General features: G+C 66.4%; 54 protein-coding genes and 1 pseudogene (2 of these 55 running past the window's edge). 28 read left to right on the top strand and 27 right to left on the bottom strand.

Translation table 11 applies throughout. The annotated features are described in order from the left end of the window. A protein-coding gene (locus tag ABZX86_RS27440; RefSeq protein WP_355127527.1) for a glucose 1-dehydrogenase crosses the window boundary here: on the top strand, positions 1 to 408 show its 3' portion. It extends 333 nt beyond the left edge of the window; the window shows 408 of its 741 coding nt (coding positions 334–741); its start codon lies beyond the left edge, outside the window; the stop codon is at positions 406 to 408. Here the strand turns inward: ABZX86_RS27440 and ABZX86_RS27435 are convergent. Next, positions 405 to 674: a hypothetical protein gene (locus ABZX86_RS27435; RefSeq protein WP_327146025.1), complete on the bottom strand. Its 270-nt coding sequence runs from the start codon at positions 672 to 674 to the stop codon at positions 405 to 407. The genes ABZX86_RS27440 and ABZX86_RS27435 overlap by 4 nt on opposite strands. Before the next feature lie 160 nt (positions 675 to 834). Between ABZX86_RS27435 and ABZX86_RS27430 the strand changes: the two genes are divergently transcribed. Continuing rightward, complete coding sequence (locus ABZX86_RS27430) at positions 835 to 1,164, top strand: cupin domain-containing protein (protein ID WP_355127703.1); 330 nt, start codon at positions 835 to 837, stop codon at positions 1,162 to 1,164. Position 1,165: 1 nt separating this feature from the next. On the opposite strand, the gene ABZX86_RS27425 is transcribed toward ABZX86_RS27430, so the two are convergent. Together ABZX86_RS27425 and ABZX86_RS27420 are read right to left on the bottom strand one after the other, a co-directional pair. Further along, positions 1,166 to 1,858, bottom strand: a complete 693-nt coding sequence (locus ABZX86_RS27425; protein WP_355127526.1) for an alpha/beta hydrolase — start codon at positions 1,856 to 1,858, stop codon at positions 1,166 to 1,168. 219 nt (positions 1,859 to 2,077) lie between these two features. Then, positions 2,078 to 2,284 (bottom strand): annotated as a pseudogene (locus ABZX86_RS27420) (WhiB family transcriptional regulator); the annotation flags it as partial. A gap of 461 nt (positions 2,285 to 2,745) precedes the next feature. Between ABZX86_RS27420 and ABZX86_RS27415 the strand changes: the two are divergent. Beyond that, positions 2,746 to 3,900 (top strand): alpha/beta hydrolase, encoded by a 1,155-nt coding sequence (locus ABZX86_RS27415; protein ID WP_355127525.1) that lies wholly within the window; start codon positions 2,746 to 2,748, stop codon positions 3,898 to 3,900. Here the strand turns inward: ABZX86_RS27415 and ABZX86_RS27410 are convergent. Then, positions 3,870 to 4,772: an oxygenase MpaB family protein gene (locus ABZX86_RS27410; protein WP_355127524.1), complete on the bottom strand. Its 903-nt coding sequence runs from the start codon at positions 4,770 to 4,772 to the stop codon at positions 3,870 to 3,872. The genes ABZX86_RS27415 and ABZX86_RS27410 overlap by 31 nt on opposite strands. A 129-nt stretch (positions 4,773 to 4,901) precedes the next feature. Between ABZX86_RS27410 and ABZX86_RS27405 the strand changes: the two genes are divergently transcribed. Together ABZX86_RS27405 and ABZX86_RS27400 are read left to right on the top strand one after the other, a co-directional pair. Then, positions 4,902 to 5,525, top strand: a complete 624-nt coding sequence (locus ABZX86_RS27405; RefSeq protein ID WP_355127523.1) for a TetR family transcriptional regulator — start codon at positions 4,902 to 4,904, stop codon at positions 5,523 to 5,525. Between the two features lie 188 nt (positions 5,526 to 5,713). After that, positions 5,714 to 6,349 carry an ATP-binding protein gene (locus ABZX86_RS27400; protein ID WP_355127522.1) on the top strand — a complete coding sequence of 212 codons (636 nt, stop codon included), beginning with the start codon at positions 5,714 to 5,716 and terminating at the stop codon, positions 6,347 to 6,349. A 78-nt stretch (positions 6,350 to 6,427) separates the two neighbouring features. On the opposite strand, the gene ABZX86_RS27395 is transcribed toward ABZX86_RS27400, so the two are convergent. Further along, positions 6,428 to 6,637, bottom strand: a complete 210-nt coding sequence (locus ABZX86_RS27395) for a TOBE domain-containing protein (protein WP_297614961.1) — start codon at positions 6,635 to 6,637, stop codon at positions 6,428 to 6,430. Positions 6,638 to 6,804: 167 nt separating this feature from the next. Between ABZX86_RS27395 and ABZX86_RS27390 the strand changes: the two genes are divergently transcribed. From ABZX86_RS27390 to ABZX86_RS27370, 5 genes are all read left to right on the top strand, one after another. Continuing rightward, positions 6,805 to 7,737 carry a TauD/TfdA family dioxygenase gene (locus ABZX86_RS27390; RefSeq protein WP_355127521.1) on the top strand — a complete coding sequence of 311 codons (933 nt, stop codon included), beginning with the start codon at positions 6,805 to 6,807 and terminating at the stop codon, positions 7,735 to 7,737. Positions 7,738 to 7,845: 108 nt separating this feature from the next. Continuing rightward, a complete protein-coding gene (locus ABZX86_RS27385; RefSeq protein WP_327146030.1) occupies positions 7,846 to 8,502 on the top strand; it encodes an ABC transporter permease in 657 nt (218 codons plus the stop codon). Continuing rightward, positions 8,499 to 9,797, top strand: coding sequence for an ATP-binding cassette domain-containing protein (locus ABZX86_RS27380; RefSeq protein WP_355127520.1), 1,299 nt, complete (start codon positions 8,499 to 8,501; stop codon positions 9,795 to 9,797). Before ABZX86_RS27385 ends, ABZX86_RS27380 begins: the two co-directional genes overlap by 4 nt. Beyond that, entirely contained in the window at positions 9,794 to 10,531 is a 738-nt protein-coding gene (locus ABZX86_RS27375; RefSeq protein ID WP_327146032.1) for an ABC transporter permease, read from the top strand. Before ABZX86_RS27380 ends, ABZX86_RS27375 begins: the two co-directional genes overlap by 4 nt. Then, positions 10,528 to 11,508 (top strand): glycine betaine ABC transporter substrate-binding protein, encoded by a 981-nt coding sequence (locus ABZX86_RS27370; protein ID WP_355127519.1) that lies wholly within the window; start codon positions 10,528 to 10,530, stop codon positions 11,506 to 11,508. The genes ABZX86_RS27375 and ABZX86_RS27370 overlap by 4 nt, the downstream gene beginning before the upstream one ends. 25 nt (positions 11,509 to 11,533) lie before the next feature. On the opposite strand, the gene ABZX86_RS27365 is transcribed toward ABZX86_RS27370, so the two are convergent. Continuing rightward, positions 11,534 to 12,139, bottom strand: coding sequence for a class I SAM-dependent methyltransferase (locus ABZX86_RS27365; protein ID WP_355127518.1), 606 nt, complete (start codon positions 12,137 to 12,139; stop codon positions 11,534 to 11,536). A gap of 102 nt (positions 12,140 to 12,241) precedes the next feature. Between ABZX86_RS27365 and ABZX86_RS27360 the strand changes: the two genes are divergently transcribed. Beyond that, complete coding sequence (locus tag ABZX86_RS27360) at positions 12,242 to 13,840, top strand: FMN-binding glutamate synthase family protein (protein WP_355127517.1); 1,599 nt, start codon at positions 12,242 to 12,244, stop codon at positions 13,838 to 13,840. 47 nt (positions 13,841 to 13,887) lie between these two features. On the opposite strand, the gene ABZX86_RS27355 is transcribed toward ABZX86_RS27360, so the two are convergent. Further along, positions 13,888 to 14,508, bottom strand: coding sequence for an NAD-dependent epimerase/dehydratase family protein (locus ABZX86_RS27355; RefSeq protein ID WP_355127516.1), 621 nt, complete (start codon positions 14,506 to 14,508; stop codon positions 13,888 to 13,890). 290 nt (positions 14,509 to 14,798) lie between these two features. On the opposite strand from ABZX86_RS27355, the gene ABZX86_RS27350 reads away from it, so the two are divergent. After that, positions 14,799 to 15,146 carry a hypothetical protein gene (locus tag ABZX86_RS27350; RefSeq protein WP_355127515.1) on the top strand — a complete coding sequence of 116 codons (348 nt, stop codon included), beginning with the start codon at positions 14,799 to 14,801 and terminating at the stop codon, positions 15,144 to 15,146. Continuing rightward, a complete protein-coding gene (locus ABZX86_RS27345) occupies positions 15,143 to 16,033 on the top strand; it encodes a hypothetical protein (protein WP_355127514.1) in 891 nt (296 codons plus the stop codon). The genes ABZX86_RS27350 and ABZX86_RS27345 overlap by 4 nt, the downstream gene beginning before the upstream one ends. Before the next feature lie 70 nt (positions 16,034 to 16,103). Here the strand turns inward: ABZX86_RS27345 and ABZX86_RS27340 are convergent, their stop codons facing one another. From ABZX86_RS27340 to ABZX86_RS27320, 5 genes are all read right to left on the bottom strand, one after another. Next, on the bottom strand, positions 16,104 to 16,406 hold the full coding sequence (locus ABZX86_RS27340; protein ID WP_355127512.1) for a hypothetical protein: 303 nt from the start codon (positions 16,404 to 16,406) through the stop codon (positions 16,104 to 16,106). A 42-nt stretch (positions 16,407 to 16,448) separates the two neighbouring features. Then, complete coding sequence (locus ABZX86_RS27335) at positions 16,449 to 17,759, bottom strand: hypothetical protein (RefSeq protein WP_355127511.1); 1,311 nt, start codon at positions 17,757 to 17,759, stop codon at positions 16,449 to 16,451. A 125-nt stretch (positions 17,760 to 17,884) separates the two neighbouring features. Beyond that, a complete protein-coding gene (locus ABZX86_RS27330) occupies positions 17,885 to 18,901 on the bottom strand; it encodes an alpha/beta hydrolase family protein (RefSeq protein WP_355127510.1) in 1,017 nt (338 codons plus the stop codon). 156 nt (positions 18,902 to 19,057) lie between these two features. After that, a complete protein-coding gene (locus tag ABZX86_RS27325) occupies positions 19,058 to 19,894 on the bottom strand; it encodes a class I SAM-dependent methyltransferase (RefSeq protein ID WP_355127509.1) in 837 nt (278 codons plus the stop codon). A gap of 36 nt (positions 19,895 to 19,930) precedes the next feature. Continuing rightward, the gene (locus ABZX86_RS27320) at positions 19,931 to 21,184 is read right to left on the bottom strand and encodes a nitric oxide synthase oxygenase (RefSeq protein WP_355127508.1); all 1,254 of its coding nucleotides are present in this window, start codon (positions 21,182 to 21,184) and stop codon (positions 19,931 to 19,933) included. 335 nt (positions 21,185 to 21,519) lie between these two features. Between ABZX86_RS27320 and ABZX86_RS27315 the strand changes: the two genes are divergently transcribed. The 4 genes from ABZX86_RS27315 to ABZX86_RS27300 are packed head-to-tail and all read left to right on the top strand — an operon-like array spanning position 21,520 to position 24,602. Then, on the top strand, positions 21,520 to 21,918 hold the full coding sequence (locus tag ABZX86_RS27315; protein WP_327146043.1) for a TOBE domain-containing protein: 399 nt from the start codon (positions 21,520 to 21,522) through the stop codon (positions 21,916 to 21,918). 5 nt (positions 21,919 to 21,923) lie between these two features. Next, positions 21,924 to 22,712, top strand: coding sequence for a molybdate ABC transporter substrate-binding protein (gene modA / locus ABZX86_RS27310; protein ID WP_355127507.1), 789 nt, complete (start codon positions 21,924 to 21,926; stop codon positions 22,710 to 22,712). Positions 22,713 to 22,740: 28 nt separating this feature from the next. Continuing rightward, the gene (modB, locus tag ABZX86_RS27305) at positions 22,741 to 23,556 is read left to right on the top strand and encodes a molybdate ABC transporter permease subunit (protein WP_355127506.1); all 816 of its coding nucleotides are present in this window, start codon (positions 22,741 to 22,743) and stop codon (positions 23,554 to 23,556) included. Further along, entirely contained in the window at positions 23,553 to 24,602 is a 1,050-nt protein-coding gene (locus ABZX86_RS27300) for an ABC transporter ATP-binding protein (RefSeq protein ID WP_355127505.1), read from the top strand. The genes modB and ABZX86_RS27300 overlap by 4 nt, the downstream gene beginning before the upstream one ends. Before the next feature lie 16 nt (positions 24,603 to 24,618). Here ABZX86_RS27300 and ABZX86_RS27295 read toward each other — a convergent pair whose 3' ends face one another. From ABZX86_RS27295 to ABZX86_RS27285, 3 genes are all read right to left on the bottom strand, one after another. Next, positions 24,619 to 25,389 carry a helix-turn-helix domain-containing protein gene (locus tag ABZX86_RS27295; RefSeq protein WP_355127504.1) on the bottom strand — a complete coding sequence of 257 codons (771 nt, stop codon included), beginning with the start codon at positions 25,387 to 25,389 and terminating at the stop codon, positions 24,619 to 24,621. Between the two features lie 142 nt (positions 25,390 to 25,531). Continuing rightward, positions 25,532 to 28,156, bottom strand: a complete 2,625-nt coding sequence (locus ABZX86_RS27290; protein WP_355127503.1) for a LuxR C-terminal-related transcriptional regulator — start codon at positions 28,154 to 28,156, stop codon at positions 25,532 to 25,534. 333 nt (positions 28,157 to 28,489) lie between these two features. After that, the gene (locus ABZX86_RS27285) at positions 28,490 to 29,083 is read right to left on the bottom strand and encodes a TetR/AcrR family transcriptional regulator (RefSeq protein WP_355127502.1); all 594 of its coding nucleotides are present in this window, start codon (positions 29,081 to 29,083) and stop codon (positions 28,490 to 28,492) included. 407 nt (positions 29,084 to 29,490) lie between these two features. On the opposite strand from ABZX86_RS27285, the gene ABZX86_RS27280 reads away from it, so the two are divergent. The 4 genes from ABZX86_RS27280 to ABZX86_RS27265 all read left to right on the top strand — a co-directional run bounded on the left by ABZX86_RS27280 (position 29,491) and on the right by ABZX86_RS27265 (position 34,337). Beyond that, entirely contained in the window at positions 29,491 to 30,363 is an 873-nt protein-coding gene (locus ABZX86_RS27280; RefSeq protein ID WP_355127501.1) for a DUF5995 family protein, read from the top strand. Positions 30,364 to 30,396: 33 nt separating this feature from the next. Beyond that, positions 30,397 to 31,923 carry an ATP-binding protein gene (locus ABZX86_RS27275; RefSeq protein WP_355127500.1) on the top strand — a complete coding sequence of 509 codons (1,527 nt, stop codon included), beginning with the start codon at positions 30,397 to 30,399 and terminating at the stop codon, positions 31,921 to 31,923. A gap of 215 nt (positions 31,924 to 32,138) precedes the next feature. Beyond that, positions 32,139 to 33,569 (top strand): HAMP domain-containing sensor histidine kinase, encoded by a 1,431-nt coding sequence (locus ABZX86_RS27270; protein WP_355127702.1) that lies wholly within the window; start codon positions 32,139 to 32,141, stop codon positions 33,567 to 33,569. A 51-nt stretch (positions 33,570 to 33,620) separates the two neighbouring features. Then, complete coding sequence (locus tag ABZX86_RS27265) at positions 33,621 to 34,337, top strand: response regulator transcription factor (RefSeq protein WP_355127499.1); 717 nt, start codon at positions 33,621 to 33,623, stop codon at positions 34,335 to 34,337. A gap of 6 nt (positions 34,338 to 34,343) precedes the next feature. Here ABZX86_RS27265 and ABZX86_RS27260 read toward each other — a convergent pair whose 3' ends face one another. From ABZX86_RS27260 to ABZX86_RS27235, 6 genes are all read right to left on the bottom strand, one after another. Further along, positions 34,344 to 35,477: a mandelate racemase/muconate lactonizing enzyme family protein gene (locus tag ABZX86_RS27260; protein ID WP_355127498.1), complete on the bottom strand. Its 1,134-nt coding sequence runs from the start codon at positions 35,475 to 35,477 to the stop codon at positions 34,344 to 34,346. Next, positions 35,474 to 36,853 carry an aldehyde dehydrogenase family protein gene (locus ABZX86_RS27255; RefSeq protein ID WP_355127497.1) on the bottom strand — a complete coding sequence of 460 codons (1,380 nt, stop codon included), beginning with the start codon at positions 36,851 to 36,853 and terminating at the stop codon, positions 35,474 to 35,476. Before ABZX86_RS27255 ends, ABZX86_RS27260 begins: the two co-directional genes overlap by 4 nt. Further along, positions 36,850 to 37,446 carry a thiamine pyrophosphate-dependent enzyme gene (locus ABZX86_RS27250; protein ID WP_355127496.1) on the bottom strand — a complete coding sequence of 199 codons (597 nt, stop codon included), beginning with the start codon at positions 37,444 to 37,446 and terminating at the stop codon, positions 36,850 to 36,852. The genes ABZX86_RS27255 and ABZX86_RS27250 overlap by 4 nt, the downstream gene beginning before the upstream one ends. Positions 37,447 to 37,448: 2 nt before the next feature. After that, a complete protein-coding gene (locus ABZX86_RS27245) occupies positions 37,449 to 37,991 on the bottom strand; it encodes a thiamine pyrophosphate-binding protein (RefSeq protein WP_355127495.1) in 543 nt (180 codons plus the stop codon). A gap of 138 nt (positions 37,992 to 38,129) precedes the next feature. Beyond that, positions 38,130 to 38,840 (bottom strand): GntR family transcriptional regulator, encoded by a 711-nt coding sequence (locus ABZX86_RS27240; protein WP_355127494.1) that lies wholly within the window; start codon positions 38,838 to 38,840, stop codon positions 38,130 to 38,132. A 97-nt stretch (positions 38,841 to 38,937) separates the two neighbouring features. Then, positions 38,938 to 40,293 carry an MFS transporter gene (locus ABZX86_RS27235; protein WP_355127493.1) on the bottom strand — a complete coding sequence of 452 codons (1,356 nt, stop codon included), beginning with the start codon at positions 40,291 to 40,293 and terminating at the stop codon, positions 38,938 to 38,940. Positions 40,294 to 40,479: 186 nt separating this feature from the next. Between ABZX86_RS27235 and ABZX86_RS27230 the strand changes: the two genes are divergently transcribed. Together ABZX86_RS27230 and ABZX86_RS27225 are read left to right on the top strand one after the other, a co-directional pair. Next, positions 40,480 to 41,058, top strand: coding sequence for a TetR/AcrR family transcriptional regulator (locus ABZX86_RS27230; RefSeq protein WP_355127492.1), 579 nt, complete (start codon positions 40,480 to 40,482; stop codon positions 41,056 to 41,058). Continuing rightward, entirely contained in the window at positions 41,055 to 42,260 is a 1,206-nt protein-coding gene (locus tag ABZX86_RS27225) for an NADH:flavin oxidoreductase (protein ID WP_355127491.1), read from the top strand. The genes ABZX86_RS27230 and ABZX86_RS27225 overlap by 4 nt, the downstream gene beginning before the upstream one ends. Here ABZX86_RS27225 and ABZX86_RS27220 read toward each other — a convergent pair. The 6 genes from ABZX86_RS27220 to ABZX86_RS27195 are packed head-to-tail and all read right to left on the bottom strand — an operon-like array spanning position 42,254 to position 47,805. After that, a complete protein-coding gene (locus ABZX86_RS27220; protein WP_355127490.1) occupies positions 42,254 to 42,997 on the bottom strand; it encodes an anti-sigma factor in 744 nt (247 codons plus the stop codon). The genes ABZX86_RS27225 and ABZX86_RS27220 overlap by 7 nt on opposite strands. Next, entirely contained in the window at positions 42,990 to 43,646 is a 657-nt protein-coding gene (sigK, locus tag ABZX86_RS27215; protein ID WP_355127489.1) for an ECF RNA polymerase sigma factor SigK, read from the bottom strand. Before sigK (ABZX86_RS27215) ends, ABZX86_RS27220 begins: the two co-directional genes overlap by 8 nt. A gap of 10 nt (positions 43,647 to 43,656) precedes the next feature. Then, positions 43,657 to 44,439, bottom strand: a complete 783-nt coding sequence (locus tag ABZX86_RS27210) for a DUF1295 domain-containing protein (protein ID WP_355127488.1) — start codon at positions 44,437 to 44,439, stop codon at positions 43,657 to 43,659. Next, on the bottom strand, positions 44,436 to 45,671 hold the full coding sequence (locus ABZX86_RS27205) for a class I SAM-dependent methyltransferase (RefSeq protein WP_355127701.1): 1,236 nt from the start codon (positions 45,669 to 45,671) through the stop codon (positions 44,436 to 44,438). Before ABZX86_RS27205 ends, ABZX86_RS27210 begins: the two co-directional genes overlap by 4 nt. A 32-nt stretch (positions 45,672 to 45,703) precedes the next feature. After that, a complete protein-coding gene (locus ABZX86_RS27200; RefSeq protein ID WP_355127487.1) occupies positions 45,704 to 46,498 on the bottom strand; it encodes a DUF1365 domain-containing protein in 795 nt (264 codons plus the stop codon). After that, positions 46,495 to 47,805: an FAD-dependent oxidoreductase gene (locus tag ABZX86_RS27195; protein ID WP_355127486.1), complete on the bottom strand. Its 1,311-nt coding sequence runs from the start codon at positions 47,803 to 47,805 to the stop codon at positions 46,495 to 46,497. The genes ABZX86_RS27200 and ABZX86_RS27195 overlap by 4 nt, the downstream gene beginning before the upstream one ends. A gap of 276 nt (positions 47,806 to 48,081) precedes the next feature. Here ABZX86_RS27195 and ABZX86_RS27190 point away from each other — a divergent pair, with 276 nt between their 5' ends. From ABZX86_RS27190 to ABZX86_RS27170, 5 genes are all read left to right on the top strand, one after another. Further along, positions 48,082 to 48,720 (top strand): fasciclin domain-containing protein, encoded by a 639-nt coding sequence (locus ABZX86_RS27190; RefSeq protein ID WP_355127485.1) that lies wholly within the window; start codon positions 48,082 to 48,084, stop codon positions 48,718 to 48,720. A 177-nt stretch (positions 48,721 to 48,897) separates the two neighbouring features. After that, on the top strand, positions 48,898 to 49,500 hold the full coding sequence (gene sigK / locus ABZX86_RS27185; protein ID WP_355127700.1) for an ECF RNA polymerase sigma factor SigK: 603 nt from the start codon (positions 48,898 to 48,900) through the stop codon (positions 49,498 to 49,500). Beyond that, a complete protein-coding gene (locus ABZX86_RS27180) occupies positions 49,500 to 50,240 on the top strand; it encodes an anti-sigma factor (RefSeq protein WP_355127484.1) in 741 nt (246 codons plus the stop codon). The genes sigK (ABZX86_RS27185) and ABZX86_RS27180 overlap by 1 nt, the downstream gene beginning before the upstream one ends. A 32-nt stretch (positions 50,241 to 50,272) precedes the next feature. Further along, a complete protein-coding gene (locus tag ABZX86_RS27175) occupies positions 50,273 to 51,841 on the top strand; it encodes a molybdopterin-dependent oxidoreductase (protein WP_355127483.1) in 1,569 nt (522 codons plus the stop codon). Between the two features lie 254 nt (positions 51,842 to 52,095). Further along, on the top strand, positions 52,096 to 55,837 hold the 5' end (the start) of the coding sequence (locus ABZX86_RS27170; RefSeq protein ID WP_355127482.1) for a non-ribosomal peptide synthase/polyketide synthase. 19,433 nt of this gene lie beyond the right edge of the window; 3,742 of the gene's 23,175 nt are visible here — the first part of the coding sequence; its start codon is at positions 52,096 to 52,098; its stop codon lies off the right edge, out of view.

Here is a 55,837-nt window from a genome sequence, read left to right as displayed (position 1 = left end):
AATCTGACCGGGCCATTTCTCGGCCTCACCGCTGCCCGCGACGCATTGGTCGCGGCGCGCCCCGCCGCCGTCGTGAACATCTCCTCCGCCGCCGGAATCCAGGGCGTCGCCGGTGTACACGCCTACACCGCGTCCAAATTCGGCGTCCGCGGCCTGACCAAGTCGGCGGCCCTGGAACTGGCTCCCCACGGTGTCCGCGTCAATTCCGTGCATCCGGGCGGCATCCTCACCCCGATGCTCGGCGCGACCGGCGAGGTCACCGTCGACCGCGCCTCGAATCCGCTTGCCAGACTAGGGGTTCCGGAAGAGGTGACCCCGCTCGTTGTCTTCCTCGCCAGCGAGGAATCCAGCTACTGCAATGGTGCGGAGTACGTCGTCGACGGCGGTATGACCGCCGGTCGCCCCTAACCGCACCAGGGCGCCGCGGACCCGTCGAGGACCGGGAGCGGGCCCTTGTTGCACTGGCCGGACCCGGTCTGGAATGACTTGATCAGGTTCGCCGAACCGGTCGGTGACGGATCGAACGATCCGGTCCCGCCCGTGCCTGCCACCGAGTCGGCGGTCTGCGCCGCGGGTGAGAGCGCCAGCGGCTCTGCGGCGGCCATGGCGGCAGGGGCGAGCAGTCCGGCGAATACGCTCGCGGCGGCCACCGCGGTGCGGATGGGGGTGATCATCAGTCGAGTCTCCTTGGGGTGCAGTATGTTCGCCCCAGAAAACTAGATCGTGGACCTTCCACGTTGCGAGACCCTGAAACCAGCGGCACCAGAACCTCCGGCGACGCAACCACCGTCACCCGCGCGGAATAGGGCGCGGGTGACGGTGGTTGCGGGCGATATGGAGATCAGTGAATTTCCCGGATACGAATGGGTCGACTCGGCGGATGTGCCGGTGCGGGAGGTGTTTCCGGGTATCCGGGCGCGGCCGCTGTGGACCGGCGTGAATGGCGCCAAGGCGCATGTGCTGGAGATGGATCCCGGTACCCGCTGGCAGGGGATCGACCTGCACGAGCCGGGGCCGGAGGAGGTGTTCGTCGTTTCCGGTGTCTTCAATGACGGGTTCCGCGATTACCCGGCCGGATCCTTCATACATGCTCCGGCCGGGTCGTCGCATATCCCGCAATCCGCCACCGGCTGTACGTTGTTCGTGTTCTACCCCGAAGGGTGAGTCACGACAGTTCGGTTGCCGCCTCGTCGATGAGGTCGGTCACGGGACCGGGCTGCGAAGCCAGGGAGGCGTGGCCGGCGTCCAGTTCGATGATCTTGCGCGGGTTCATCCGCTTGGCCATGCGACGTTCGTTGTCGGGGTTGATCATTCGGTCGGCGGTCGAGACCTGGTACCAGGTCGGCTTCGCCTTCCAGGCGGGCGCGGTGACATTGTCGCCGAAGGTGGTTGCCAGGGGAGCCTTCTGGGTGACGGCCATGACCAGTGCTTCTTCGGTCGAGAGGTCCTGGCAGAAGCTCTCGTGGAATTTGTCCTGCTTCACCCACAGATAGCCGTCGGAGTCGGGCGCGAGGTTCGCGGCCGCTACCGGAGGCATTTCTTCGGTGATCTGCCCTGGGCTTTCACCGGCATCGGGCGCGAAGGCCGCGATATAGACGAGACCGGCCACATTGGGCAGGTCACCGGCCTCGGTGATCACCGCGCCGCCGTAGGAATGGCCGACCAGCACGACGTGCCCGTCCACCTGCTTGACCATCTTCCGCGTGCGCTCGGCGTCGTCGGCCAGGGAGGTCAGGGGGTTCTCCACCGCGAAGATGGATCGATAGCCCCGCTTGTCGAGTTCGACGATCACCTTCGCCCAGTGCGCCGCGCCGCCCCAAAATCCGTGCACCAGTACGATTGTCGGCTTGATCGTCATATCGAAACCTCTCTCGGCGCACCGGGTGCGCACAACGGATGGTTACCTCGACTTGATCAGATCTGCGCTATGGGTACGGGCTCAGGTCCCTGTTGATCTCACTAAGGTTAGCTGCTGCTTTGCGCACCCCCGTCAGCGCGGTGCCCGATGCTCCTGATCCACCCGGATGAGCGGCGGTTCGGGTGCGATATGCGGAGCCGTCGAGGCCCCGACCCGGCGTTGCTGCGAATAGCGGCGCCGCTCGGCCTCTGTCATACCGCCCCAGATGCCGAAACGCTGGTCATGGGCCAGTGCGTAGTCCAGGCACTGCTTACGCACGTCGCAGCCCTCGCATATGCGTTTGCCTGTTCGGCCGGAACCTCCCACCTCGGGAAAGAATGCGTCCGGATCGGTTTGCGCGCACAGTGCTTGTTCGCGCCAGCTCTGTGGCCCGGGCTCGTCCAGATTGAACAGTGATCGCGCCATCATCGGTTGCTGCTTCATCTCAACGCCTTCGGTCAACGTGTCGTGTGTCGTCGGAGCCTTTGAAATCGGTGCTGCATCCAGGTCTGTCCCCCCGGAACATCTGCGGCAACTCTGAAAAGTGGTGTTGCCAAGTGCAATGAGCCGCATGATGCGACGAACATACATTGATAGTTACCGTTCAGCAATCGCTAGCTTTTCCGGAACGGGATCACCGGAGTCCGCCTAATAGCCGAACGCGTTCCAAAATGGCTCTCACCACCCTGCATCGGTGCGGCCGATCTCAGTTGCTGGTTGATCGCGGTCTTCTTACGCGCTTTTGCCGTTCGTCTCAGACCGCTTTGCCGATCGCTGCGCAGGATCGATGGCATCACCCGAAAGCGGATACGCCGCAGGGTGATGACGACGAATGAGGAGTTCGGAAAATGCGAATTGCCGGTGCGCTCTTGCTCGCTCTGACGCTGCCCATGGTCGGTACCGCCTGCACGGGTGGCACCGAACCGGTGAAGGCTTCGCCGAGTTCGGCAGTCAACAGTCCTGCTGCGCGATTGCCCTCGCCCACAGAACCGTTCGTGGTCGGCCGCAATGTGCTGCATCTGGTCGACAATGCCCGTACCGACCCCTGGCAACCGGAGTTGCCGCGCGAGCTGATGGTCAGCATGTATTACCCCGCGCAGCGCGGCAGCAGCGGCGAGCATGCGCCGTACGCGACGGATGGCGAGATCAGCCTGCTGATCGGCGGTACCGGTCTGACGGGGGTGCCTGCACATGCGTTGAGCCGGGCCGGGACCAACGCCGTCATGAACGCGGAGCCTGCCGAGGGGTCGCACCCGCTGGTGGTGCTCTCGCCGGGCTTCACCGCACCTCGATACACCCTGACCGCGCTGGCGGAAGAGCTCGCCGCCCGCGGTTATGTGGTGGCCGCCGTGGACCACTCCGGCGAATCGTTCGGAACCGAGTTTCCCGGTCGGATGTCGACCTGCGCCGCGTGTGAGAAGACCATGGCGCCGGGCGCATTCACCGCCGTCGCCGAAACGCGGGCGCACGATACCGCCTTCCTCCTCGACCGCCTGACCGGCGCCGATCCGGTCTGGCCCTATGGCCGCCTGATCGATGCCACCCGCATCGGCACGGCCGGTCACTCCATCGGCGGGGCGAGTGCCGCCGCTGCCATGGCACTGGACCCGCGGGTGCGCGCGGGAGTGAACATGGACGGCTCGTTCCACGGAGTGGTTCCGGCCGGAGGTCTGGGGGATCGGCCCTTTCTGATGCTCGCGGCCGATGACCAGGGCAGTCCGACGGGCAGCGATCCATCATGGACCGAGGCCTGGCCCCGCCTGCACGGGTGGAAGCGATGGCTGACCCTGACCGGTTCCGACCACGAATCCTTCATCGATACCGGTTCTCTCGCAGCACAATTAGGTGCGCCGATCGAAACCGCACTGAGCAGCGCCCGCGCACTCGACCTCACCCGCACCTACGTCGCCGCCTTCTTCGATCAGCACCTGCGCGGAATCGCCCACCCCCTGCTGGACCGCCCCGACCCCGCCTACCCGGAGATCCGATTCAACACTCCGTAACCGTGTCGGCCGGTGCGCACCCCGCGAATGCTCTCGTAGGCGCGGGGGAAGAAGCGGACTCGCTCGGGCAGCAGCGGCCAGGTGCGCCGGACAGCGCCGGCGAAGACCCGGAACGCGAGTTGATCGCGGCGGTTCCAGGACAGCTCGAGGATTTCCCGCCCGCGTTCGGGCATCAATGCGGTGAGAAGCCAGACGTTCAAGGTCATGACCGGGCGTTGCGCGGCGACCCACAGCGCCGCCGGCACGCCCGGCGGCGCTGGAATCCGGCGGTTCGACACACTGACCGCGTAGTCGGTGGTGGCATTGGATTCCAGTGCGGTGGTGAGCATTCGGTCCCAGTACGCCGTGAACTCGGCGTAGTCGGTGAGTACCGGTGCCATCGACATGCCGTACTGCTGCCACCAGGTGATGCCTTCGGCGATGAGCTGATTCTTCTCGGCCGGACTCAGGGGGGTGCCGAAGTGTTCCTCCATCGCGATCAGTACTTCGATGAAAGTGGCGTGGGTCCACCAGAAGACGTCCGGACTCAGCGCATGATAGCGCCGGCCCTGCGGATCGGTGCCCTTGAGGTTCTTGTGAAAGTCCCGCACGGTGAGAGCGGTGCGCTGCTCCGGTACGTCGTAGATGACGCCGAGGATCTGCGGAATGGACCGCAGCAGACGATCCCAGGGATCGTCGAAGAAGTTCGAATGATCCTGTAGCGCTGCGCCGACCGCAGGATGCATGTTCTGCAGGGTTCCCGTGCGACCGAGAAACAGCAGCAGTCGACGATCGCCGAGCAGTCGCCAGGTCAGTGAACCCGGTCCGATCGGAAGTCCTGCCGTATCGCCGTCGAGCGCCCGGATTTCCGCGCTGATTTCGCTGCCCTGCATGGTCGGCCTCCTCGCCAGATCGCCGGCGCCTTTGCCGACGAAACAATGCAACGGTATCAGTACTATCGTTGCATGCCTAGGTTGCGGGGATCAGCGCGATAGGCTCGCCCGGGCGAAGGAGGTGGTCCGGTGAACCCACCGGCTGGACTGTGGTCACTGCTGGCCGGCGACGATTCCGTGGTCGATGAGGTGGACCGCCGCATTATCGAGGCCGCCCTCGAGCAATTCACGCTCGTCGGAATCAAGCGCACCAGCACCGACGACATCGCGCGCCGCGCCGGGGTCAACCGGACCACGCTGTACCGCCGAATGGGGACCAAGGACGATATCGTCCGCGCCGCGATTCTCTACGAGGTCCGCCGCATGCTGGACCGGATCGAAGCCGAGGTCGGCCCGATTACCGATGTCGCCGAACGCATTACCGAGGGATGCGCCACCACCGTCACGCTCCTGCGTGAGAACGCGCTTCTGGAACACCTGCTCGCCGTGGACCGGGACGAGATCCTGCCACAGGTCACCACCGGCGCCGGTGCGGCACTGGGCACGGGAACATTATTTGTCGCCGACCAAATCCGCCGCGCCAGAACAGAACTCGGACTGCGCGAGCATGCCGATGTCGAAGGCCTGGCGGCGATCCTGGTCCGGCTCGTGCATTCGCTGGTGCTCATCCCCGCCGGGCCGCCGAATCTCGAAACCCGTGAACAACTTCGTGGGTTCGCACGGCTGCACATTCTGCCGATGATCACGGCCTAGTCCCAGCGCCTGGCGCAACACGCTTGGGTGGTACAACGCTGTGGGTCGCCGATTTCGGCACGTAGGATCTGACGATCACCGATACGAAGCCGGGCGAGAGCAGCGCTGTTCTCAACTTCCTGACGGCGCACCAATGCCGGTAGCCGGTATCTATCCGTAACGACCTCCCTGAGGAAGGGGCGTTCGAGATGGTGTTGTCCGACAGTGAAATAGCGGCCGCGCGGATCGTCGAACTGCTCGAGTCGGCCCGATCCGGCCTCGGTTCCGCTGCTGTCCTGCGGGGCGATTCGGGCATCGGCAAGTCTGCGCTACTCGGTTATGCGGTCGAGCGGGCCGAAGGCTTCAAGGTTTTGCGGTGCCGGGGCAGGAATGGGGAGACCGGCGTCTCGGGCTTGCGCGAACTCTTCGAGCAGGTGCAGGATCCCCTCGAAATCCTGGCGGAACCGCACGCCGAGGTACTCGGTCGTGCACTCACGCTGGGACGGCAGGCGGTGGACCCGTATCTGGTCGGCATCTCCATGGTGACACTGCTCAGCGCACTCGCGTGTGAACGCCCACTGCTGATCGTCGCCGATGATGTGCAGTCGCTGGATCTTTCGACGGTGGAGTACCTGGCCTTCGCCGCCCGCCGACTCACCTCCGCCCCGATTGCCCTACTGCTGGCACACGAGGACCCGATCGGCCCAATGCTGCGCGGGCTTCCGCAAATCCATCTGACCGAGGCCATCGAACGACCTGTCTCCGTAGCCGGGCCGACTGCGCCGGCGCGGGCATACGAGTACCCCGCGCCGGTAAAGTCACGTGCTGGTCGCCGGTCGGCATGACCGCGAATCGGCTGCGGATAATCGAGCACGCCCGCTGATCGTCATCCGAATCGCCTGGCGTGCACCGGCGTTCGCCGTCTACTCGATACCGAGCGTGACTTCGGTCGACTTGATCAGAACCTTGACGGGTGTCCCGTCGGCCAGCCCGAGATCGTCAACGGCATCGCGGGTGATCGACGAGGTGATCTCATCGCCACCATTGAGCCGGATCTTCACGACAGCCATTGCCTCGCCGCGCGTGATCGAGGTGACGGTGCCGTCGAGTTGATTGCGGGTGCTCAGTCGCATGGCGGCGAGTGTAGGCATCGTGGTGTCCGATCGGTGGGATGCGGAGCGTGCGAAGGGTGTTGCCGGACAGTTGCTTGTTTAGATCTGCGTGACTCTAATGCTCGTCGCGGCGAGCGCGGGGTGGTTCGATCGCAACGATCGTCCGGATCGAGCGAAAGGCCCCCGATATGAGCGTCGATTACCTCAGCGACACCGCGACCACCGTGCGGGTGGTCAAGCTCGGTGCGCACATCGGCGCGCAGATCGACGGGGTCCGGCTCGGTGGTGACCTGGACGCGGCGACCGTGGCCACGCTGCGCGCGGCGCTCCACGAGCACAAGGTGATCTTCTTCCGTGGTCAGCACCATCTGACGGAGGACGGGCAGTACGAGTTCGCGCAGTTGCTCGGCAATCCGACCACTCCCCATCCGACGCTCAGCTCGGCGGGTGCCAAGAGCCTGGCCATCGATTCCCAGCATGGTCGTTCGAATACCTGGCATACCGATGTGACCTTCGTCGATCGGGTGCCGAAGGCCTCGATTCTGCGCGCGGTCTCGCTGCCCAGCTATGGCGGCTCGACCACCTGGGCCTCGACCGTGGCCGCCTACAACGCGCTTCCGGAACCGCTCAAGCGGCTGGCCGAGAGTCTGCGTGCGCGGCACACCAATCTGTACGACTACGCCGCCGAGGACCGCCCGGACGAGAACTTCCGCGCCTACCGCCGCGAATTCGAATCCACCTATTTCGAGACCGAGCATCCGGTGGTGCACGTGCACCCGGAGACCGGTGAACGCGCACTGCTGCTGGGCTGCTTCGTGAAAGAGCTTGTCGGCGTATCCAGGAGCGAGTCGCAGGCGCTGTTCCGCCTGTTCCAGGACCGGGTGACCCGGCTCGAGCACACCGCGCGCTGGAACTGGTCGCTGGGTGATGTCGCCATCTGGGACAACCACGCCACCCAGCACTATGCCGTCGACGATTACGACGGCGCCGAACACCGCCGGCTGACCCGCATCACGCTGGCCGGTGAGATTCCCGTCGGCATCGACGGCGTGCCGAGCACGGTCATCGCCGGTAGCGCCGAGTCCTATTCGACCGTCGATCGTCTGCGGGGAGCGGCATAACCCCGGACTCCGCCCGGATGCCCCGCGCGCCTTTGCAGAGCCGAGCGCACCCCAGCGAATAGGCTTTTACGGCTCGCGCAGACAAGTACCGACCGGACTCGGCTGACGATGGGAATTCCCGTGGACTTATGGAGCTATATCCGAGGGCGGGAAGGATTTCTGGCGTTCCTCACGTATCAGCATGCGTCACTGGCATTTCAGACGGTGCTGGTCGGGACCGTGGTCGCGGTCCTCATTGCCGTGGCGGTCTACCGGCTCCCGCTGCTGTCGGCACTGACGCTGACATCGAGCCGGGTCGCGCTGACCATTCCCTCGCTCGCCCTGTTGGCGCTGCTGCTGGTTCCGTTCGGACTGGGCGTGGTTCCGTCGTTTGTCATGCTGGCGTTCTTCGCCGCGCTGCCGGTCATCGGTAATGCGATCGTGGGTTTGCGCTCGGTTCCGGCCTCGGTCATCGAATCCGCGCAGGGCATCGGCTTTTCGCGCTGGCGCATTCTGCTGACCGTCGAATTGCCGATTGCCTGGCCGGTGATTCTCACCGGCATCCGGGTCTCCACACAGATGATCGTCGGCGTCGCGGCCATCGTCGCGTATGTCCTCGGACCGGGCCTCGGATCCCTGATTTTCAATGGCCTGTCCCGGCTCGGCGGCGCGAATGCCCTCGAAATGGCGCTCACGGGCACCCTTCTCATTGTCTTCATCGCGCTGGTATTCGACGCGCTCCTCGTCCTCCTCGGCCGCCTCACCATCGCAAAGGGACTGTCATGACCGATGCTGTGACCAGCCGGACCGCTCCGGGTACGCCGGACCGCAATGTGACCGGTGCGTCCATCGAGCTGGACTCCGTCGTCAAGCGCTACCGGGGCCAGGACAAGCCCGCGGTCGAGAGCCTGGATCTCGAGATCGAGGCCGGGCAGATCGTCGCGTTTGTCGGACCGTCCGGGTGCGGTAAGACAACCACGCTGAAGATGATCAATCGCTTGATCGAGCCGACCGAAGGCCGGATCTTCATCGACGGCCGCGATGTCACCAGGGAAGACCCGGACAAGCTGCGTCAATCGATCGGCTATGTCATCCAATCCGGTGGCCTGTTCCCGCACTGGTCGGTCGCCAAGAATATCGGCGCCATTCCGCGGGTGCTCGGCTGGGACAAGAAGCGGATTGCCGAGCGCACCGAATATCTGCTCGATCTGGTGGGCCTGGACCCCGGCACCTTCGCCGATCGGCTGCCGAAGGATATGTCCGGCGGACAGCAGCAGCGAGTCGGCGTGGCCCGCGCGCTCGCGGCCGATCCGCCGGTCCTGCTCATGGACGAGCCGTTCGGCGCCGTCGATCCGATCACGCGGGTTCGCTTGCAGGACAGCCTGATTGCGATCCAGCACGAACTCGGCAAGACCGTCGTGATCGTCACGCACGATTTCGAGGAGGCCACCAAGCTCGGCGATAAGGTCCTCATCCTGTCCGAGGGCGGTCACATCGAGCAGTACGCGGCGCCGGAGGAGATTCTCACCGATCCGGCCACGCCGTTCGTGGAGGAGTTTGTCGGATCCGGTGCGAAGCTGGCGTATCTCACCGTGTCCCGGGTGCGCGACGTCGACTGTGATGCCGTGACCACCGCGCGCATCGGTGAGCCGTCCCAGAGCGTGATCGCCCGCGCGAAGGCCGCCGGGCACACTTGGGTCGTGGTCGTCGACTCGGCCGGGCGGCCGCGATCGTGGCCCTCGCTCACCGAGGTCGCGAGCAAACCCGAGGTGTCGGACTACCTCGATCGCCGATTGCCGGTGGTCGCCCGGTCTTCGACCCTCAATGACGCACTCGATGCCATGCTCGCCGCCAGCCAGGGCGCCACGCTGGTCACCGACGGCCGCGGCGCGGTGGTCGGCTCGCTCAATATCGGCTCGGTGACGGAGGTCATCCAGACCAAACTCGCCGAGGGGCATGCCGCCGAGGAGGACCTGTCCTACGCGACGTATGTCGACGGCACCGATCCCGCGCCGACACCGGTGATCGCGGCTGCCGACGAACCCGGAGCCGAGGAACTCGGAACGGACGAGCAGTCATGAACCGCCTGCGCCGCACCCCGATCGACGTGTGGTTCGAGCCGATCATCATTCTTGTCATCGGCATCGGCTACTTCCTCTGGTACCGGTCGACGACCTTCACCCCGACCGAGCAGGCCTCGCTCGGATGGGCCAACCTGCAGCACACCATCTTCGAGCACATCAAGCTGACCGTGGTGGCCACGCTGATCGTGGTGGTCATCGCGATTCCGCTGGGCATAGCGCTGACTCGGCCCGCATTGACGAGGCTCGAACCCATTGCCGTCAATGTCGCCAATATCGGCCAGGCGGCGCCCGCGGTCGGGCTGCTCGTCCTGTTCACCTTCTGGCTCGGCACCGGATTCCGCACGGCGGTCATCGGTTTGGTCATCTACGCGATCCTGCCGATTCTGCAGAACACCATTGTCGGGCTGCGGCAGGTGGATCAGCGCACGATCGAGGCGTCGCGCGGTATCGGCTTCTCGGCCGCCCGGACGCTGTTCCAGGTCGAATTGCCGCTGGCGGTGCCGGTCATCCTGAACGGTGTGCGCACCGCGCTGGTGATTCTGGTCGGCACCGCGACGCTGAGCACCTTCATCGGCGCGACGAGTCTCGGCACGCTGATCACCACGGGCGTCACGCTGTTCCTGCCCAGGCTGCTCGTCTCCGGCGCGATCCTGGTCGGGCTGCTGGCCCTGATCATCGACTGGCTCGGCAGAATCGTCGAATTGGCCGCGACCCCACGGGGTATCGCATGAGGTCGCCACGAGCCCGGCTGCTCACCGTGGTGTCGGTGCTCGCCGTGACGATGCTCGCGGGGTGCGGTCTGGTGAGCTCCTCGGGAACGTTCCACCATGCGCGGCTGCCGGGCGGTGCCCAGCCGCTGGACGGTGCGAAGCTGGTCGTCACCTCGAAGAGCTTCACCGAGGGCGTACTGCTGGGCAAGATCACCGCGACCTATCTGTCTGCGGCGGGCGCGGACGTGAAGGATCTGACCGGTGCACCGGGTTCGGCATCGTCGCGGCAGGCTCAGCTCAATGGCGACGCCGATATTCTCTGGGAGTACACCGGCACCGGCTGGGTCAATTATCACAATGAGACCGAGACGATCGCGGACCCGAAGGAACTCTGGCAGCGGGTCCACGATATCGAGAAGAAGGACCACAATCTGGAGTGGCTGCCGCCCTCCAATTTCAATGACACGTACGCCTTCGCGGCCTCGACGCCGACCGCCACGCGCTTGAAGGTGAAGTCGCTCTCCGATGTGGCGGCGCTGCCGGTTCCGGAGCGGACCTTCTGTGTCGATGACGAATTCTTCAGTCGCTCGGACGGTTTCATTCCGATGCTGAAGAAGTACGGGATTCCGTACAACGATCCGAACGGCGTTCCGGCCGGCAATGTCACGCGCATGGACGCCGGGGTCATCTACCCGGCGACGGCCAAGAGCGCCCCGTGCAATTTCGGCATGGTCTACACCACCGACGGCCGGGTCAAGAATCTGAATTTGACCGTCCTCGACGATGACAAGGAGTTCTTCCTGCCCTACAGCGGTACGGCAGTGGTGCGCGGAGCCGTCATCGACCGCTACCCGCAGCTGCGAACGCTGCTCGGCACGATCTCCGAGCGCCTCACCGATCAGCTCATGCAGGAACTCAACGGTCGTGTCGATATCGACGGGCAGGACCCCTCCGACGTCGCCTACGACTGGCTGAAGAGCGAAAAGCTGGTCGAGTAAACAGGATTCGCGGCGGCCCGCACGGCTACGTGCGGGTCATCGAGACCAGCCACGCCTGCAGCGTGGGCGGGTCCATGAGGATGTCGATGACGGTCTCGGTGATCGAGTCGATGTGCCAGCCTTTGACGAAGGCGGTTTCGATATCGGTGCGGCTGAGTCGATACGGGCCCCAGGTACCGGGTTGGCGGTCGCTGCAACCGAGCAGGAAATAGCGGCCGCCGGGGCGGACGACCGCGGCGATGCTCTCGACATACACCGCACGCAGCTCGGGATCGAAGGTGTGGAACAGGCCGCAGTCGAGCACGGTGTCGAAGGTTTCGCCGAGGTCGGCCAGTGCGAGTGCGTCGCGGCACAGGAATTGGGCGGTGAGGTCGCGCTCCCGGGCTTTCTGCTGGGCGAGTTCGATCGCATGCGCCGATTGGTCGATGCCGACCGCTTCGTGCCCGAGGCGTGCGGCGAGCAGGGCATGTTCGCCTGTGCCACAGCCGATATCGAGTACGCGGCCGCGCAGCTCGCCCTGCTCGGCCAGGGCGGCGAAGTCGGTTTGCGGCCTGCCGATATCCCATGGCGGCGTGGTCTCGTAGGAATCGCCGATGTGGACCGGTCGGCGGAATTCTGGTTCCGGGGTCATGGGGCCATTGTCTCTCCGGCGGCCGACACCATTGCGCGGATTCGAAGCGTGTCCACAGCCGCCGATGAGCGTGAACCGCGGCTGGTGGGGTAAGAACGCCACATGCTGCGGTTCTTCTTGATCGGTTTTCTGGCGACGGCGACCATTGCGGTCGGTGTGGCCGCCTCCATCGGCTGGTGGGCGTGGTGGGTGCTGGTGGTCATATTGGCGGCGCTACTCGGGGTCGGGGTGTACGACGTCGTTCAGAAGCGGCACTCCATACTTCGGAACTATCCGGTGCTGGGGCATATGCGGTTTCTGCTCGAGAGCCTGCGGCCGGAACTGCAGCAGTACTTCATCGAACGCAACTTCGATGGTCGGCCCTACGATCGTGATACCCGCACCATGATCTATGAGCGAGCCAAGGGGATTCACGGTGAGTTGTCCTTCGGCACCGAGCGGGATATCGAGGAGGTCGGCTACGAGTATCTGGTGCACTCGATCGCACCGGTTCCGGAGCCCGCCGAGTCGCCGCGGGTGCTGATCGGCGGGCCCGATTGCACGCGGCCGTATTCCATTTCGCTGCTGAATGTTTCGGCCATGAGCTTCGGTGCGCTGTCGGCCAATGCGCTGCGGGCGTTGAATCGGGGTGCGGCGCTGGGTGGTTTCGCGCACGACACCGGGGAGGGCGGATTGACGCCCTATCACCTCGAAGGCGGCGGAGATCTGGTGTGGGAGATCGGATCCGGGTATTTCGGCACCCGCACCAGCGAGGGGCGTTTCGATCCGGTGCGCTTCCGCGAGCAGGTCGCGCACGAGCAGATCAAGGCGGTGTCGATCAAACTCAGCCAGGGTGCGAAGCCCGGGATCGGCGGTGTGCTTCCCGCGGCGAAGGTCACCGCGGAGATCGCGGAGTTCAGAGGCGTTCCGGTACACGAGAAATGCATCAGCCCGTCCGCGCATTCCGCCTTCTCGACACCGCGTGAGCTCATTCGGTTCGTCGCGCAGCTGCGAGAACTCTCGGACGGCAAGCCGATCGGTTTCAAGCTGTGTGTCGGCTCCCGGATCGAGGTGCTGGCCATCTGCAAGGCCATGATCGCCGAGGGCACCGCGCCCGACTTCATTATTGTCGACGGGGCCGAAGGCGGCACTGCCGCAGCGCCTTTGGAATACGAGGATCACGTCGGGCTGCCGCTCACCGATGGGCTGATGATCGTGCACAATGCGCTCGTCGGGGCCGGGCTGCGCGATAAGATCAAGATCGGTGCGAGCGGTAAGGTGGCCGTCGGCAACGACATTGTCAAACGCCTCATCCAGGGCGCGGATTTTACCAGCGCGGCCCGCGCCATGATGATGGCGATCGGTTGCATCCAGGCTCAGCGCTGCCACACCAATGAGTGCCCGGTCGGCGTCGCCACCCAGGATCCCCGGCGCGCCCGTGCCCTCGATGTGCCGGACAAGAGCGAGCGCGTATTCAAGTACCACCAGGCCACCGTCGCCCAGGCCGTACAGATCATCGCCTCCATGGGAGTGTCCGACCTCCACGAGCTCACCCCGCAACTGCTCCGGAAGAAGGTGTCTCCCACCGAACAACGCTCATTCGCCGAACTCTACGAATGGCTCGCCCCGGAGCAGTTGGTGAAGGAGCCGCCGGCCAATTGGGCCGATGACTGGGCGGCGGCCGACGCGGATTCCTTCCGCCCGCGAGCTGTGGTGGTCTGAGCCCGCCCGCCAGTTGCGGTAGTCTGAGCGCTCCGGCTGTTCGGACGTCAGCCGATCGGCTGTTGCGCGGCCAGCGGCGGCAATTCCCATGCGCCGGAGGCGATCCCGTCCGTCTGCGGAGTGCACTTCACATTGCCGAGATTGTAGATCTCGTGCGTACCGGGCTGGAGGGTGTCCAGGGCGAGTAAGTGTGCGCGGGCCAGATCGGTGATCCCGAGATAGTCGCGCAGCCCGGTGTCATCGGCGGGGCAGTGCCTATCGAAGTCGAAGTACCGCAGGCTGATTGCGCCGAGTCCGCCGACACGGCAGTAGGCCGCGATCGCACCGTCGATCGCCAATGTGCGGTCCCCGTGGACGGTGGAGGTTGAAGAGAACACCAGCTTCGACACTTCTGCCTCGGCCATAGCATCCAGCAGGGCCAGCGCGGCGCGAGTGCTGTTGTCCCACTGCCATTCCGGATGCGCCATGGATTCCCCGCCCGCGACCAGCCCGGCGATATGGAACACAGCCTCGAAATCTGCTCCCGGAGTGAGGATTCGCGCAGGAGTCCGCCCACCGCCCTCGCGGGACAGCACATCTACCACATCGACCTCGTGCCCGCCGTCCAGCAGCATTCGCACGACAGTTGAACCAACGACCCCCGCGCCCCCGGTGACCAGCAGTTTCATATCAGATCTGCACTCTCATCCCTAGAGGTTTGAATGAAATCCCACACGCGCCGGATCACTGTATCGACTTGTCGCTGATTCGCCGTCGTTCCTCGGTAGCAGTCGAGTTGGCGGGCGAGTCGAGTCCGAGTACTCGGGGACATTCGCATTCTTCCCGGGAAGTGGAGTAGGCGTCTACTCGTGTCAGCGCTGATTCCGGGACCCAGAATTGGGTCGTGCCCAGAGATGCGAACTCGAGCGATTCGGGACGCGAATGTAGCTGGGCCGCTGGTTATCAGGAGGGTTCAGCCATGAGCGCACCATACAACGATCTCGTCGAGGTACCTGTCGGTACGTTTCAGCACTATATGAAGTTCATCGCGGAGAACGACCTCTGGGATGAATCCAGGCAGGCTCTACGCGACGCCGGCTTGAAGTCGGTTGTTCTCGGTGGTCAGCATGTTCAGGTAATTCGGGAGTTCATTGCCGCGAGAGGCAATGAACTGGTGAACGATCCGAATCACGCCAACGCGCTGGTGCTGCCCGAGTGTTCGATTCTCTGCCCGCAACCGGCGGTCCCGGTCTCTCCCGGTCCCGGGGACGCGGGAGCTCCCCCCGCGGGTGATGCCGGGGCGGGTGACGCCGGACATCCGCAGTGAGATCGGACGCGGAGTTCACCGCGGCGCGGGTAGCGAAGGCGCGCTTCGGTGATGGGCTTCTTTCGCACCCGGACGTGCATGGGATCGGTGTCGGCCGCCGACGTCGCGATGGCAGCAAGACTGATCAATACGCCGTTGTGGTGCACGTGGCGCGGAAGCTGCCTCCGGGAGAAATCTCCGCACCGCGATTGCTGCCGACCGAGCTCCGATTTCTCGGCAGCGACGGTCACGAGGTTGTTGTCCGAATCGATGTCCAGGAGCATCCGAAGCCCACACCGGAAGCCGGTCTGCGGGTGCGCCCGGTGCCCGGGGGCGTGAGTGCGGGCTTCTCCGGCACGCTCGGTGGCTGGGTCTGGGACACCGTCACCGGGCAATCCGTCGCGCTGTCGAACGCGCATGTCTTCGGATCGTCGACGGGGACGCCGGTCACTCAGCCCTCGGCGGAGGACGGCGGCACCGATACCGCCGATCTTATTGCCTCGGTGCTGAGATCGGGCCAACTCGATGCCGCGATCGCGGCGCCCACCGGTGCCGGCGTTGCCGACAGCTCGATCGTCAGCGCCGGCCCTGCGGTCTTCGAGATCACCGATGCCATCGTCGGTATGCGGATCCAAAAGACCGGAAGGACAACCGGACTCACCTTCGGCACTGTCGAGCTGATCGATTACGACTCCGACTACTTCGGATCGAAATCCGATCTCTGGATCGATGGTGAGGGCGAAGACTTCTCCGCCGGTGGGGATTCGGGCGCGCTCTATCTGGATGCCGCAGATGCTGAAGCGCACCGCGTGGTGGGACTGCACTGGGGCGGATCGGGCAACAATGGTGTCGGACACCGAATTCAAGCGGTCTTCGATGATCTCAACCTGAAGGTCCTGCCCCGATGACAACCGGGTCCGCCCGGCCCGAAGCCCTCAGGCCGACTGCCTGAGGGCTTCGCGCCGTGCGTCGGTGATATCAGTCGCAGACCTTCACGGCATCGGCCTGGTTGTCCGTCCAGGACGACAGATTCCCCCGAGCACTGTCAGGGATGGATGCGAGCAACTGCCAGCGTTCGCCCGTCCAGTTGTACACCCCCACAGTGGGAGTCGAGTAAGCTCCGTCCATCTGCGCATGATCAACTCGGTTCTTGATTGTGTAGTGCTGCAAGGGAATCTCGCGCCGCCGCAAACCTTCCGCCAGCACGCTCTCCTCATGTTGCATCGGGCCTTTGCCGGAGTACTGGAGAAACGCGGCAGTGATCATGATGGGGTCAATCATGCTGGGAACTGCTCGGGGGCCGCCAACTCCCTGGCCGGGCAGTTACGACGTCTTCGGCCGGTCGGGGTCTATGGCGGGTTGTACCAGGCGGAATGGGGAGTTTTCTCGTTCCATGGGGCGACGCTGGTAGTGGCCTTCGATCTGGTGGTTGGCGATGGTGCCGGAGAGGACGAGGGAATTGTCGGGGTTCCAGTGGTACCGGAGTGTGGTGGGGGAGTCGGAGAGGTGCCGGCGGATGAGGAGGGTGTGGTCTTTCAGCTCCAGGGCCCATGTGGTGGTTGCGCCGGAGGGGGTTTGGGTGATGAAGCTCTGGGAGTCCGGGCGGTCGGTGATTGCTACGTTTGCCCAGGGGTTCGGGTCCTGTGCGGTCATTGCCGCCGGGGTGCCGTCGATGGTGAATGACATTGCCTGCCATTCGCCGTCGAGGGGTGAGCGTGGTGAATGGATATCGATGACGGCGATGACGGCGAGGGTTGCCATCAGAGCTGAATGTGCCACTACTGCAACGAGTCCGAGGGAGAAGGCGCCGAGACGGAAGCGCCTGGTTCCCGGAGCGGGCCACAGGTGTTTCGGCGGGAGGGGGGTGCTGTTGGTGAGGACTCGCAGGACATTGGGCCAGCACGGAGTGGTGAGGGCGATGGCGGTGGCCAGGAGGACGCCGGAGAGGAGTTTTACCGGCACGTCGTAACAGAGGTTGAGGAGGAATACCTGAGCCATGGCAACAATGGCCAGGAGGCCGCCGGCGAGCCAGGTCCGTCTCCAGAGCAGGAGTATGCCCGCGGTGATTTCCGCCAGGCCGGTCGCAATCGAATACACATCCGAGGCGCCCATGAAGGTCCAGAGTGTGTCTTTCAATCCGAGGTCGCCCACCAGCGGCAGCTGGTGCGCAGGCTGTGTCATGTAGCCCATTTGAATGGGTATCGCTTTTGCCAGACCGTAGGCGAGCAACTCGACAACAAGACCGATGCGGGCGAACTCGAATAGCGCCCGCCCTGAACTCCGGTAGTCGGTATTCCTGCGATCGAAGACGCTCCACAGCGCGGCCGCGACTATTCCGAAGATCAGACATCCGACAAGAGCGCACCAATCTCCCGGAGTATCGCCGCTGTTGGTCGTATCCATGGCTACCCCGCGCCCGCGCATCAGCACGCTTCCGACCTGCGCGAGAGCGGCCCTGAACGGCTGGAGTAATCCGTTCAGGGCCACGAAATTGCCGTACACGAATACGACCAGCACGGAACCGCCGATCGTGAACAGCAGCCGGAATCCGATTCTGCTCAGTGGTGTCCAGTCGGCTTGTACTGGAACACGGCTTCGCTCAACGGAATTCGAGTCCAGCGTCGAAGAGGGCATGGTCAGGACGTTAGCATCGCGCAATGCGGTGCGAACATCGGTCGCATTGCTCATTCGGCGTCATCCCTGCGGCGTATTGCCGGTCGGAATCAGTCCACCCTGTGTGCTGACGGACAAGCCCGGCGTCAGTTGACTTCGGCGCCGACCGTTGTCGCCAGGAATGGCCAGGAGCGCTTCAATTCGTCTTCCCAATAGCCCCAGGAGTGGGTGCCGACCGGCTGATCATCCACTGTCACCGGGATATTCAGCTCGTGCAGCCGGTTGGTCAGGTTCACCGTGCAGTAGTGGATGGCTGCTTCGATCGGCCCGCCGAAGGCGATCTGCACCGGAAGCGGAATGCGGCCGTCCTGAACTCGCGGGTCGGCCGGGCTGTCGTGCGGGGCCGCCGGGATGCCGCTACCCGCACTCAGATAGATGGCGGTCCCGCGCAACCGATCGGCATTCACCAGTGGGTCGTTGGCGCGCCACAGCGGCCCATCGGCGGGGCCCCACATGTTCTCGACGCTCTGCCCGCCGCCCCAGTTCTCCACCGTGAGCCGGACGAATTCGTGCCCGACGGGATCGGAGGTCTGCGCGCAGCCGCTGTAGGACGCCACACTGTTCCAGAATCCGGGTTTGGCGATGGCCAGGTTCAGCACCGAGGTGCCGCTCATGGAAACGCCTACCAGCGTGCGATTCCCATTGGCGCCCAGGAACCCTTCGATCGCGGGCGGCAGCTCCTCGTTGAGGAAGGTCTGCCACCTGTTGTGGCCCAGAACGGCGTCGTCGCGAATCCAGTCGGTGTAGTAGGAATCGCTGCCACCGTAGGGCGTGACGACATTGACGTCTTTGCCGCGCAGGAAACTCACGACATCGGTCTGCGCATCCCAGCCACTCTGATTCGGGCCACCGCCGGAGCCGTTGAGCAGGTACATGGTCGGGTGCGCCGCCGCCCGGTCCGCAGCCCGAATGACCTGTATCCGGATCGGCCTGTCCATGGCGGGCGAATAGACCATGACGTTCTGCTGCCGGTCGTTCACGTCCTCGACCGAGACGACACGAGCCGCCCCGGGCTCCGCGGTCGCGGGACTCACGGTGCCGGCCAGACTCGCCGCGGCCAGCGTGCCGCCGAGCACCCAGCGTAGTGCTGCCGTACGTGTCAATCGCCGTGTTCTCAAGCGGATCCTCCCGTTGTCGCCAATGTCGGAGCGGCGCTGCAGCATGCCTGGATAACCGCCAGCGTCCTGGACGGCACACAAGGAGGTTCGTGCTGCCACCGTCTCCGGTTTGGTGCAATCGGTGAGGGGTGTGGTGACCGGCTACAGGTCGGAATCGGCCGTGCGTTTGACCGCGCGGATCGTCTTTGTCCGTATGGGGACGTCGAACTCGCCGTCCGCGGTCTCCGGCCTGCTGTGCAGATAGGCGCGGATCCGATCGAGCAGTGCGGTGCGCTGCGCACCGGGAATGACGACCGTATGCGAATACGTACCTATGGTGGCAGTCAGGGATTCGGCGGTCCGCCGGTGTGCATGCGCGAAATCGGATTGCTCGAAATCCGTGAACAGCGGATGCGCGGGCAGCGCGCTGTTCTTGTCCGGCGGCGGGAGCGAGGCGCCGGAGCGGGAGACCTGCTTCAGCCCCGCGACCCACTCGACCCGGTCGTCCTCGATATTCCAGAATGCGGCCAGCACCCCGTCCGCGCGCAGCACGCGCGCGATCTCCGGAAAGGCCCGCGGCAGATCGAACCAGTGCAGCGCCTGTCCGGCGACCACCGCATCGACGTAGCCATCCGGCAGCGGAATCGCTTCTGCCGCACCGGCAATCGCCTTCACGCCGGGGAAACGACGCACCAGTTCCGCGCGCATCCCATCGTCGGGTTCGACGGCGATCACCTGGGCCCCGGCCGCGATCAGACCCTGCGTGAGCTTGCCGGTACCGGCACCCAGATCGAGTACCACCGGCGACTCTTTCCCGCCGAGCGGCGCCAACGCCCACCGAATACCGGCCGCCGGATAGTCCGGCCGATGCTCCGCGTACGCGGCGGCCTCCGCGCCGAAGGAGGTCGCCCGCCGCACATGAATATCGTCCTGCTCTGCTGTCCGATCCTTCGAATCCCCGATGTTCCACACGGCCACGACGCTACCGGGTCCGCGCACGCCACGAAATGTGTTATCGGGGGAAGGAACGCCCGATCAACTGCGTCTTGATCGAAAGATGTTTCGCCACAGTGAGTTCGGCGCATCGACCGGCGCTTCGGGGGCCGGGCCGGGCCGAGTGGCGCCCCGGCGGACGAAGGCGGGCCGGATATGCGGGTCCGGGGGATCGAAGGAGCGGTGGAAGGTGGGGGTGAGGCTGGCCGAGAGCGGGGGATTGATCCAGGTCCAGTCGGTCGGGCAGGAGCGGCCGGCAATGCGCTCGCGGTCGACGTGGTCGAGGAACTGGCGGGCCACGGTGTGGTGATCGACCAGATGCACGCGCGACTGCCGGTAGCTGTGCAGGATCGCACGGCTCAGTTCCACCAGGGCCTGATCGCGCCAGAGGGTGCGCTCGGTGCTGCGGTCCAGGCCCATCGCGTCGGCGATGGCCGGGAGCATGTCGTAGCGATCGCTGTCGCCCAGATTGCGGCCGATCTCCGAGGAGACGTACCAGCCGTTGAACGGCGCACACGCGTAGGTGAGTCCGCCGATCTCCAGATCCATATTCGAAACGGCCGGTACCGCATGCCATTTGAGACCGAGGTCGGCGAACCAGGTGAACTCCGGATGCCGCATCGGCACTTCGAGGACGAACTCGGGCGGGACATCGAAGCGCTCGATGGTGCCGTCGGGAGTGTGAATCAGCAGGGGCAGCACATCGAATCGCCCACCCGGTGCGCGCCAGCCGTGTTCCCGGGCGAGGTCGGTCAATTCGACATTGGCCGGATCGCCGAGGACCCCGTCTCCGACCCGGTATCCCGCGTAGCGGATGAACTGGGAGTTCAGGATTCGGAAGCCGCGCCCCTGCGCATCGGCGGGCGGGCCGACCGTGATCACCGAACGGACCGCGCCGCCATTGGTGGCGCGGCGCAGATGTTCCAGGCACGCGCCGGCCAGTTCGGCGGCCGAGCCCGCATCGCGCGCATCGACGACTTCCAAAGCGCGCCACTGTCTTCGGCCCACGCACCGGTCGTGATTGCGCCACGCCAGCTTCGTACCGATGCCCAGTTCCTCGAGCGTGTGATGGTACGACCCGGTCCTGCGCAGCTGCCGCAGTGCGACGCCCCCGCGCTGGGCGGGCAGATGCGCCAGTTCGGGCAGCGCGAAGAACTGCGCGCAGTCCGCTTCGCGGTCCTCGGCAGCGGCCGCGCGAATGTCGAGCACCTGATGAGCTGGTGAGTTGCGGTAGGGGCACCCGGGATTGACCTCGTCGACAAGCCGGGGGTCCGTAACCGCAGTGGGGATCATCATTTAGTTGTTGCCTCCGTGGGTTGTGCCAGTGGCTGCCCCCGTTTGTGTGGCAGTCCTCTTCACATCCCCCCTTCCCGTGCACAAATATCGCACGATCACGCCCGGTGTTTGCTCGAAATCGCCCACAAGAACAGGAAACTGGTTCGGGAACGCTGATCAACACCGCCAGCCGGTTGCCGGCAACCTTGAATAGATCAACCGCATCCTCGGTTCGGCGCCGATGAGCTATTCGCACGTATGTGCGAGTTATCGATCCGGCGGTGGCCGGAGGTGCTGGACACTTTCGGCGCGGAGACGGGCTTGTGTTCCGCGCATACGGCAATATGATCCCTATCGTGACGAATTTGCGGATCAGTGAGGCGGCGGCGCTGCTGGGCGTCAGCGACGACACCGTGCGCCGCTGGATCGAGCAGGGACGGCTGGCCGAGGTCCGTCTGGACAGCGGCCGCAAGGGTGTGCGCGGTGCGGATCTCGCGGAAATCTTGCGCAGCTCCTCCGACCCGCACGTTCCGGGCCCCACGGTGGCGGTCTCGGCGCGCAACCGAATGCGCGGCATCGTGACCCGCATTGTCAAGGACACGGTCATGGCGCAGGTCGAGATGCAGGCCGGGCCGTTCCGCCTGGTATCGCTGCTGAGCCGGGAATCGGTCGACGAACTCGGGCTGGAGGTGGGCAGCATCGCTGTCGCCTCGGTCAAATCCACCCATGTCGTGGTCGAGATACCAGAAAGTTGATGAGGATGAAGACAATTCGCACGCTCGCGCTGACTGCCGCAGCGCTCACCGTGACAGCCGGACTGGTCGGATGCAGCTCCGATGACAATTCGAGCAAGCCCGCCGCCGACGGCCGGATCTCCGGCACGGTCACGGTCTTCGCGGCCGCGTCGCTGACCGATACCTTCAACCAGCTCGGCCACGATTTCGAGGCGGCACACCCGGGCGTGAAGGTCGTCTTCAGCTATGGCGGCAGCTCGGCGCTGGCCCAGCAGATCAACCAGGGCGCGCCCGCGGACGTCTTCGCCTCGGCGGCTCCGGCGAATATGAAGCAGGTCGTGGACACCGGTGAGATCACCGCCCCGCAGGCGACCTTCGTCAGCAACCGTTTGGAAATCGCTGTGCCCAAGGGTAATCCGGGCCACATCACCGGACTGGCCGACTTCGGCAAGGCCGGCTCGCGCACCGCGCTGTGCGCCGAGCAGGTGCCGTGTGGCGCCGCGGCCAAGCAGGTCTTCCAGATCGCGGGCATCACGCCGCAGCCCGTCACCCGTGAGCAGGACGTGAAAGCGGCGCTCACCAAGGTGACCCTCGACGAGGTGGATGCCGCGCTGGTCTACCGCACCGATGTGCAGGCCGCCGGTGACAAGGTGCAGGGCATCGACTTCCCGGAATCGGCCAAGGCGATCAATACCTACCCGATCGCGCCGCTGGCCAAGGCGCCCAATGCCGCCGGGGCCGCGGCCTTCGTCGATTTCATCAAGGGCGATCAGGCCAAGAAGGTCTTCGCCGCCGCCGGATTCGACACCCCGTGACGGTCGTGACCACCGCCGGGGGACGCCGGTGAGCGGAGCCTCGGCACGACGGCGGGCAGTACGGGGACGACGACCGGTCATCCTGGTATTGCCCGCCGTGTGCGCGCTGGCCTTCCTGCTGGTGCCGCTGCTCGGCCTCCTGGTCCGCGCACCCTGGCGGACCCTGCCCGAACGGCTCTTCAGTGCGGAAGTCGGTCAGGCCCTGCGGCTTTCGCTCATCTGCGCGACCCTGGCGACGGTCATCTGCCTGGTGTTCGGTATTCCGCTGGCCTGGCTGCTGGCTCGGGCGCACTTGCCCGGACGCGGGCTGATTCGCGCGCTGGTCACGGTGCCGCTGGTGCTGCCGCCCGTCGTCGGCGGTGTGGCCCTGCTGCTGGTGCTCGGCCGTCGCGGACTGGTCGGGCAGTACGCCTATGACTGGTTCGGTGTGGCACTGCCGTTCACCACCGCCGGTGTGGTGGTGGCGGAGGCATTCGTGGCCATGCCGTTCCTGGTGATCTCCGTGGAAGGCGCACTGCGAGCGGCGGATACGCGCTACGAGGACGCGGCCGCCACCCTCGGCGCTTCCCCCTGGTACACCTTCCGCAGGGTCACGCTGCCCTCGGTACTGCCCGGCGTGATCGCCGGTGCGGTGCTGTGCTGGGCGCGGGCACTGGGCGAATTCGGCGCGACCATCACCTTCGCGGGCAATTTTCCGGGCAAGACGACAACCATGCCGCTGGCGGTATATCTCGCGCTCGAAACCGATCCCGATGCGGCGATCGTGCTCAGCCTGGTGCTGCTCGTCGTCTCGGTGGGCGTCCTGGTCTCGCTGCGGGAGCGCTGGATGCGAGGACCGGTATGACGCTGCACGCCCAATTGCGTTTCGACCGGCCACAATTCCGGCTGGACATCAGCATCACCTCCGCACCCGGTGAGGTGATCGCACTGCTCGGGCCCAACGGCGCCGGTAAGACCACCGCGCTGCGCACTCTGTCCGGGCTCACCCCGCTCACCGGTGGCGAGATCACGCTGGGTGACGCGGTCTGGGATGCGCCACCGGCGGTGTTCGTTCCCGCCGAACGACGCGAGGTCGGTGTGGTATTCCAGGATTACCTGCTGTTCCAACACCTTTCGGCACTGGAGAATGTGGCGTTCGGACTGCGCGCCCGCGGTATGCGCCGGGCCGCGGCCCGCGCCCGCGCGAGTACCTGGCTCGACCGCGTCGGCCTGCACGACCACGCGACGTCGACGCCCCGCTCGCTGTCCGGCGGACAGGCGCAGCGGGTCGCGCTGGCTCGTGCCCTGGCCACCGAACCGCAACTGCTGCTGCTCGATGAACCCCTCGCCGCCCTGGACGCGAGCACCCGGATGCAGGTGCGCGCCGATCTGGCCCGGCATCTGCGCGACTATGCCGGGCATACGGTGCTGGTGACGCACGATCCCCTGGACGCCATGGTGCTGGCCGATCGGCTCATCATTCTCGAGGACGGCGCCATCGTCCAGGAGGGCACGCCGGTCGATATCGCGCGCCGGCCGCGATCGGACTATGTCGCGAATCTGGTCGGGCTCAACCTGTTTCGCGGCACCGCCGACGGCGCGGTGGTGGCGATCGACAGCGGCGGCGCCCTCACCGGCACCGAACCTGCGGCGGGGCGGGTATTTGTGGCCTTCCCGCCCACGGCGGTCGGTCTGCACCTGGAACAGCCCGCCGGCAGTGCCCGCAATGTCTGGCCGGTCACCGTCGTGGGCTTCGAGCAGCACGGCAATACGACCCGCGTGCAACTCGACGGCGCACCCCCGGTCCTGGCCGACATCACCCCGGCCGCGGTAGCCGACCTCCGGCTGCAGCCGGGCCTGCGGTTGTGGGCCGCGGTCAAAGCCACGGAGATCCACACCTACCCGGCCTGAGGACCCGGCGTTCGGATCAGGCCGGAAGGCCTTGCGGCGGAGTGGTTTGCAGATACCAGATCCACCCGGGGAAGCGGGTGTGATCCATGCGGAAGCCCTGGATGTCGACCGCGTATTTCGCACCGGTGCTCGCCTCGTGCAGGTGCACCCTGGTCGGGCCGTCGGAATACACGGGGTCCGCGGCCGCCCAGGCGTCGCGGAATTCTGTGAAAGTGGCCAGGCCGGAAAGCAATTCGGCGAAGTCGCCGTCCGATCGCAGGCTGCCGGCGGCCCCGCGCAGCCAGCCCACGATATGGGTGAGCATGCCGTTCCAGTCCGCGACAATCTGTTTCGCCACCGCATTGCTCAGGTACCACCGCAGGAAATTGCCCTCTTCCGCAATTCCCTTGAACGCCTTGGTGAATGCTTCGTTGCACGCCAGCACATTGAGGCGGATATCGAAGTAGCAGGCGATCCGCGGCTCGCAGAGCGCGAGGGTACGGCGGATATCGCCGGTGATGGTCTCGCGCAATTCGACGACGGTGGGGACGGAATCGATGCCGACGCCGGCCAGGTCCAGGCAGTGCCGTCGTTCGGCATCGGTCAGCGTATCGACCCGATCGAGGGATTTGAGCAGGGCGATGAGCACCGCCCGACCGGGGTTATCGCGGTGGCCGCGTTCGAGATGCGACAGATAACTGGCGCTCACACCGCTGGCGAAGGCGAGCGACTCCCGGGAGATTCGCCGGTTTTCACGCAGACGCCGCAGGGTGTCGCCGAGCCGGGGCGGCTGAGGGCAATGAAGCAAAGTCGTCTCCGAGCATAGTGGTGGATAGTGGTGTTCCCCCAGCCCGGCCGCGCTCGGGGAGCGCACCACAACCTGAGCTCAGTATTTCCGGAACAGCGGGACAGGACCTCACCCGTATCGGGTGAAAAACGCGCTGGAATGCTCAGATCAAACCGGTGCGCCGGGCGCGATCGAGAGCATCGACCCGGGTATTCGCGCCCAGCTTCGTATAGATACCGCGCAAATGGGTCTTCACGGTATTGATCGAAACTCCCAGATCATCGGCAATGTGCTGGGTCGTGCGGCCGGACGGCAGCAGGCGCAGCACGGTCACCTCGGTGGTGGTCAGCGTCGGATGCTCGGTGCGGCGCTGCGCCCTGGGATGCCGGCGGACGAAGTCGGCGAAGACATCGTGGCGGCCCAGTTGCCCCGCGAGCGCATCGAGCAGCCGAATCGCCTGGGGCACCTCGAGAAATGGCCGCACCAGTTTGTCGCGTGCCGCGATTCGCAGTGCGTTCGCCATCCCCTCGCGCGCCTTCAGCGGCTGCTCGGGATGCGATACCGCATAGAGCAGCCAGGCGAAGATCGCATTGGTGGGGTGAATGGTCTCGGAGTTCTCGATGAGCGGACGGATCAGGGCGCGGGTGGCCGCCGGACTGTTCGCCGCATTGGCGATCGCGGCGCGGGCGATCGCGATATCAGGGGTATCGCCGAGTGTCCGCCGCGCGTGCTCAACGAGCAGTCGCGCCGTGCGCGGTTCGTGCACCCGCAGGAGCGCCCACACCACGGGGGGAACGAGGCCGCTGCTCATCATCGGCACCGCCTGCTTGTCGAGTAGCTCGAGCATGCTGTAGCGCAGGGTATCGGCGGCCGTTGATTTATCCGCCGCGCGCTCGAAGGTGAGCAGCCGGCCCACGACGTGGGCATGCCAGCCCGCCGCCGGAACCGATGAGCCGTCCTGCCTCGAATGCACGGTCATGGCCGCACGCACCTGCGCGGGATCGGGCCATTCGCCCTGCAGATAGGCGGCCAGTGCGGACATGGTGAGCGACAGTGTGGTGTCCGGGTTGTCGGGCACGGCATATTCGGCGGCAAGGGACAGCGCCCGATCGGCCCGCTCCCGCATGGCGGTGATCTCACCCGCGAGGCCGGCCGCGGTCGCCAGCCGGGTGACCGCCTGCACTGCCAGACGCGCGCGCCCGGAGTGCTCGGCAACCGCGAGCGCCGAATGCAGCAGCTCCGCAGCGCGGGCGATATCGCCTCGGACGAAGGTCGCCATGGCGAGCTGATTGGTTGCGTAGCAATCGATATCGGCATTGCCGGTGCTCTGCATCGGCTCCCGCATCGTGATGTCGTCCACCGCGGTCCCGGCCATCACCGCCGCGCCGGCGGCGGTGGCAGCGGTCAGCAGCTCGATCCACGATGCCGGGACGAACGACACCCGGGTCGACTGCCGTGTCCGCGCCACCTCCAGGAGCGGAAGCGCATCGGCCGCATCGCCGTACAGCAGCGCGTTCATCGCGCACAGCAGCCAGATGTACGGGTCGTCGGCGAGGTCCGGCCGCAGACTGTGCAGTGCGGCGAACAAACCGCAGCCGCGGCCCTCCAGCACCAGTTCGAGGGCGGCATCGATGAGGAAGCGCTGCAAATGGGTTTCGCCCGGGCCCGCCAGCAGATGCGGCAGCGCCGCGAGCGGCTGATCGGCATGCCGCAACCAGGTCGCGGTCCGGACATGCAGATCGCGCCGCGTCTCGATACCGAGCCGATCGGCTTCGGTGCGCAGATACGAGCGCAGCATCGGGTGGTAGCTGAACCAGAGTTCGTCCCCGCGCAATGCCTGCGTGAGCGGGAAATTGATGCGATCGAGTTCGTACATGCGATGCGCGGCGCCGCCGCCGGTCAGTTCATCGGCGAGCTGCTCGGTGAAGGAATCGGGAATGCTGGTGTAGGTCAAGAACAATCGCAGCTCCGGCGACAAGGTCTCGATGAGTTCGCGCATCAGGAAATCGGAGACGGCCTGGGACGGCCGCGCGAGCGCCGTCAGCGCGGCGACCCGATTCCGGCTGTGGCTCGCGAGATGAATGGCCGAAATGCGCACCAGCGCAGGCCATCCGCGTGTCAGGTTCGCGATGGTGCGCAGTTCGTCGCCGGTGAGCGAGGGCAGGTGCTGACGGCACAGCTGCGCCACCTGCTCGTGTGACATGACCAGCAGTCCGGCGGGCATGCGGGTGAGTTGTCCGGCGAGCTCGAAATTGTGCCAGCGCACCGGGGGATCGAAGCGGCCCGCCACGAGCGCGGTGACCGTGTCCGGCGCATGGGTCAGGAAATACTCGAGGCCGGCCAGCGCGACCGGGTCGGTGAGCAGATGGGCATCGTCGATCACCAGGACAACGGGCGTCGAGCGCGCGCTGACGGCGTCCAGGAGTTGGACCGCCTCCGCGAGCGGTGCGGCATGGCCCGGATGCGGCGCCTCGGGGACGGCCAGTTGTGTGCGCAGTGTGCTCCACAGCAGCTGCGCCTGCGTGCTCGCCCGGCTCACTGTCAGCCAGGCCGACTCGGCGCCGCCGACGTGCCGGCGCATCCAATCGGTCAGCAGGATGGTTTTGCCGCTACCGGCCGGTGCGCAAATCATCAGCACACGGGTATTCGGGTCCGAGACAGCGATATCGATCCGGTCGCGCAAGTCGGGTCGATCGATGGGCTGGATGGTCAGGCGCGGCGGTCCGGCCGGTGACCTGACCACCCCATGCACGGCAGCCAGCGGCACAGATTGTTGCGGCGTGCGCACCGCGCCTCCTTCACCGTTCAAACTGACTAATCGACACTTCAATTGAGAAGTTACCGCATGGAAACAATGCCCTGGACCAGGTGCGGGGATTTAGCGTAGCCCGTTCCGGCAAACTCTTGGACAACAGGTCCGGTTGTGAAATCTGCTTGGTTCTTGCTGGTCACGGCCGTTCCCCTGCGTGAACGTGTGAACAAGCGAGCAAGACCTGATGGCCGAGTCGCGGGTGCGGCCTTCGGGGCAGGCCGACCAAAGTGAGCAGCTTCACGGAGATCACCCCTGCCGGGTGATGCGTGACAAACGCTGGTCGCGGCGATCGAAAACCGATTGCCGCGGTCAGGGCTGCTTGCGGGTCAACAGGGGGATCGTGAGGTCATCGATGACCTCACCCACGAATCCGTCGTCCACCGGCCGATTCTGGATGGCGACTCGATAGAACATCATGGCGGGGAGGATATCTCGGACATTCTCCCAGTCATCGGCGCGAGCGATCTCGCCGCGTGCATGGGCATTGCCGAGGATCGTGGTGAAGGCCTCGTGCCTGCTCTGGTCGACGACCTGATTGACCGCGTGCCGGATGGTCGCGTCGCGGGCCATAGCGGTGGCCATACCCGCCATCACGCCGTCGCGCAGCGGATTTCGCTCCATGAAGAACCCGGCGAGTGCGAACAGGTCCTCGCGCAGGGCCCCGGTGTCCGGCGCGGCGACATTCCACTCGAATGCTCTGATGGCGTCGATCATCAACTCGCACTTGGTTTTCCAGCGGCGATAGACCGTAGCCTTACCGGCTCCGATGCGTGCCGCGACCGCTTCGATGGTCACCTTGTCGTAGCCGACCTCGGCGAGCAATTCCTGGGCGGCTCTGATGAGATCCAGGTCGCGCTGCGGATCGCGTTTGCGACCCGCGCGCTGCTCGCTCGCATCGGTCATCGGCTGGTTCCCCTCTGTCGCGGTGTCTCGGTGCCCACCCTATTGCGAGACGATACGGCTTCGTTTTATTCCGGTGGCCGTGTTGACGAAATTCGGCGCACTCCTTCAGAACGACACCCCGAACACCTCCGGATAGCGGCCCGCCACGGAGGCCGCGCCGTAGACTCCTCGACCGGCGGAGGCTATCCGAATCGTGAATTCAGCTGGTAGCGACCTATTTCCGTGCGGCATATCCGTTCTCTGTATCGATCACCCGGGAGAAAGTCTTGGCACTTGTGCGGATATCGTCGGCGCTCGCTGTTTCCGTGGCGTGTGCGATCGGAACGATAATCGGTGTTCCCGCATCGGCGGATCCACCGCAGATCGATGATTCGCTCGGTTCGCGCCTGGTTCTCGGCGCTGCGAACTTGCCGCCGACGCAGGCGCTGCTGCAGATATCGCGGCAGCTCTTCCCTGATCGGGGCCCGTACGTCCCGTGGACATACCAGCTGCCACCTGCCCCGATCCCGTATACGCCCGCGCACGGCGTATGCCCGAGTGGATCCGACGGCTGCATCGACGACACCATCGCCGATATGGAATCGCGGGCCGTGATCATGAAGCGTGAATGCGATGACAATGCTCCGCTGCTCCTGAGCTATCTGCACACCACGAAGGGTGAACGCGAAATTGCGCAGGCGCGGGGCGGGTTCATCTATCCGCAGCATGTGAACGACTGGTCGACCACCTATGCGCATCACTATTTCGATGCCATCGACAACTACTACAAGAACGGCCGGCCCGATCTGGTACCCGAGTCGTGGAAGCAGAATTTCCGTGCCTCCGATGACCATTCGCTGACCGTATTCGGCAATGTGGCGGCTGCCTACAATGCGCACATCACTCATGATCTCCCGATTGTGATCGCCGAAATGGGTATCACCGCGCCGGACGGCAGTTCGTACAAACCGGACCACGAGAAGATCAATGAGCTACTCGCCGAGGCGGAACAGGGCACGGTCCAGGAGCTCGCGGCGCTCTACGGTGACGCGGATCCGGCAATGCGCGCCCCGTACGAGGCCGAGCCGCTCACCGCGATCGCCTTCGGCCAGACCATTCAGATCTGGCGCGAATACGCCTGGCGCGGCGCCGAGCAGTTGCTGCTCGCTCCGACCCCCGAGGCGAAACAGGCGGTCGAGCAGCAGATCGACAACCTGTCCAATCTGCTCGGGGACATCATCCTGCGGCTGTTCGCCCGCACCGACCCCGGACCGCACCGGTCGCACTGCCCGGCTGGCTGAGAGCCTGTCACTGCTGTGCCTATTGTTTGATTCGTGAACGGACGCACGGCTGTGGCGCGGCTGCGGCGCCGATGGACTCTGCGGGCGCGGTTGCTGGTGACCATGCTGGTGATGACCGCTATCGGGTTGATCGTGTTCGGCGTGCTCAGTGTGAGTCTGCTCGGCCGCTCCGAGCTGGCCCGGATCGATGCGCAGATCGATGCGGTGGCCATTGATATGTCCTCGTCGAACCGGCCGCCGCCACCGCCCGCGGATGTCTCCGACGAGGCCGATGCCGATCTGCCCTCGCCGTTCCGGGTGTTCTTCTTCGATAAAACGGGCGCGTCGACGGGGTTGATCGGTGACGGCGTCGCACCGCCCGCGCTGCCGGCGATGGATGCCGCATCGGTCCGTTCGCGGGGAAGTGAGCCGTTCACCGTGCCGGATGTGGACGGGGCGGTGCAGTGGCGGGTGCGCACCAATGTTCAGGTGCCGAGCCGGACCGAGCCGGGCGGCGGGACCGTCGCGGTCGCCATGTCGCTGGACACCTATCACGCGACCGGACGGCAATTGCGCTCGATCGAGCTCGCGGGTGGGATCGGCGTGCTGGTGCTGCTGGGCGTTGTCGCGGCCTGGATGGTCCGGGTGGGGTTGATGCCCCTGACCCGTATCGAGCACACCGCGCAGGCGATTGCTGGTGGTGATCTCGATCGCCGTGTGGCACAGACCGATTCGCACACCGAGACCGGACGGCTGGGGACGGCGTTCAATGTGATGCTGGCCCGCCTGTCCTCGACACTGCGCCGGCTGGAGGAGTCCGAGGAGCGGATGCGCCTGTTCATCGCGGACGCCTCGCACGAGCTGCGCACACCCCTGACCTCCATTCGCGGTTATGCCGAGCTGTACCGGCACGGTGGCGCCGGCACGCCGGCCGAGCTGGAGCGCATGATGGGCCGCATCGAGAGCGAGGCCGTTCGCATGGGTCTGCTCGTCGACGATCTACTGCTGCTGGCCCGGCTCGACGAGGAGCGCCCGCTGGTGCTGGCCGATATCGATCTGTCGGCGGTGGCCGGCGATGTGGTGCAGGACGCCGTCACACGCCAGCCCGAACGCACTGTGCGGCTGCACCTTCCGGATGATCCGATGCGGATCGAAGCCGATGAGTATCGACTGCGCCAGGTGCTGACCAACCTGGTGGGCAATTGCCTCACGCACACTCCCGCTACCGCCGCGATCGACGTCACGGTCGACCGGGTGAGCGCTGCCGCGAGTGCGGGCGTACTCGCGGAATCCGGTGGAATTCTTGCCGATTCCGCCGAATTCGCGGTGATAGAGGTGCGAGACGACGGCCCGGGGATTCCGGCGGAGAAGGCGCCGCACATTTTCGACCGCTTCTATCGAGTCGATGAATCACGTTCCCGCGCAGGCGGTTCCGGATTGGGGCTGGCTATCGTGGCAGCCATCGTCGCCGCACACGGCGCCCGGATCCAATTGCTCGATGAGCGCGAGGGCGGGACGGTCTTCCGGGTCTATTTCGCCCTCGGTGACGCCGCCTCGGGCCCGCCCGCCTCGCCTGCCTGACGGTTTCCTGCGTTGTTCACAGGAAACCCCCAGCTCACTTTAAGTATGAAGTGGGTTGGTACGGGAACCATGAGCTGCATGATGAACCGAATCCCGCAGGTGCGACTACCCGGCTGCGGGCCGCGTGAACTGCGGCCGAGCCGGAAGTGAAGCTGCGGGAGTCGCTAGGGCAGCGGGCGTCGTCGGTTCCGCTGCGTATCGGCCTGGTGGTCGCGATGGTGGGACTGGCCGCGCTGGTCCTCATGGTGTCCGGTGTGGCATTGACCTCGGCGCTGTCACGATCGCTGACATCGCGCACCGATGAGCAGTTGAACGATGCCGCCCGCAGCTGGGCAGTGCCGCGCGCCATGAAGCAGATTCAAACCGATGACGGTCACACCGTCTGGGTGCCCGCCGACGCGCCCCGGCCGCCGAATTCCGACAGATTGCCCAGTGAGCAGCCGCGCCGCTTCTTCGAACTGCGCAAAGGCCCTGACGGACAGGTCTATTCGGAGGTGGCCGGCGGTAATGAAGGTTCCGCGCCCGATCTGAGGGGCCACACCGGCGGCAGCCCCGCGACCGTCGGCTCGACCGATGGTTCGACAACCCGATGGCGGGTGCTGACCGTCACCAACAAGTACGGCTCGACCACGATCGGGGTCTCGCTGGCGGACAACCTGCAAACGGTGTCCGGTCTGATTTATTTCGAATTGGCTACCGGCGCAACGGCTTTGCTGCTGCTCGGCTGCGGCGGGTACCTGGTGGTGCGGCGCAGCCTGCGACCGCTGCGGCAGGTGGAGGAGACGGCGGCCGCCATTGCCGGTGGCGATCTGCATCGGCGGGTGCCGGTGCGGGGCGTCGATACCGAGGTCGATCATCTGGCCCGTTCGCTCAACGAGATGCTGGCCCAGATTCAGCACGGAGTGGCGGCGACCGAGGCGTCGGAGGAGGCCGCGCGGCGCTCGGAAGCCAAGATGCGCCGCTTCATCGCCGATGCCAGCCACGAATTGCGGACTCCGCTCACCACCATTCGTGGTTTCGCGGAGCTGTACCGGCAGGGAGCCAGCACCGATGCGGCGGGTGTGCTCACCAGAATCGAGAACGAGGCGTCCCGGATGGGTCTGCTGGTGGAGGATCTGCTCATGCTGGCGCGGGTGGACGCGAATCGCCCGCTGGCACGAAAACCGGTGGATATGTTGCTGATTGCCGGTGACACCGTGCACAACGCACAGGCCATCGCCGCCAAACAGAAGCCCGCTCCCGATGCGCCGGACCGCTCGATCCGCCTGGAGGTGCTGCCGGGTGAGGGCACGCTGCAGGTGATCGGCGATGAGACCCGATTGCGTCAGGTGCTGACCAATCTGGTCGGCAATGCGCTGACCCACACTCCGGTGCAGGCGCCGATCACGGTGCGGCTCACGCCTTTTCCCGATGAGGTGCGGGTCGACGTCGTCGACGGCGGGCCGGGACTGTCTCCGGAGTCGGCGGCCCGGGTCTTCGAACGCTTCTATCGGACCGATGCCTCGCGGGCCCGGGCCAGCGGCGGAACCGGACTCGGCCTGTCGATTGTGCAGGCGCTCGTGCTCGCGCACGGGGGACAGGTGACACTCGATACGGTGCAGGGCGAGGGCGCCACCTTCACGGTGTCCCTGCCGCGCACCCTGTGACCAGGCAAGGTTGCCACACGCTATGCCCGGATTGTGCCTATTGTGGGTTTCGTGACCGACCGATCCGCACCGGGCGAGGCCTCCGTCCTCGTAGTCGACGATGAGCCCTTCATCCTTGACCTGCTCGGTTCCGCCCTGCGCCTGAGCGGATTCGAGGTGCATTCCGCCGAGAGCGGCCGCAGCGCGTTGGCTGCCGCCGCGGCGCATCGGCCGGACATCATCGTGCTCGATGTCATGCTGCCCGATATCGACGGATTCACCGTGGCGCAGCGGCTGCGCGATCGCGGCAGCGATATCCCGGTGCTGTTCCTGACCGCCCGGGACGCGGTGGCGGACCGCCTGGCCGGGCTCGCCGCCGGTGGCGACGACTACGTCACCAAACCGTTCAGCCTCGAAGAGGTGGTACTGCGCCTGCAGGCCATCCTGCGCCGCAGCCGCGTCTCCGACGCCGAGGCCTCCGGCCACCTGCGCGTCGCCGATCTGGAACTCGATGCCGAGTCCCATGTCGTCCGGCGGGCCGGTGAATCGATCTGGTTGTCGGCCACCGAGTTCAACCTGCTGCGCTACCTCATGCTCAATGTCGGCAAGGTCGTGAGCAAACGGCAAATCCTCGATCGTGTCTGGGAGGCGGAGGAAGGCCGCGGCGAACGAGTCGTCGAAACCTTCGTCAGCCAGCTGCGCCGCAAGATCGACGCCCAGGGCCCGCCGCTGATCCATACCGTCCGGGGCGTCGGCTATTCATTGCGCCTGTCGACCGCGAACTCCTGATTCCGATCAGTCTATCAGTTCGTACTTGCGCACTGTCTCTTCGTCGAATTCGATGCCCAGGCCGGGGCGTTCGGGAATGAAGATCTGATTGCCGCCGTAGCGGAGACGCGATTCGGGGGTGAGCAGGGCTTCGAAGTTGTAAATGCCCTTCTCCAGGGCGAAGTACTCCACGACCAGGGTGTTGGAGACCGCGCCGCACAGGTGCGCATGCAGATTGTGGTGCCAGTGCGGGGCCATCTGCAGTCCGAAGGCGTCGGCCGCATGGGCGATGCGCAGCCATTCGGTGACGCCACCGGCCACGGCCGCATCACACTGCAGAATCGGAATCCCCGCTTCGATGAGAGGCCGGAATTCCCAGCGGGTTTGGTGGATTTCGCCGGTGGCTATCGGGGTGCGCACGGTGCGGGACAGTTCGGCGTGACCGGAGATCGCCTCGGGGGACAGCGGCTCCTCGAACCACCACAGCGGGGTGTCCCCGGCGGCACGCTCGAAAGCCGCTATGGCGGTACGGGCTTCGTGAACCGAGCGGTAGGCGTTATTGGCATCCAGGGCCAGCCGGCCGGTGTCCCCGATGGCTGCGATCGCGGCCGTGACCCGGCGGGCATCCTCGGCTACCGGCAGCCCGCCGACCTTGATCTTGTGATCGGTGAAGCCTTGCGAGACATTGAATTCGATCTCCCGCACCACCGCTTCGGTCCACTCGCCGTCATCCGGGCGGTAGTACCCGCCGGAGGCGTAGGCGGGCAGTGCGGTGGTCGACCCGCCGAGCAGATTCACCAGTGGCAGCCCGGCCCGTTTGGCGCGTAGGTCCCACAGCGCGATATCGATCGCCGAGAGTGCGCGCAGGACGGTGCCGCGCCGCCCTTCGAGCAGGGTCTCCTGATAGGCCCGATCCCACAGTCCCACTACATCATTGGGATCGTCGCCGATATACACCCGCGCGAGCAGATCATCGACCGCGGACTTGGCCAGCAGTCCCGATCCGGTCCCGGCATAGGTGTAGCCGACGCCCGTCGCGCCGTCCGTGGTGGTGACCTCGACCAGCAGATAGTGCCGGAAGTTCAAGTCGCGATTGGACATTCGGGTCGGCTTGTCGACGGGCACGCCCACCGCGCGGGTGCGGATACCGGCAATCGTCATCGGTTGCTCCTGGAGGTCTCGGCGGTGCGGACCGCCTGGATATTGGCGAATTCGGTGAGTCCGTAGTGCCCCAGCTCGCGGCCGTAACCGCTGGCCTTGACGCCGCCGACGGGCAGGCGGGGATCGGATTCGGAGATTCGGTTGATGAAGATCGATCCGGCGTCGATGCCGTCGGCCAGATAGTCGATGACACTGCGGTCGGCGCCCCAGATCGAACAGCTCAGTCCGTACACGGAACTCGCGGCGGCAGTCAGCGCCTCCGCCGGTGAGTCGACGGGCAGGACCGCACCCAGAGGTCCGAAGGTCTCCTCGCGAAAGGCGACAGCGGAGGTATCGGGCACCTGTACCAGGGTCGGCGGGAACCAGGCTCCGGGCCGCTCATCGGGCTTGCCGCCGAACAGCACCTGTGCCCCACCGGCGAGCGTCGCCTCCAGCTGCCGGCGCAGCTCGTCACGCAGATCGACGCGCGCCATCGGCCCGACCTCGGTCTCCGCCGATCTCGGATCGTCGTACACCAGCTCGTCGAGCCCGCTCACCATGGCTTCGACGAATTCCGGGAAGACAGTGCGCTCCACAATGATTCGCTTGGCCGCGATACAGCTCTGCCCCGCATTGAGGTACCGCGAACGCACCGCGGCGGCGGCTGCGGCGGGCACATCGGCATCCCGCAGCACAATGAGCGGATCGGAACCGCCCAGCTCGAGCACCGACTTCTTGACCGCGCGCCCGGCACGCGCGGCGACCAGCGCACCGATGCGATTACTGCCGGTGAATGCCACGCCCACAATCGCCGGATCGTCGATGAGCGGCGCCACCCGATGTGTCGGCAGCACCACGCTGCTGAGGATTCCGGCCCCGAACACCTCGTCGAACAGCGATTGCACCGCCCGCGCGCACCCGGTCACATTGTCGGCGTGTTTGAGCACAATGGCATTGCCGACCGCGACCGCGGGCAGCATGGCTCGGATGACCTGCCAGAACGGGTAATTCCACGGCATGATCGCCAGAATGACGCCCAGCGGCCGCAATCGGACCTTCCCGGCATCGGGCAGCACGTCGACCTGGTGCGGGGCCAGCATTTCCGGCATGCGGTCGGCGTAGTACTCACAGGTCGTCACGCATTTGTCGATCTCGGCGCGGGACTGCGTGATCGGCTTGCCCATTTCGGTGGTGATCAGCAGCGCCAGTTCCGCACGCCGCGTGCGCATCAGCTCCGCCAGGGCGCGAAAGTCCAAGACGCGCTGGGACACCGGGATATCGGCGTGATTGCGGATCGCCGTCTGCGCCCGGCGCAGCAGCCGGCCCACCTCGCGATCACTGCTGAATCGGTAGGTGGCGAGCGTCTTCCCGCTGCGAGGGTCGGCGGTGGTGATCACAGCAGGACCTCCGCCGGTGCTGCGATACGGGCGCGCAGCCAGTCCTGGAATCGGCGGCCGATGATCACCGGATCCTCCAGTAGCTTGGGCACATTCGTCGCATTGCCGACCTCGATATGGGTGTGCACCAGTACCGGACCGGGCGAATCCAGCGCGGTGACGAGCGCGGCGCGCAGTTCGAGGGCATCGGCGGCGCGGTGCACGGTCCAGCCGGTGGCCTCGGCGACCAGTCCCAGGTCGATGGTGTCGGCGTAGGTCGGCAGGTTCGCGGTCGCGCCGTAGACGGCATTGTCCAGCAGTACCGTCACCAGCTTGGCGGGGCGCAGAAATCCGCCGGTGGGAAGCACATTGGGGTTCATCAGCAGAGAGCCGTCGCCCTCGATGGCCACCACCTTCGGCACCGGTGTCTCCGCTATGCCCAGGGCGATGCCGGTGGCGGCCGAGATGGCCAGCCCCATGGAATCGAGCAGATACAGATGATTGGGCCGGTCGGCCACCGCGGCGAGTTCCCGGCTGGAGGCCGCGCAGGTGACCACCACCGGCAGCTCGGCCGTGCAATCGGCGATCACCCGGAGCGCTTCGATACGCAGCACGATCAGGCCGCCTTTCCGTCGGTATTCCAGAAGTGGGTCAGCACCACGACCGGCCGGAAGGTCATGCGCGCGTGCACACCCGCCTCGGTCACGACCGACTCCCAATCGGAAGCCGCACTGCGCCGGTCGATTTCGAAGACCGGCAGCCCGATCTGCCGCAGCATGCCGGGCGCGTACTGACTGAAGGTGTGGATCATCGAGTTGTATTCGCCGAGCCCGCCGCGGGTATTGGCCACGATCAGCAGCGGCAGGTGATAGGCCGTGTTGAAGGTGGTGAGCGCGGTCAGCGCATTGCCGAATCCGTTGTCCTGCATGACGATCGCACCGAGCTTCCCTGCCAGTGGGAGCGCGCCGAGCACCCCGGCCGCTTCCTCCTCCCGGGACAGCGGGAAGACGGTCCGCGAGCGGCCGTCCGCGCCGCCACTGGATGCCACGAGGGCGGAAATGACGGGCGCGACGCTCACGGACGGGACGTATCCGACCAGATCGACCCCCGCCGACCAGATGCCCCGGGCGATCGACGCCGCATACGAAGTTGGGTCCACAGCATGTCCTTTCACCGGACCTGACTGCCGAGTGATGGTTCACTAGACCACTGCAACATACTAATAGTCGTAAGTAGCATGCAACTGTTTGGCAGCAAAGATTCTGAAAGGTGACATGAGAGTGTCTGCGGGGGCGCCCTACTCGCCTTCGAGCGCGGAAATCGCGACCCAGCGCCGCCATTCGGCGACCAGCCCGCGCTCATTGCCGGTGCTGTGCGCGACCAGCAGATCACCTGAGCGCACCAGATGGCGGCGCATGGCACGCTCGGCCGCGACGCCATCACGCGCGAGCAGGGCGTCGACGATCTCCTTGTGATCGTGCAGTGCCACCTCGACCGGCTGATACTGCGGCACACTGTGCCGCCCATCCAGGCTCAGCGTCTGGCGCAGTTCGCGAACGGCCTTGACCAGCCGCTGATTTCCGCTGGCCTGCAGAATGAGATCGTGCAATCGCTCATCGGCGGCGAAGTATTCGGCGCCGCCGTCGGCCAGCTGCTCCATGATTCGGTACTCGGTGAGCATGGCCGCATCGTCACGGCTGGTCATCACCGCGGCGGCGCTGCGGCAGGCGGGCGGCTCCAGCAGGATGCGCATGCTGCACAGGTCCACAATGCCGCGCCCGTCCTGGCCGACCACGCGCGCGCCGCGATTGCGCTCGATCCGCACCAGGCCCAGATCGGCCAGCTTCAGCAGGGCCTCGCGGACGGGAGTGCGTGAGGCGCCGAACATTTCGCCGAGCTCGCGCGAGGAATAGAGCACGCCGCGTTCCAGCCGGCCCTGCCGGATCGCATCGCGAATCTCTTCGGCGATCCGCTCGGACTTGCTGTCTGCTGGCACATCCTGCGACACGAGACCTCTTCAGGGGAACCGGGGCGAACAACGGCAATTCGCCCGCGGCAGGTTGCCACGGGCGATTGCCCAGCCTAATCGTTGCCCGCGCGAACGCCTACGTGCCCACGCCGGATGCCGGTTCGGGCCCGGCTATCACCACGGGCGCCCGCCGTCCGCGGGCCGCCAGTCCGGCCAGCACCGCGAAGGCGGCGATATTGGCGAAGATCATGACGCCCATCGACAGTGAGGTGTCGCCGTGTGAGGCATCCTGAATCCAGCCGAAGGCGTACGGGCTGACAAACCCGGCCGCATTGCCGAGCGAATTGATCAGGGCGATGCCGCTGGCCGCGCCCACCCCTGCGAGGTAGCCGGTCGGCACCGACCAGAACAGCGGTTTCGCGGTTTGGGCCGCCATGGTGGCCACCGTGATGGCGGCGAAAGCAATTGCCGCCGTGTGCAGTTCGACCGCCGTCAGTAGAAAGGCGGCCACCGATACGGCGAGGGCGATCAATACCGGCCGGGACGACGCCGTGCCCCGGACCCTGCGGCCGGTGAGGTACATGCAGATCGCGGCCAGCAGGAACGGCACGGCCGAAAGCCAGCCGATCTGAAAGCTGCTCAGTCCGTGCCCGGCCTGTTTGATCACCGACGGCATCCAGTAGGTGAGCGGATACGCCCCGCACAGCAGCAGGAAGTAGGCCGCGCACAGGGAGATCACCCGCTTGTCCCGCAGCGCGGCGCGGTGCCCGGCGGGTGCGGCGGTCGCCCGTTCCGCGTCCTCGGCCTCCAGAATGGCGGCGAGCGCGGCCTTTTCGCCGTCGGTCAGCCAGCGCGCCACGGCGGGCGTTTCGGTGAGCACGAAGAAGAACACCGCACCCAGCACGATCGCGGGCACGCCGCCGACCACGAACACCCAGCGCCACCCCGAGAGCCCCAGCGTGCCGTCGAAGGTATCCAGAATCCAGCCGTTGAGCGGCCCGCCGATCACGCTCGCCACCGGAATGGCGACCATGACCGTCGAAATCACCCGGGTGCGTTCGGAATTGGGGTACCAGCGGCTGAGATAGACGATGATGCCGGGGAAGAATCCGGCCTCGGCCACACCGAGCAGAAACCGCAGTACGCACACCGTCGCGAGATTCGGCGCGAACGCGGTCGCCGCCGCGATCAGCCCCCAGGTCACCAGGATTCGGCTCAGCCACATCCGCGCCCCGACCTTGGTCATGACGATATTGCTCGGCACCTCGGCCAGGATGTAGCCGACGAAGAAGATGCCCGCCACAAATCCGTACTGGGTGGCGCTGAGCCCGAAGGCCTTGTCCATGCCGAACTTGGCGAACCCGATATTGATTCGATCGATATAGCTGACGATGTAGCCGATCATCAGCAGTGGGACCAGTCGTACCGTCACCTTCCGCAGGGCGCTCGCCCGCAGTAGTAAATCCTCGGACCGAGGACCGACACTGTCCATTTTTCCTCCACATGGACCCAGACGGCACACCACCCAATGTTGTGGCATGCCCTATTGCGTGAGTAGCATGCTACTCACGCTGTGACGGGGACCACAAGGGGGAAAATCATCGGCCTCGGAGGATCGTCTGACTCACCGTTTCAATCAATGATTGAAATACTGATTGAGACATGATTCACTGCTGGCATGGTCGAGAAGGTCGGGGCGGGAACCCGGGAGCGGTTGCTTGCCGCCGCCGAGCGGGTGTTGCTGGTCGAGCCGTACGACGAGGTGTCGGTGCGCGGTATCTGTGCGGCCGCCGGGGCGAATCCGGCTGCGGTGCACTATCACTTCGGGTCGAAGGAGGCCCTGGTCGGCGCGCTCATCGAGGATCGGCTGGGCCCGCTCTGGGTCAGCGGACTGGCGGATGCGACGGCGGGCCGGGATTCGGTGCCCGCGGTGGTCGACGCGATTCTGGGGCCGTTCGTCGAATTGGTCTCAGATCCTCTGGGCCGCATGCATGTTCGGCTACTGGCCCGCTTCGTACTGAGCCGGCAACTGACGTCCTGGCAGGGACGGTGGTTCCGGATGGACACCTGGGCCGCACTGCTGCCGGAGCTCAGCGCCGGCGAGAGCCGCCGCCGCTGGGCCCTGGCCTTCGACCTGATCATTATGCGTTTCGGCAGCCCTGAGATCGACGAGCACGGAATATCCGAGCGGGCCCTGGCGACACTGCGGGATTTTGTGGTGGCCGGGCTGACCGCGCCGGTAGGAGAACGAGCATGAACGAGATATTCGCACCGGCCACTCTGGGCCCGATCACCTTGCGCAACAGGGTGATCAAGGCCGCGACCTTCGAGGGCCGTACCCCGGACGCCCTGGTGACCGATGAGCTGATCGACTTCCATCGAGAGGTGGCCGCCGGCGGCGTGGGCATGACCACGGTGGCCTACTGTGCCGTGGCCCCGGGCGGTCGCACCGATCGGCACCAGATCTGGATGCGCCCGGAAGCCGTTGCGGGACTGCGGAAGCTGACCGATGCGGTACACGCCGAGGGCGCCGCGGTCAGCGCTCAGCTCGGCCATGCCGGGCCGGTGGCCAATGCGGCGTCCAATCGGGTGCCGGCGCTCGCGCCCAGCCCGCTGTTCAGCCCGCTGAGCATGAGCGCCATGAAGGTCCCCGATGCGCACGAGATCAAGGAGCTGGTGGGCGCGCACGCGAATGCGGCCCGGCTGGCGGTGGAGGCCGGATTCGACGCGGTGGAAATCCATTTCGGGCACAACTATCTGGTCAGCTCGTTCCTGAGCCCGCTGCTCAACCGGCGCAAGGATCACTACGGCGGGTCGACCGCCAACCGGGCGCGCATGGCCCGGGAAATCGCCTGTGCGGTCAGGGAAGCCGTCGGCGACCGGATCGCGGTGACAGCCAAGCTCAATATGGAGGACGGTCGTCGCGGCGGGCTCACCGTCCCGGAATCGCTCCAGGTGGCCGCGTGGCTGGAGGACGACGGCGCCCTGGACGCGCTGGAATTGACCGCGGGCAGCTCACTGCTCAATCCCATGCTGCTCTTCCACGGTGATGTACCCCGGCGCTCGTTCGCGAATGCCCTTCCGGGACCGGCCCGCTGGGGCTTCAAGGTGGTGGGTCGTGCCTTCCTGAAGGAGTACCCGTACCGGGAGGCGTTCCTGCTGGAGCGGGCTCGTCAGTTCCGCCGGGAACTGTCCATGCCGCTGATCCTGCTCGGCGGCATTACGAATATGGACACCATGCGCACCGCCATGGCCGAGGGCTTCGACTTCGTCGCCATGGGTCGTGCCCTGCTGCGCGAACCGAACCTGTTGCACCGCATCCGATCCGATGCGGACACCCGCTCGGCCTGTGTGCACTGCAATGAGTGCATGCCCACCATCTACACCGGAACCCGCTGCCTCTACCGTCCGGACCGCGCACCCGAGCCGGTCGAGCTCACGCTCGACCGCCGCTACTGAACTGTCACTGCGACCAGGGGAGTGGTGGTCGGCTGATCGGAGCCACCCGCGGGTTCGACCGAGACCGCGATGCCCTGAGCGTGCTCGAGGTGCATGAGCATGGGTTCGCGATCGGTCGGCAGACTGGCGACAATGCCGGCCGACTTCGGTTGCCCGCCCGGCGGCAGCAGCCAGAGCTGGTAGGTGTGATCAGCCGGAGCCGCCGGAACGGCTGCGAAAGACACTGTGGCGGCGTCCAGTTCACGTGAGGCATTGACGGTGACGGTACCGCCGCCGGTGAGTTCCTCGGTCGCAGCGCGGGTATCGGAGTGCGTGAGCACCTGCGAGGCGGTGATCGCGCCGGAATCGGTGGTGCCGCTGCGGTGCACGGCAATGGTCGTGCCGAGGGCGATGGCGACGACGACCGCGGCGGCGGCCGCGATCCAGCGCAGTGTCACGGCCCGGCGTGCCCGCAGCGGAGTGACCTGTGTTGCACCGGAACCGGATTCGGCGATCTGCTGGTCGAGCGCGCGCTGCAGTGCCGCCTCGAGTGCGGGCGGTGCGGGCCGGGCGTCGACGACCGTCATGGCGGCCATGGCTTCGCGGATATCCCGCACCGTGGCCCGGAACTCGGCCGCGACGGATTCGCCGGCGCGGCCCAGCCGTTCCTCGATCTCGAGACGCTCGGTATCGGCGAGCGCGTCGAGAGCATAGGGAATCGCCAGCTCGAGCAGGTCGGCGTGCTGGTTCTCAGACATCGGTCACCGCTCCCGTCAAACAGTTCTGCAGCCGTTTGAGGCCGTCGCGAATGCGCGTCTTGACGGTTGACAGCGGTATGCCGAGATGCTCGGCCACCTGGGGGTAGGTACGCCCGCCGTAGTAGGCGAGCGCGAGGGTTTCGCGCTGGGTGTCGGTCAAGGCGCCGAGGCAGTCGACGACCGCGCGCTCGTCCGCGCGCTGGCCGACGGCCTCCGCGACGACATCGTGGTCCCGGCCGAGTTCGCGATGCCCGTACGCGATATCGCGGGTGTAGGAACGGGTTTCGGTGCGTACCCGATCCACAGCGCGCCGATGGGTGAGCATCATCAGCCAGCCGATCGGGCTGGCCAGCCGCTCGTCGTACTGCCCCGCGGTATTCCAGACGTAGAGGTAGACCTCCTGGGTGATCTCCTCGGCCGCGTTCTCCCGGCGCAGCACGCGCAGCGCCAGGCCGAATACCCGGTCGTGGGTGGAGCGATAGAACTCGGTGAAGGCCGTGCGATCACCCGCCGCGATACCGGCCAGCAGTTCGGCCAGCCGATGTGCGACATCCGGCCCGCCCGCTGGTCTGGTGGCCGGACAGGCCGGTCCCGATTCACGCTCGGCGTCGTCGGTGTGCACCGACTCGAAGCGCTGGTGGTCCGCCATTCGTGCGAGCCTAGTGTGATCGTGCACGGTGTGGGGGCCATGGGAGGAAATAGGCCGTACGCTGCTGGTATTCGCGATACCCGGGACGCTGGCCCATATACCGTTCGAGCAGTCGCGCCCCGGTGCCCTGGATCAGGACATAGGACATGAGCAGGGGAGCGAAGATCGTGAGCACCCCCGGCCAGGCGCTCGCGGCAATGAGCCACAGACCCCACCAGACCGCGAAATCACCGAAGTAGTTCGGATGGCGGGTCCACGCCCACAGCCCCCGATCCATGACGGTGCCCCGATTGGCGGGGTCGGCCCGGAACTGTTTCAGCTGCCGATCGCCGACGGCTTCGAAGGTGAAGCCGAGCAACCACACGAGAATGCCCGCGACCACCACGAACCGCCCGAAACCAGCGGTCGGCCCGGCCGTGGCCGATACCTGGATGGGCGCCGATATCACCCATTGCGAGAGGCCCTGCGTAATGAAGATCCGGCGCAGCGCAATTGCGGGCGCGTGGCCGTGCCGGTCGAGCAATTGGGTGTAGCGGGGGTCCTCGCCGTGCCCCGCGGTTTTGCGGTGCAGATGCCAGCTGAGCCGCAGCCCCCATACGGTGACGAGCCCGAGCAAGAGCAGCCTGCGGTCGAGAGCGCCGTGGCCGAACAGGGCCGCGACCAGGGCGACGAGTACGAAGCCGAGACTCCACACCACATCGACGATGTTGTACCTGCCGATGCGCCGGGCGATGACGAAGGTGATGCCCTGCAGAACGGCGAGCACCAGCAGACTCAGCAGTGCGATGATCATCGCTGCTCCTCGGGCCGGTCCAGGACGAAATGCCGCACATCGAGATAGCGCGAGCGGAATCCGGCCTCGGAGTAGGCGAGATAGAACTGCCACAGCCGCCGGAACCGCGCGTCGAAGCCGAGTGATTCGATATCGGCGGCGCGGCTGTCGAACCTTTCCCGCCACAGCCGCAGGGTTTCCGCATAGTGCGGTCCGAATCCGTGCTGCTCGCACACGCGCAGCCGGGTGTGCTGTGCGGCAGTGTCTTCGATGGCCTCGGCCGAGGGCAGGAAGCCGCCGGGGAAGATGTACTTCTGAATCCAGGTGTAGGTCGTGCGGGTGGCGAGCATGCGATCGTGCGGCATGGTGATGGCCTGCAGCGCAATTCGCCCGCCGGGTGCGAGCAGTCGATCCAGGCATTCGAAGTAGGTGGGCCAGTGGCGGTATCCGACGGCCTCGATCATCTCCACCGAGACGATGGCATCGTAGGAACCCCGCACATCGCGGTAGTCCTGCAATTCGACGCAGACCGATTCCGCGTATCCCGCCGCCGCGACGCGCAGCCGTGCGAGCTCCTGCTGCCGCGCCGACAGGGTCACCGAATGCACGAGCGCTCCGCGCGCGGCGGCCCGCACACACAATTCGCCCCAGCCCGTGCCGATTTCGAGCACCCGGCTCCCGGCGTGTACTCCGGCGGCGTCCAGCAGCCGGTCGATCTTGTGGCGCTGGGCCGCCGCCAGCCGCTCCCACGGCACCGGGCCGGCCGCGAGCTCGGCGTCGTCGAACAGCGCGGCGGAGTACGTCATCGTGTCGTCGAGGAAGAGATGGAACAGCTCGTTGGACAGATCGTAATGATGCTCGATATTGGTGCGGGCATTGTCCGTGGTGCCCAGCTCTCCGGCCGGTGGTGTCGGCAGCGCGGCCCGGAACCGTTGCAGCGGACGGGGAATCAGCCGGGTGAGCTCGGTCGCGAGCACATGCAGTACGGCCGCCGGATCCGGCGCGGTCCATTCGCCCGCCGTATAGGACTCGCCGAAACCGATGAGTCCCTGACTGCCGACCCGGGCGAAGAATGCGGCCGGATTGCGAATGATCATGCGCGGCAGGGGATCGGTCTCGGACTGCGTTCCGAGAAGCGTCCCGTCCGGCAGTTCCACCCGCAGCGGCAGTCGGGCCACCGCGCGCCGGAAGAGTACGGACGCACCCGTACCCAGCAGCCGGGCGCGCAGCCCGCCGGGCACCGGGGGTCGCAGGGCGTCGGTGGTGGAGTCGAGGCAGGAACTGGTCACAGTGCTGTCCTTCGGGAAGATTCGGCGAGTGGCCGCGGTGTGATCGGCAGTCCGCGCGCCCATAACGAAATGCCATGTCGGCGAATGCGGGTCGCGATGAGCCAGGGCGCGAGCGGGGCGCGCCACTGGGCGCGCAATACGGTGCGCGGTGTCACCGGCACGCGGTGGCCGGACACCGAGGCGGTGAACGGCGCCCGGCGATCGCGCAGCAGCGTGATCCGCAGGGCCAGCTCATCGCCGGGTTCGGGTAGTCGCAGCAGATACCGCCCGTCGACGTCATTGAAGGGCGAGACATAGAACCGCTTGTCCACGCCGGCGCGGCCGAGATCGTCGGGCCGGACCAGATAGGCGTGCCGTTCGCCGTAGGTGTTGTGCACTTCGGCGATGACACAGCGCAATTCGCCGCCGGCGTCGTGGCACCAGAACACGGTCAGCGGATCGAAGACGTAGCCGAACATCCGCGCGTTCATCAGCGCGGTGATCCGCCCGCCGGTGCAGTCCACGTCGTGGCGGGCGAGGAAGTCGTCGAGCCGGGCGCGCAGGTCGTCGCTCCTGCGGTTGTTCCGTACCGCGCCCGTATAGCCGTGTGCGTCGATCTCACCGCGTGTCGGCGCGAGATGATCGGCGGCGTGGAACGAGGCGAAGGGGCGCAACGGGATCGGCAGCACCGGCGGGTTCTCGACGTCGAAAAACCAGCTGTAACCGCGATATTCGAACTCGTGCTGTACCGGGTCCTTGCGTACGTGCCGAATTCGCGTGAGATACAGCGCGGGCTCGCGAGCGGTGCTCATCGTGCCCCCACCGCGTCCGCCGCTTTTCCGCGCAGATGCACCGGCCACCAGCCGCCGAGCCGCTCGGCCGCGCGCAGCCCGGACAGCGCACCGTCCTCGTGGAAGCCCCAGCCGTGATAGGCCCCGGCGAATGTCAGCCGGTCCGTGTCGATTTCGGGCAGCCGGGCCTGCGCGGCAACCGAATCGGGCGTGTATATCGGGTGCTCGTACGTCATCTGGGCGAGGAGATGCGCCGGATCCACCAGATGCGCGCCGCCCAGGGTGACCAGGAACCGGCGATCGGTGACATGGTCGAGCCCCATCAGCCGGGTGATGTCATAGGTGACAACCACACCCTCGGCGCTGTCGGCGTCCCTCGGCACCAGATAGTTCCAGGACGCACGCGCCCGCGGCGCCGTCGGCAGCAGCGATTCATCGGTATGCAGCTGAGCGGGATTGAGCGAGTACGGCATGGCGCCGAGCACGGCGGCGGTGAGCGGGGGCGGATCGGCGAGCAGGGCCAGGGCCTGCTGCGGATGGGTGGCCAGGACTGCGGCGTCGAAGCGGCGCACGCCCGAGCGATCGCCGACCAGGACGTGGTCCCCGCGTTCGGCGACCGTGAGCACCGGCGTTCCGGTGCGGACCTCGTCGAGCGTCGCGGCGATCTTCTCCACATAGCGCGCCGATCCGCCGACGACGGTGCGCCAGGCGGGGGAGTCGTACACGCTGAGCATGCCGTGGTGGTCGAGGAAGCGAAACAGGTACTGGGCCGGATACCTCGTGGCGGTGTCCGGATCGCAGGACCACACGGCAGCGACCAGCGGCGTCATGAAGTATTCGGTGAAATACCGGCTGAATCGGTGCTCCCGGAGGAACTCCGCGAGGGTGAGCTCGCAGCCGTCCTGCCGCAGTAACTCGCGCGCCGCACGGTGGAAGCGCCGGATCTCGGTGAGCATGCGCAGATAGCGGGGCTTGCCCAGCATGCGGGCGGTCGGGAACAGGCCGCCCAGCCCCTTCGCCCCGGCGTATTCGAGGCCGAGGGCGTCCGCACGCACCGACATCGACATATCGGTCTCCCGGGTCGGCACCCCGAGTTCCTCGAACAGCCGCAGCAGGGTCGGATAGGTGCGGTCGTTGTGCACGAGAAATCCGGAGTCGACCCGGACCCGCCGACCGGGCGCGAACTCCACCTCATGGGTGTGCGCATGTCCGCCGAGGCGGGAATCTCGTTCGTACAGGGTCACCCGATCGTGCTTGGCCAGCACATATGCCGCGGTGAGCCCGGCTACTCCGCTGCCGATCACGGCGATATTCCGTCTTGGGTGCATACCTCGATTTCGACATGCCCCCCTGCCCGGTTTGGCCGCGGCGGCACGAGTTTCGCCGGCGACCGTCAGCGGCCGGATTCGAAGAAGTTTCCGATTCGACCAAACCGGCGGGCGGCCCGGGGCGAAACCCAGTACGTGGTCATCGGATACGGATGAACACCGGGGCTCGAGCCGCCCCGCCTGTAGAAGGTCACCGGCCGACCGAATCCCACCCCGATCTTCGGCCGGTGGCCGGCGGCGGGGGCCGTCCAACAAATCCGAAGGAAACGAATCCTCATGAAGCTGATACAGCGTTCTTTTGTCGTGGCGGTCGCCCTTGCCGCGACCACCGCGGGCGTCACCGCCTGTTCGAGCGATAAGTCCGACTCCGGCAGCGCCTCGACCACCTCGATGGCCGGTGCGACCACCAGCGCGGCGAGCGCCGCGAACCTGGTCGGTCCCGGCTGCAAGGACTACGCGCAGCAGGTGCCCACCGGCGCCGGATCGGTGAGCGGTATGGCCCAGGATCCGGTGGCCGTCGCGGCCTCCAACAACCCGCTGCTGAAGACGCTGGTGTCGGCGGTGTCAGGCCAGCTCAACCCGCAGGTGAATCTGGTCGACACCCTCGACGGCGGGCAGTTCACCGTCTTCGCTCCGGTGGACGCGGCCTTCGCCAAGGTGCCCGCGGCCACGGTCGATTCGCTGAAGACCGATGCGCCCACGCTGACCAAGATCCTCACCTATCACGTGGTGCCCGGGCAGATCGCGCCCGACAGCATTGCCGGCACCCACAAGACCGTCGAGGGCGCCGACGTGACGGTCACCCGCAGCGGTGACGACATCAAAGTCGGTGGCGCATCAGTCATCTGCGGTGGTGTGAAGACCGCGAACGCGACGGTCTATCTGATCGACAGCGTCCTCATGCCGCCCTCCTGAGCGGGGACGAGCACCATGGTCGCCCACGTCCACCACGTCGTCAGGAGGCGAGAGGCAGATGTCGAAGCCACGAATCCCGTTCGTCCCGGCCGGATCTGGAGGAATACCGCAGGTGCCCGCGTGACGGAGGAAGAGAATTCGACGGTTGTCCCGCTGTTCCGGGACTTCGACGGGGAGATGTCGTCCGGCCCTTCGTGTCCCACGCGGGGGAATGAGCGGGACGACGACCTGGCCCGCCGCCTCGCCGCCCTGGTGGCGGCGGTGGGCGCGGGTGACCGTGCCGCGTTCACACAGCTGTACCGGCTGACCAGCCATCGCGTATTCGGTCTCGCGCTACGCATGTCGCGCAATCGCGCGACCGCGGAGGAGGTCACCCAGGAGGTGTACCTGCAGGCGTGGTCCCTGGCCTCCCGCTACGACGAGCGGATATCGAGTCCGATGGGGTGGCTCATGATGCTCACCCATCGGCGGGCCGTCGATCGCATCCGGGTCGAGAGTTCCGCTGCCGGACGCGATTTGGCCTACGGTCAGCTGCATCTGGGCCGTGATCACGATGTGGTGGCGGAGACGGTCGAGCAGCGACTCGAGGAGCGCGCGGTGGTGCACTGCCTCGGCACGCTGACTCCGCTGCAGCGCCAAACCATCGAACTGGCCTACTACGGCGGCCGCACCTACACCGAAGTGGCCGAACATCTCGGCACCCCGGTGCCCACCGTGAAAACCCGGATCCGCGACGGGCTCAAACGCCTGGCGGCCTGTCTGACAGGAGGTGACCTGTGATGAGCATTGTCGAGCATCCGGATATGGAACTGCTCGAACTCGCCTATCCGTATGCGATGGACGCCGTGACCGATCATGAGCGCGGCGATATCGAACTGCGGCGCACCCGCGCCGATCGGGTGACCGTGGCCGAGTTCGACGCGACCGTATCCGCGGTGCGGGAGAGCATGGCCGAGCTCAGCATTGTCGATGCCTACCCGGCGCCGAAGCATGTGGAGGACCGGCTGATGCGCGCCCTCGATCGGGTGCTGCAGGGCGCCCGGGACGATACCGGGCCGCAGCGGGCCGGCGGTCTCGCGCGATTCTCGAGACTCGAGTGGCTGGCCGCCGCGGCGGTACTCGTGGTGGCGATCGGCATGGGCTTCGGCCTGGTCGCCTATCGCAGCGCCGAGCGGCCGGGCATCACCGCGGCGATGATCGATCGGCAATCGGACGTGTCGATCCGAATGGTCCCGGTCTCGACCGGTGGCGAACTCGAGATACACACTTCCGCAACACTTTCGGCGGCCTCGATCCGCTTCCTTCGGGTTCCGGCGCCGCCGGCCGCCCGTGCCTATCAGGTGTGGCTGGTACCGCTCGGCGGCCAGGCGCGCTCCGCCGCCGTCCTCGACTCGGTGCCGCGCGGTCCGGTGGTGACCACCTTCCGATCGGTGGACACCCTGGCCGTCACCGTGGAACCGGCGGGCGGCTCACCACTGCCGACCACCACCACGATCGCCAGTCTCAATCTCGTCACCTGAGCGGCGATCGGCCCGGAACGAGAGCCGAAGCGATGACCGCACCGAGCATTACTTCCCCTGCGCCTCAGCAGAATTCACCGATCACGCGGCGGTACTGGATACGGGGCGCGGCGGCGGGCCTGCTCGCCGCGGCGCTGGTGCTCGGTGTCGGCCAGCTTGTCGCGGTGTTCATCGATCCGGCCTCCTCGCCCTTCTTCGTACTTGGCGCGACCATGGTCGATCACACGCCGCATACCTTGAAGGACGCGGCGATCCGCCGGTTCGGCAGCAATGACAAACTGGCACTGTTCATTTCGATGTCAGTTGTCATGGCGCTCGGCGCGGCGGTGGCGGGCATGGCCGAGCGCCGGCGGCCGCTGGGCACCGTGCTGTTACTGCTACTGGGTGGCGTGACGGTGTTCGCCGCGCTGCAAAGGCCAACGGCGACAGCATGGTTCGTGCTTCCGACCGTGGCGGGCATCGCTGCCGGAGTCGCCGCCCTGCGACTGCTGGTCGCGGGCACGCCGTCCCTGCGCACTCCCGAACCGGCTGATATGACCCGTCGCCGATTCCTGGTGTCCGCGGTGAGCGTCGGCGCGCTCGCCGTGGGCACCGTCGCGGCGGCCCGCTGGCTCGGCGCACATCTGCGGGATGTGGTCGCGGACCGGGCCCGCTTCCTCTTACCGAAGCCGCTCCGATCCGCACCCGCGGTGCCGCCGGAGGCCGAGCCCCGGGTCGCGGGCCTCACCTCGTTCCTCACCCCGGACGATCGGTTCTACCGGGTCGATACCGCCCTGCAGCTGCCCGCGCTCACCAGCGGCGACTGGCGGCTGCGGATTCACGGAATGACCGATCGCACCGTGGAATTGGATATGGACGGGCTGCGGCAGCGCACCGCGGTGGAGCGGATTCTCACGCTCACCTGTGTATCCAATGAGGTGGGCGGTGAGCTCGCCGGAACCGCGCGCTGGCTGGGTTATCCGCTCGCCGATCTGCTCGCCGACGCGGGTGTGCACGCCGACGCCGATATGCTGCTGTCCCGCAGCATCGACGGATTCACCGCCGGCACACCGCTGTCCGCCGTCCTCGACGGCCGTGACGCGCTGCTCGCCATCGGCATGAACGGTGAGCCGCTGCCGATCGCGCACGGATATCCCGCGCGACTGCTCGTTCCGGGCCTGTACGGATACGTCTCCGCCACGAAATGGGTAGTGGACCTGGAGGTTACCCGTTTCGACCGGGCCAGCGCCTACTGGACCGATCGCGGCTGGGCCGCTCGCGCGCCCATCAAGACCGCCTCCCGCATCGACGTGCCCGCCGCCTTCGCGACGGTCCCGGCGGGTGCGGTGACCGTCGCGGGCGTGGCCTGGGCGCAGCAGCGCGGTATCGCGGGTGTCGAAGTGCAGGTGGATGATCAGCCCTGGCAGCCCGCGACACTCGCGGCCGAGTACTCCATCGACACCTGGCGGCAGTGGACCTGGCAGTGGACGGCCGTGCCGGGCACCCATACGCTCCGTGTGCGCGCTACCGACCGGACCGGGCAGCTGCAGGCCGAACAGCGCACGCCGCCCTTCCCGAGCGGGTCCACCGGCTGGCACAACCGGGTGGTCAGCGTCCGATGAGGGCCGCTCCGTAGGTATCTCCGTTTTAATCGAGCCGGACCGCCCGTGGCGACCGGCCCGATTGTTGCTGCGGCAGTGAATAAATCGGCCCTATTTGCCCGAATTGACTGTTCCTATCAACGTATTTCGGGCGAAAACCAATCCGTCCGTCTGGTCTGTGCGATTAACTCTCTGGGAGTTGCAGCGAAGTTGCTGTCTGCTCTTTGATTGTTCAGGATCGTCCAGATTCTTCTATCGGAGATTGGAGTGTTTTGATGACCGCCTTGGCCTCGGAGCCCGCAGGTCGTGACGCATCGGACACGGTATTCTCTTTTCCCTTGTCAGAGGCACAGATTGGCATATGGAACGCACAGCACATTGCGCCAGACGAGCCGCTGACGGTCGCGCAGTACGTCGAGATTCATGGTGATTTTGATGTGGCGCGCCTCGAACAGGCCGCCCGTTTATGTGCTAGGGATTTGCAGAGCCCTCGGTTGCGAATCGTCGAGGTAGCAGGAAACCCACGTCAGATGGTGGGTCCGGACGAACCGATCGATATGGCCCGGCACGATTTCCGATCCTGCGACGACCCCCGCGCCGCGGCGATGTCCTGGATGCGCCGCGACTCCGCCGTACCGATTCCGCTGCTGGACAGTCGACTCTTCGAGTCCGCTGTCCTGCGCACCGGCGACGACGAATACCTCTGGTACGCCAAGATGCACCACATCGCCATCGACGGTTACGGGGCGATGCTGCTCGTCGCGCGCATCGCCGAGCACTACACCGCGCTCACCGATGGTGCGGCGCCGAGTCAGTCGGCTGCCAAGGATCTGCACTCCATCTACGAATCCGAGCTCGCGTACCGCGATTCGGCGGCTTTTGCCGAGGACCGCCGCTTCTGGCGCGGCCGGTTGAACGCCATCGGATCGACCTTCAGCCTGAGCGACCGTTACGGCGCCGCGGGTGCGGACCGGTGGATCGAAGGCGGCGTGCTGCCTGCGACCTGCCGAACCGAACTCGATGCGGTACGTGAACGATTCGGCGCCTCGCGCCCCGCCCTGCTGACCGCCGGCGTGGCGGCCTACCTCGCCGCGGTGACCGGCAGGACGCAGGTCACCCTGAGCCTGCCGGTGACCGCCCGCACCACCCCCGAACTGCGCATGTCGGCGGGCTACGTCTCCAATGTGGTTCCGCTGCACGTCGATATCGCCGCGCACACCACGCTCGCGGATCTGGTCGGCCGGGTCGACCCCAGCATTCGGGACGCACTGCGGCATCAGCGCTACCGGCACGAGGATATGCAGCGCGATCGCGGCGCGGCGGGTGAGCACCGCAGCTTCTTCGGCCCCGTCGTCAACATCATGCTGTTCCACAACGGTCTTCGTTTCGGCCGTGCGGCCGCGACCATGCATCTGCTGTCGACCGGACCGGTGGAGGACCTGTCGGTCAATATCTACAACGGCTCCGGCGCGGGTGAGCTGCATGTCGACTTCATCGGCAATCCGGCGCGCTACACCGCCGACGAACTGCGCGCGCATCATCGCCGCTTCCTGGACTACCTCGCCGAATTCCTGAGCACCGCTCCGGAATCCGTGCTCGCCGACCTGGCCGTCATGGGTCCGGCGGAACAGGAACTGGTGCTGCGGGATTGGGCGCGGACCCCCGCCGAATCGCTGCCCTCCGAGGACACGCTGGCCGACCTGTTCGATGCCACGGTCGCCGCGCACGTCGGCGCCACCGCCGTCACGTGCGACGGGGTATCACTGACCTATCGCGAGTTGGACGCTCGTGCCAATCGTCTTGCCCGGGAACTCATCCGGCACGGCGTCGGCCCCGAGACGCTGGTCGCCGTGGCGCTGCCGCGCTCACTGGACCTGGTGATCGCCCTGCTCGCGGTGATCAAGGCCGGCGGCGGATACCTCCCGATCGATCCGGACTATCCGGCCGATCGCATCGCCTACATGCTCACCGATGCCGGGCCCGCGTGCGCGATCAGTTCCGCGGCGCTGCGCTCGGCCCTGCCGGCCGGATTGCCGATCATCGCCGTGGAAGCAGTCGACCCCGCCGCCGACGGCAGTCCCATTGCCGCGGCCGAGCGTCGTGGCACGCTCACGCCCGGCAATGTCGCCTACGTCATCTATACCTCGGGATCCACCGGCCGCCCCAAGGGCGTGCAGATCCCGCACGCGAATGTCGCGACGCTGTTCGGAAACACCGACCGTGCCTACGGATTCGATCAGAGCGATGTGTGGACCCTGTTCCACTCCTATGCCTTCGACTTCTCGGTGTGGGAGCTGTGGGGTCCGCTGCTGTACGGCGGCACCCTGATCGTCGTCGATTACGAGACCTCGCGGTCGCCCGAACTGTTCCTGGCGCTGCTGCGCCGGGAGCGGGTGACGGTCCTCAACCAGACCCCGTCCGCCTTCTCCCAGCTCGTCGAGGCCGACCGTATCGAGTCGGAACGCGATTCGACCCTGGCTCCACTCGCACTGCGCTACATCATCTTCGGCGGTGAGGCTCTGGAGCCGCGCCGGCTGGCCGACTGGTACAGCCGTCACCACGACCACGCACCGCGCCTGGTCAATATGTACGGCATCACCGAGACGACCGTCCATGTCACGCAGCGCGCACTCGATCGTGCGGCCGCGGCCTCCGGCGGCGGCGGCATCGGCCGGGCCATTCCGGGTCTGGGAATCTTCCTGCTGGACAGCCGATTGCGACCGGCCCCCATCGGCGTCTCCGGCGAGATCTACGTCTCCGGTGCACAGCTCGCGCGCGGCTACCTCGGGCAGCCCGCACTCTCCGGTGCGCGATTTGTGGCCAACCCGTTCGGCGCACCCGGCACCCGGCTGTACCGCTCGGGCGACCTCGGCCGCTGGACGGCCGCGGGTGAACTGGAGTATCTGGGCCGCGCCGACGATCAGGTCAAGGTGCGCGGCTTCCGCATCGAGCTCGGTGAGATCGAGGCGGCGCTGCTGGCTCAGGAACTGGTGCGGCAGGCCGCGGTGATCGTGCGGCACGACGATGCGGGTGATGCCGGCATCGTCGCGTACCTGGTGACCGAATCGGCTGCGGCACTGGACATTCCGGCACTGCGCGGGGCATTGGGCGAGCGGCTGCCGGAGTACATGGTGCCCGCGGCCTACGTGGTCATCGACGCGATTCCGCTGACCGCCAACGGCAAGCTGGATCGGCGCGCCCTGCCGGAGCCGGTGGCGGTGACCGTGGCCTATCGGGCCCCGGTCAGCACGGCGGAGCGGGCGGTGGCGGCGGTGCTGGCCGAGGTGCTCGAGGTGGAGCGAATAGGCCTGGACGACGGCTTCTTCGCACTCGGTGGCAACTCCCTGAACGCGACCCGGGTCTCGGCGCGCATCGGCGCGGAACTCGGTGTCGCGGTGCCGGTCCGGCTGGTGCTGGAGGAGACGACGGTCGAGGGCCTCGCCGCCCGGGTATCGGCACTGCTGCCCGAGCCCGGTCGCGCCGCGCTCGCCGCCCGGGTGCGCCCGGCGCGCATTCCGCTCTCCCCGGCACAGCAGCGACTCTGGTTCATCAACCGCTTCGACCACAGCGCCTACACCTACAACATCCCGTTCGCGGTGCGCATGGACGGCGATCTGGATATCACCGCCCTGCGCGGCGCGGTCGCGGATCTGCTTGCCCGGCACGAGCCTTTGCGCACCCTCTTCCCGGACAGCCAGGACGGTCCGCACCAGGTGATCCTGGATGCGGCCGCCGCCGTTCCGGAGCTGCCGGTGCTCGAGGTGCCCGCGGGCGAGCTGGGGGAGCGCCTGCGGTCCGTCGCCGCCCGCGGTTTCGAACTCACCCGTGAGACCGCACTGCGCATGGAACTTTTGCGCACCGGGGCACGGGAACACGTGCTGGCGGTCGTGATCCACCACATCGCGGCAGACGGCTGGTCGCTGGCGCCGCTGTTCGCCGATCTCTCGTCGGCATACGCGGCCCGCCTGGCCGGGCAGGCCCCGCAGTGGGCGCCCCTGCCGGTGCAGTACGTGGATT

It is taken from the genome of Nocardia sp. NPDC006630 (assembly GCF_040611495.1).
In the GTDB taxonomy this organism is placed as follows: domain Bacteria; phylum Actinomycetota; class Actinomycetes; order Mycobacteriales; family Mycobacteriaceae; genus Nocardia.
Note: the sequence above shows the minus strand (reverse complement) of the source record. Positions and strands in the feature narration are given on the sequence as shown.

What these genes read in the sequence shown, in the direction of transcription:
- ABZX86_RS27435 (WP_327146025.1), bottom strand. Translation starts at nt 674, where the DNA reads ATGATCACCCCCATCCGCACCGCGGTGGCCGCCGCGAGCGTATTCGCC.
- ABZX86_RS27430 (WP_355127703.1), top strand. Translation starts at nt 835, where the DNA reads ATGGAGATCAGTGAATTTCCCGGATACGAATGGGTCGACTCGGCGGAT.
- ABZX86_RS27425 (WP_355127526.1), bottom strand. Translation starts at nt 1,858, where the DNA reads ATGACGATCAAGCCGACAATCGTACTGGTGCACGGATTTTGGGGCGGC.
- ABZX86_RS27415 (WP_355127525.1), top strand. Translation starts at nt 2,746, where the DNA reads ATGCGAATTGCCGGTGCGCTCTTGCTCGCTCTGACGCTGCCCATGGTC.
- ABZX86_RS27410 (WP_355127524.1), bottom strand. Translation starts at nt 4,772, where the DNA reads ATGCAGGGCAGCGAAATCAGCGCGGAAATCCGGGCGCTCGACGGCGAT.
- ABZX86_RS27400 (WP_355127522.1), top strand. Translation starts at nt 5,714, where the DNA reads ATGGTGTTGTCCGACAGTGAAATAGCGGCCGCGCGGATCGTCGAACTG.
- ABZX86_RS27395 (WP_297614961.1), bottom strand. Translation starts at nt 6,637, where the DNA reads ATGCGACTGAGCACCCGCAATCAACTCGACGGCACCGTCACCTCGATC.
- ABZX86_RS27390 (WP_355127521.1), top strand. Translation starts at nt 6,805, where the DNA reads ATGAGCGTCGATTACCTCAGCGACACCGCGACCACCGTGCGGGTGGTC.
- ABZX86_RS27385 (WP_327146030.1), top strand. Translation starts at nt 7,846, where the DNA reads ATGGGAATTCCCGTGGACTTATGGAGCTATATCCGAGGGCGGGAAGGA.
- ABZX86_RS27380 (WP_355127520.1), top strand. Translation starts at nt 8,499, where the DNA reads ATGACCGATGCTGTGACCAGCCGGACCGCTCCGGGTACGCCGGACCGC.
- ABZX86_RS27375 (WP_327146032.1), top strand. Translation starts at nt 9,794, where the DNA reads ATGAACCGCCTGCGCCGCACCCCGATCGACGTGTGGTTCGAGCCGATC.
- ABZX86_RS27370 (WP_355127519.1), top strand. Translation starts at nt 10,528, where the DNA reads ATGAGGTCGCCACGAGCCCGGCTGCTCACCGTGGTGTCGGTGCTCGCC.
- ABZX86_RS27365 (WP_355127518.1), bottom strand. Translation starts at nt 12,139, where the DNA reads ATGACCCCGGAACCAGAATTCCGCCGACCGGTCCACATCGGCGATTCC.
- ABZX86_RS27360 (WP_355127517.1), top strand. Translation starts at nt 12,242, where the DNA reads ATGCTGCGGTTCTTCTTGATCGGTTTTCTGGCGACGGCGACCATTGCG.
- ABZX86_RS27355 (WP_355127516.1), bottom strand. Translation starts at nt 14,508, where the DNA reads ATGAAACTGCTGGTCACCGGGGGCGCGGGGGTCGTTGGTTCAACTGTC.
- ABZX86_RS27350 (WP_355127515.1), top strand. Translation starts at nt 14,799, where the DNA reads ATGAGCGCACCATACAACGATCTCGTCGAGGTACCTGTCGGTACGTTT.
- ABZX86_RS27340 (WP_355127512.1), bottom strand. Translation starts at nt 16,406, where the DNA reads ATGATTGACCCCATCATGATCACTGCCGCGTTTCTCCAGTACTCCGGC.
- ABZX86_RS27335 (WP_355127511.1), bottom strand. Translation starts at nt 17,759, where the DNA reads ATGCCCTCTTCGACGCTGGACTCGAATTCCGTTGAGCGAAGCCGTGTT.
- ABZX86_RS27320 (WP_355127508.1), bottom strand. Translation starts at nt 21,184, where the DNA reads ATGATGATCCCCACTGCGGTTACGGACCCCCGGCTTGTCGACGAGGTC.
- modA (WP_355127507.1), top strand. Translation starts at nt 21,924, where the DNA reads ATGAAGACAATTCGCACGCTCGCGCTGACTGCCGCAGCGCTCACCGTG.
- ABZX86_RS27300 (WP_355127505.1), top strand. Translation starts at nt 23,553, where the DNA reads ATGACGCTGCACGCCCAATTGCGTTTCGACCGGCCACAATTCCGGCTG.
- ABZX86_RS27285 (WP_355127502.1), bottom strand. Translation starts at nt 29,083, where the DNA reads ATGACCGATGCGAGCGAGCAGCGCGCGGGTCGCAAACGCGATCCGCAG.
- ABZX86_RS27270 (WP_355127702.1), top strand. Translation starts at nt 32,139, where the DNA reads ATGGTGGGACTGGCCGCGCTGGTCCTCATGGTGTCCGGTGTGGCATTG.
- ABZX86_RS27260 (WP_355127498.1), bottom strand. Translation starts at nt 35,477, where the DNA reads ATGACGATTGCCGGTATCCGCACCCGCGCGGTGGGCGTGCCCGTCGAC.
- ABZX86_RS27235 (WP_355127493.1), bottom strand. Translation starts at nt 40,293, where the DNA reads ATGGACAGTGTCGGTCCTCGGTCCGAGGATTTACTACTGCGGGCGAGC.
- ABZX86_RS27230 (WP_355127492.1), top strand. Translation starts at nt 40,480, where the DNA reads ATGGTCGAGAAGGTCGGGGCGGGAACCCGGGAGCGGTTGCTTGCCGCC.
- ABZX86_RS27225 (WP_355127491.1), top strand. Translation starts at nt 41,055, where the DNA reads ATGAACGAGATATTCGCACCGGCCACTCTGGGCCCGATCACCTTGCGC.
- ABZX86_RS27220 (WP_355127490.1), bottom strand. Translation starts at nt 42,997, where the DNA reads ATGTCTGAGAACCAGCACGCCGACCTGCTCGAGCTGGCGATTCCCTAT.
- sigK (WP_355127489.1), bottom strand. Translation starts at nt 43,646, where the DNA reads ATGGCGGACCACCAGCGCTTCGAGTCGGTGCACACCGACGACGCCGAG.
- ABZX86_RS27210 (WP_355127488.1), bottom strand. Translation starts at nt 44,439, where the DNA reads ATGATCATCGCACTGCTGAGTCTGCTGGTGCTCGCCGTTCTGCAGGGC.
- ABZX86_RS27200 (WP_355127487.1), bottom strand. Translation starts at nt 46,498, where the DNA reads ATGAGCACCGCTCGCGAGCCCGCGCTGTATCTCACGCGAATTCGGCAC.
- ABZX86_RS27195 (WP_355127486.1), bottom strand. Translation starts at nt 47,805, where the DNA reads ATGCACCCAAGACGGAATATCGCCGTGATCGGCAGCGGAGTAGCCGGG.
- ABZX86_RS27190 (WP_355127485.1), top strand. Translation starts at nt 48,082, where the DNA reads ATGAAGCTGATACAGCGTTCTTTTGTCGTGGCGGTCGCCCTTGCCGCG.
- sigK (WP_355127700.1), top strand. Translation starts at nt 48,898, where the DNA reads ATGTCGTCCGGCCCTTCGTGTCCCACGCGGGGGAATGAGCGGGACGAC.
- ABZX86_RS27180 (WP_355127484.1), top strand. Translation starts at nt 49,500, where the DNA reads ATGAGCATTGTCGAGCATCCGGATATGGAACTGCTCGAACTCGCCTAT.
- ABZX86_RS27175 (WP_355127483.1), top strand. Translation starts at nt 50,273, where the DNA reads ATGACCGCACCGAGCATTACTTCCCCTGCGCCTCAGCAGAATTCACCG.